At 66.8% G+C, this 55164-nt stretch carries 53 protein-coding genes and 1 tRNA gene (2 of these 54 running past the window's edge); 28 read left to right on the forward strand and 26 right to left on the reverse strand.

Annotated features, from left to right (window positions below; all coding sequences use genetic code 11):
• Positions 1-197: the 5' end (the start) of an efflux RND transporter periplasmic adaptor subunit gene (locus GGR33_RS04845; protein WP_183502503.1), read on the reverse strand. 910 nt of this gene lie to the left of the window's left edge; only the first 197 of its 1107 coding nucleotides appear in the window; its start codon is at positions 195-197; its stop codon lies off the left edge, out of view.
• A gap of 446 nt (positions 198-643) precedes the next feature.
• On the opposite strand from GGR33_RS04845, the gene GGR33_RS04850 reads away from it, so the two are divergent.
• The 6 genes from GGR33_RS04850 to GGR33_RS04875 all read left to right on the forward strand — a co-directional run bounded on the left by GGR33_RS04850 (position 644) and on the right by GGR33_RS04875 (position 7606).
• A complete protein-coding gene (locus GGR33_RS04850) occupies positions 644-1051 on the forward strand; it encodes a hypothetical protein (RefSeq protein ID WP_183502505.1) in 408 nt (135 codons plus the stop codon).
• Positions 1052-1230: 179 nt separating this feature from the next.
• Entirely contained in the window at positions 1231-1617 is a 387-nt protein-coding gene (locus GGR33_RS04855) for a hypothetical protein (RefSeq protein ID WP_183502507.1), read from the forward strand.
• Between the two features lie 66 nt (positions 1618-1683).
• Positions 1684-3363 carry an efflux RND transporter periplasmic adaptor subunit gene (locus tag GGR33_RS04860; protein WP_183502509.1) on the forward strand — a complete coding sequence of 560 codons (1680 nt, stop codon included), beginning with the start codon at positions 1684-1686 and terminating at the stop codon, positions 3361-3363.
• 2 nt (positions 3364-3365) lie between these two features.
• Entirely contained in the window at positions 3366-6536 is a 3171-nt protein-coding gene (locus GGR33_RS04865) for an efflux RND transporter permease subunit (protein ID WP_183502511.1), read from the forward strand.
• Positions 6537-6573: 37 nt separating this feature from the next.
• A complete protein-coding gene (gene copM / locus GGR33_RS04870) occupies positions 6574-6945 on the forward strand; it encodes a CopM family metallochaperone (protein ID WP_183502513.1) in 372 nt (123 codons plus the stop codon).
• Positions 6946-7216: 271 nt separating this feature from the next.
• The gene (locus tag GGR33_RS04875; RefSeq protein WP_183502515.1) at positions 7217-7606 is read left to right on the forward strand and encodes a c-type cytochrome; all 390 of its coding nucleotides are present in this window, start codon (positions 7217-7219) and stop codon (positions 7604-7606) included.
• Positions 7607-7680: 74 nt separating this feature from the next.
• Here the strand turns inward: GGR33_RS04875 and hflX are convergent, their stop codons facing one another.
• From hflX to dusB, 7 genes are all read right to left on the reverse strand, one after another.
• Positions 7681-9075, reverse strand: coding sequence for a GTPase HflX (hflX, locus tag GGR33_RS04880; RefSeq protein ID WP_183502518.1), 1395 nt, complete (start codon positions 9073-9075; stop codon positions 7681-7683).
• A gap of 95 nt (positions 9076-9170) precedes the next feature.
• The gene (gene hfq, locus GGR33_RS04885) at positions 9171-9425 is read right to left on the reverse strand and encodes an RNA chaperone Hfq (RefSeq protein ID WP_003600267.1); all 255 of its coding nucleotides are present in this window, start codon (positions 9423-9425) and stop codon (positions 9171-9173) included.
• A gap of 215 nt (positions 9426-9640) precedes the next feature.
• Entirely contained in the window at positions 9641-11011 is a 1371-nt protein-coding gene (gene ntrX / locus GGR33_RS04890) for a nitrogen assimilation response regulator NtrX (protein WP_183502520.1), read from the reverse strand.
• A complete protein-coding gene (locus tag GGR33_RS04895; RefSeq protein ID WP_183502522.1) occupies positions 11008-13347 on the reverse strand; it encodes a sensor histidine kinase NtrY-like in 2340 nt (779 codons plus the stop codon). Before GGR33_RS04895 ends, ntrX begins: the two co-directional genes overlap by 4 nt.
• A 111-nt stretch (positions 13348-13458) precedes the next feature.
• Positions 13459-14916: a nitrogen regulation protein NR(I) gene (ntrC, locus tag GGR33_RS04900; RefSeq protein WP_183502524.1), complete on the reverse strand. Its 1458-nt coding sequence runs from the start codon at positions 14914-14916 to the stop codon at positions 13459-13461.
• Between the two features lie 23 nt (positions 14917-14939).
• Positions 14940-16073, reverse strand: a complete 1134-nt coding sequence (locus GGR33_RS04905; RefSeq protein ID WP_183502526.1) for a two-component system sensor histidine kinase NtrB — start codon at positions 16071-16073, stop codon at positions 14940-14942.
• A 5-nt stretch (positions 16074-16078) separates the two neighbouring features.
• Complete coding sequence (gene dusB, locus GGR33_RS04910) at positions 16079-17110, reverse strand: tRNA dihydrouridine synthase DusB (protein WP_183502528.1); 1032 nt, start codon at positions 17108-17110, stop codon at positions 16079-16081.
• A 112-nt stretch (positions 17111-17222) separates the two neighbouring features.
• Between dusB and GGR33_RS04915 the strand changes: the two genes are divergently transcribed.
• Positions 17223-18521: a bifunctional 2-C-methyl-D-erythritol 4-phosphate cytidylyltransferase/2-C-methyl-D-erythritol 2,4-cyclodiphosphate synthase gene (locus tag GGR33_RS04915; protein ID WP_183502530.1), complete on the forward strand. Its 1299-nt coding sequence runs from the start codon at positions 17223-17225 to the stop codon at positions 18519-18521.
• On the forward strand, positions 18518-19012 hold the full coding sequence (locus GGR33_RS04920) for a CinA family protein (protein ID WP_183502532.1): 495 nt from the start codon (positions 18518-18520) through the stop codon (positions 19010-19012). The genes GGR33_RS04915 and GGR33_RS04920 overlap by 4 nt, the downstream gene beginning before the upstream one ends.
• Before the next feature lie 59 nt (positions 19013-19071).
• On the opposite strand, the gene GGR33_RS04925 is transcribed toward GGR33_RS04920, so the two are convergent.
• Entirely contained in the window at positions 19072-19713 is a 642-nt protein-coding gene (locus tag GGR33_RS04925) for a L,D-transpeptidase (protein WP_183502534.1), read from the reverse strand.
• A 202-nt stretch (positions 19714-19915) separates the two neighbouring features.
• Positions 19916-20593, reverse strand: a complete 678-nt coding sequence (locus GGR33_RS04930) for a metal ABC transporter permease (protein ID WP_183502536.1) — start codon at positions 20591-20593, stop codon at positions 19916-19918.
• Positions 20594-21012: 419 nt separating this feature from the next.
• Here GGR33_RS04930 and pqqA (GGR33_RS04935) point away from each other — a divergent pair, with 419 nt between their 5' ends.
• Complete coding sequence (gene pqqA, locus GGR33_RS04935; RefSeq protein ID WP_147048147.1) at positions 21013-21102, forward strand: pyrroloquinoline quinone precursor peptide PqqA; 90 nt, start codon at positions 21013-21015, stop codon at positions 21100-21102.
• Between the two features lie 64 nt (positions 21103-21166).
• Positions 21167-21256 carry a pyrroloquinoline quinone precursor peptide PqqA gene (gene pqqA, locus GGR33_RS04940; RefSeq protein ID WP_147048147.1) on the forward strand — a complete coding sequence of 30 codons (90 nt, stop codon included), beginning with the start codon at positions 21167-21169 and terminating at the stop codon, positions 21254-21256.
• A gap of 137 nt (positions 21257-21393) precedes the next feature.
• Here pqqA (GGR33_RS04940) and ldtR read toward each other — a convergent pair whose 3' ends face one another.
• From ldtR to GGR33_RS04960, 4 genes are all read right to left on the reverse strand, one after another.
• Entirely contained in the window at positions 21394-21906 is a 513-nt protein-coding gene (gene ldtR / locus GGR33_RS04945; protein WP_183502538.1) for a transcriptional regulator LdtR, read from the reverse strand.
• Between the two features lie 289 nt (positions 21907-22195).
• A complete protein-coding gene (locus tag GGR33_RS04950; protein ID WP_183502540.1) occupies positions 22196-22432 on the reverse strand; it encodes a hypothetical protein in 237 nt (78 codons plus the stop codon).
• A 224-nt stretch (positions 22433-22656) separates the two neighbouring features.
• Positions 22657-23922, reverse strand: a complete 1266-nt coding sequence (locus GGR33_RS04955) for an arsenic transporter (protein ID WP_183502542.1) — start codon at positions 23920-23922, stop codon at positions 22657-22659.
• A gap of 88 nt (positions 23923-24010) precedes the next feature.
• On the reverse strand, positions 24011-25327 hold the full coding sequence (locus GGR33_RS04960) for an MFS transporter (protein ID WP_183502544.1): 1317 nt from the start codon (positions 25325-25327) through the stop codon (positions 24011-24013).
• A gap of 287 nt (positions 25328-25614) precedes the next feature.
• On the opposite strand from GGR33_RS04960, the gene GGR33_RS04965 reads away from it, so the two are divergent.
• The gene (locus GGR33_RS04965) at positions 25615-26049 is read left to right on the forward strand and encodes a tellurite resistance TerB family protein (protein WP_183502546.1); all 435 of its coding nucleotides are present in this window, start codon (positions 25615-25617) and stop codon (positions 26047-26049) included.
• Here the strand turns inward: GGR33_RS04965 and GGR33_RS04970 are convergent.
• Positions 26038-27429, reverse strand: coding sequence for an MFS transporter (locus GGR33_RS04970; RefSeq protein WP_183502548.1), 1392 nt, complete (start codon positions 27427-27429; stop codon positions 26038-26040). The genes GGR33_RS04965 and GGR33_RS04970 overlap by 12 nt on opposite strands.
• A 131-nt stretch (positions 27430-27560) precedes the next feature.
• Between GGR33_RS04970 and GGR33_RS04975 the strand changes: the two genes are divergently transcribed.
• Positions 27561-28340 (forward strand): ArsR/SmtB family transcription factor, encoded by a 780-nt coding sequence (locus GGR33_RS04975; RefSeq protein WP_306484071.1) that lies wholly within the window; start codon positions 27561-27563, stop codon positions 28338-28340.
• Between the two features lie 31 nt (positions 28341-28371).
• On the opposite strand, the gene GGR33_RS04980 is transcribed toward GGR33_RS04975, so the two are convergent.
• Positions 28372-29994: a peptide chain release factor 3 gene (locus tag GGR33_RS04980; RefSeq protein ID WP_183502550.1), complete on the reverse strand. Its 1623-nt coding sequence runs from the start codon at positions 29992-29994 to the stop codon at positions 28372-28374.
• Positions 29995-30097: 103 nt separating this feature from the next.
• Positions 30098-30850 carry an SDR family oxidoreductase gene (locus GGR33_RS04985; protein WP_183502552.1) on the reverse strand — a complete coding sequence of 251 codons (753 nt, stop codon included), beginning with the start codon at positions 30848-30850 and terminating at the stop codon, positions 30098-30100.
• Positions 30851-30949: 99 nt separating this feature from the next.
• On the opposite strand from GGR33_RS04985, the gene GGR33_RS04990 reads away from it, so the two are divergent.
• From GGR33_RS04990 to GGR33_RS05020, 7 genes are all read left to right on the forward strand, one after another.
• Positions 30950-31024, forward strand: a tRNA-Gln gene (locus GGR33_RS04990).
• 377 nt (positions 31025-31401) lie between these two features.
• On the forward strand, positions 31402-31656 hold the full coding sequence (locus GGR33_RS04995; protein ID WP_183502554.1) for an acyl carrier protein: 255 nt from the start codon (positions 31402-31404) through the stop codon (positions 31654-31656).
• The gene (locus GGR33_RS05000; RefSeq protein ID WP_183502556.1) at positions 31653-32816 is read left to right on the forward strand and encodes an acyl-CoA dehydrogenase family protein; all 1164 of its coding nucleotides are present in this window, start codon (positions 31653-31655) and stop codon (positions 32814-32816) included. The genes GGR33_RS04995 and GGR33_RS05000 overlap by 4 nt, the downstream gene beginning before the upstream one ends.
• Positions 32816-33778 carry an amino acid--[acyl-carrier-protein] ligase gene (locus GGR33_RS05005; RefSeq protein WP_183502558.1) on the forward strand — a complete coding sequence of 321 codons (963 nt, stop codon included), beginning with the start codon at positions 32816-32818 and terminating at the stop codon, positions 33776-33778. The genes GGR33_RS05000 and GGR33_RS05005 overlap by 1 nt, the downstream gene beginning before the upstream one ends.
• A gap of 5 nt (positions 33779-33783) precedes the next feature.
• Positions 33784-34749, forward strand: coding sequence for a DUF1839 family protein (locus tag GGR33_RS05010; protein ID WP_183502560.1), 966 nt, complete (start codon positions 33784-33786; stop codon positions 34747-34749).
• 15 nt (positions 34750-34764) lie between these two features.
• Positions 34765-37242 carry a glycoside hydrolase family 2 protein gene (locus tag GGR33_RS05015; RefSeq protein WP_183502562.1) on the forward strand — a complete coding sequence of 826 codons (2478 nt, stop codon included), beginning with the start codon at positions 34765-34767 and terminating at the stop codon, positions 37240-37242.
• Positions 37232-38965: an alpha/beta hydrolase family protein gene (locus GGR33_RS05020; protein ID WP_183502564.1), complete on the forward strand. Its 1734-nt coding sequence runs from the start codon at positions 37232-37234 to the stop codon at positions 38963-38965. Before GGR33_RS05015 ends, GGR33_RS05020 begins: the two co-directional genes overlap by 11 nt.
• A 257-nt stretch (positions 38966-39222) precedes the next feature.
• On the opposite strand, the gene GGR33_RS05025 is transcribed toward GGR33_RS05020, so the two are convergent.
• Positions 39223-40188, reverse strand: a complete 966-nt coding sequence (locus GGR33_RS05025; protein WP_183502566.1) for a homoserine kinase — start codon at positions 40186-40188, stop codon at positions 39223-39225.
• Positions 40189-40270: 82 nt separating this feature from the next.
• Positions 40271-41293: a 4-hydroxy-3-methylbut-2-enyl diphosphate reductase gene (gene ispH, locus GGR33_RS05030; protein WP_183502568.1), complete on the reverse strand. Its 1023-nt coding sequence runs from the start codon at positions 41291-41293 to the stop codon at positions 40271-40273.
• A gap of 207 nt (positions 41294-41500) precedes the next feature.
• Between ispH and GGR33_RS05035 the strand changes: the two genes are divergently transcribed.
• From GGR33_RS05035 to GGR33_RS05045, 3 genes are all read left to right on the forward strand, one after another.
• Entirely contained in the window at positions 41501-43393 is a 1893-nt protein-coding gene (locus tag GGR33_RS05035) for a monovalent cation:proton antiporter-2 (CPA2) family protein (RefSeq protein WP_183502570.1), read from the forward strand.
• A complete protein-coding gene (locus GGR33_RS05040) occupies positions 43386-44840 on the forward strand; it encodes an MATE family efflux transporter (RefSeq protein WP_183502572.1) in 1455 nt (484 codons plus the stop codon). Before GGR33_RS05035 ends, GGR33_RS05040 begins: the two co-directional genes overlap by 8 nt.
• 137 nt (positions 44841-44977) lie before the next feature.
• Positions 44978-45847 carry a DUF937 domain-containing protein gene (locus GGR33_RS05045; protein WP_183502574.1) on the forward strand — a complete coding sequence of 290 codons (870 nt, stop codon included), beginning with the start codon at positions 44978-44980 and terminating at the stop codon, positions 45845-45847.
• 68 nt (positions 45848-45915) lie between these two features.
• Here the strand turns inward: GGR33_RS05045 and GGR33_RS05050 are convergent, their stop codons facing one another.
• The 3 genes from GGR33_RS05050 to GGR33_RS05060 all read right to left on the reverse strand — a co-directional run bounded on the left by GGR33_RS05050 (position 45916) and on the right by GGR33_RS05060 (position 47525).
• The gene (locus GGR33_RS05050) at positions 45916-46119 is read right to left on the reverse strand and encodes a Flp family type IVb pilin (RefSeq protein WP_284211007.1); all 204 of its coding nucleotides are present in this window, start codon (positions 46117-46119) and stop codon (positions 45916-45918) included.
• Between the two features lie 119 nt (positions 46120-46238).
• Positions 46239-46481, reverse strand: coding sequence for a DUF3072 domain-containing protein (locus GGR33_RS05055; protein ID WP_246412853.1), 243 nt, complete (start codon positions 46479-46481; stop codon positions 46239-46241).
• 156 nt (positions 46482-46637) lie between these two features.
• The gene (locus GGR33_RS05060; RefSeq protein ID WP_183502578.1) at positions 46638-47525 is read right to left on the reverse strand and encodes a branched-chain amino acid aminotransferase; all 888 of its coding nucleotides are present in this window, start codon (positions 47523-47525) and stop codon (positions 46638-46640) included.
• A gap of 220 nt (positions 47526-47745) precedes the next feature.
• On the opposite strand from GGR33_RS05060, the gene GGR33_RS05065 reads away from it, so the two are divergent.
• Genes GGR33_RS05065 through GGR33_RS05075 form a run of 3 tightly spaced genes read left to right on the forward strand, consistent with a single transcriptional unit; the run spans position 47746 to position 50394 of the window.
• The gene (locus tag GGR33_RS05065) at positions 47746-48255 is read left to right on the forward strand and encodes a MarR family winged helix-turn-helix transcriptional regulator (protein WP_183503512.1); all 510 of its coding nucleotides are present in this window, start codon (positions 47746-47748) and stop codon (positions 48253-48255) included.
• Positions 48255-48971, forward strand: coding sequence for a response regulator (locus tag GGR33_RS05070; protein WP_183502580.1), 717 nt, complete (start codon positions 48255-48257; stop codon positions 48969-48971). The genes GGR33_RS05065 and GGR33_RS05070 overlap by 1 nt, the downstream gene beginning before the upstream one ends.
• 13 nt (positions 48972-48984) lie before the next feature.
• Positions 48985-50394: an ATP-binding protein gene (locus GGR33_RS05075; RefSeq protein ID WP_183502582.1), complete on the forward strand. Its 1410-nt coding sequence runs from the start codon at positions 48985-48987 to the stop codon at positions 50392-50394.
• 195 nt (positions 50395-50589) lie between these two features.
• Here the strand turns inward: GGR33_RS05075 and GGR33_RS05080 are convergent, their stop codons facing one another.
• Both GGR33_RS05080 and GGR33_RS05085 read right to left on the reverse strand, forming a co-directional pair.
• Entirely contained in the window at positions 50590-51390 is an 801-nt protein-coding gene (locus GGR33_RS05080) for a fructosamine kinase family protein (protein ID WP_183502584.1), read from the reverse strand.
• The gene (locus GGR33_RS05085; RefSeq protein WP_183502586.1) at positions 51387-51854 is read right to left on the reverse strand and encodes a low molecular weight protein-tyrosine-phosphatase; all 468 of its coding nucleotides are present in this window, start codon (positions 51852-51854) and stop codon (positions 51387-51389) included. The genes GGR33_RS05080 and GGR33_RS05085 overlap by 4 nt, the downstream gene beginning before the upstream one ends.
• Positions 51855-52085: 231 nt before the next feature.
• On the opposite strand from GGR33_RS05085, the gene GGR33_RS05090 reads away from it, so the two are divergent.
• Positions 52086-52919 (forward strand): FkbM family methyltransferase, encoded by an 834-nt coding sequence (locus tag GGR33_RS05090; protein WP_284211008.1) that lies wholly within the window; start codon positions 52086-52088, stop codon positions 52917-52919.
• An 88-nt stretch (positions 52920-53007) separates the two neighbouring features.
• Here GGR33_RS05090 and GGR33_RS05095 read toward each other — a convergent pair whose 3' ends face one another.
• Together GGR33_RS05095 and GGR33_RS26500 are read right to left on the reverse strand one after the other, a co-directional pair.
• Positions 53008-54213, reverse strand: coding sequence for an alpha/beta fold hydrolase (locus GGR33_RS05095; RefSeq protein ID WP_284211009.1), 1206 nt, complete (start codon positions 54211-54213; stop codon positions 53008-53010).
• Positions 54210-54533, reverse strand: coding sequence for a GCG_CRPN prefix-to-repeats domain-containing protein (locus tag GGR33_RS26500; RefSeq protein WP_425488743.1), 324 nt, complete (start codon positions 54531-54533; stop codon positions 54210-54212). The genes GGR33_RS05095 and GGR33_RS26500 overlap by 4 nt, the downstream gene beginning before the upstream one ends.
• Positions 54534-54766: 233 nt before the next feature.
• On the opposite strand from GGR33_RS26500, the gene GGR33_RS05100 reads away from it, so the two are divergent.
• Positions 54767-55012 carry a hypothetical protein gene (locus GGR33_RS05100; protein ID WP_183502588.1) on the forward strand — a complete coding sequence of 82 codons (246 nt, stop codon included), beginning with the start codon at positions 54767-54769 and terminating at the stop codon, positions 55010-55012.
• A 26-nt stretch (positions 55013-55038) separates the two neighbouring features.
• Positions 55039-55164 carry the 5' portion of a hypothetical protein gene (locus tag GGR33_RS05105; protein ID WP_183503519.1) on the forward strand. The gene runs 216 nt beyond the window's last position, so the window shows 126 of its 342 coding nt (coding positions 1-126); the start codon lies at positions 55039-55041; its stop codon lies off the right edge, out of view.

Genomic DNA, 55164 nt, shown 5'->3' on the forward strand with positions numbered 1-55164 from the left:
GCCGTACGGGTCGCGAGGAGCAGAGGACGCTGAGGGTCAGGCTTTGCTGGGCTGGGCTTCGTCTGCGCAAGGAAGCTCGTGAGCTTGGGGATGGCGGCATCCCGCAAATAAGGCCAGACTATGCCGGCAAGCGCGACGGCAATGAGCACGACCGACAGGCCCACCGCACCCGTCGCCCAACGGCGGCGCGAGTTCATGAGCACGTCACCGAAATTCGATGGCCGGTGAACCAATCCACGCGCGCGCCCTGGGTAAGCCGTTCTCACATACAGCGCCTATTACCATTTTATCCCGTTTGAAACTACCAAATTATCCCGGGTTAGGCAGTCCACGGCATGTCGATCTCGGACTCGGCACTGTTCGTCAGCAGGGCAGCAGGTGCCGCCTGGACTGCCGGATCTCGTCCAGAGACAACGACGTCTAGCCGGCAAAATTAAAATGATCACGTTTCAAAACGTCAGTCGGCAGCACCTGCATGACTGGAGCGGTCTCACTCCCATCAAATTCTGCAATACATATACAGACACTGGAGGCCCGCGACGTTTTTCGGGTGAAACGGCCAAATTCCCCACTGCCAATCACCGTAGAAACTACGTAGGCTAGGATCACTATTTCCGAAGTACCTCTTTGAAACGGTGATCAGATGAGGATCGTCGCTGGCATTGTGTTGGCAGTGCTGTCTTCCGGGCTCGCGCAAGCTCAAACGCGGGGCGCAATGTTGTGCTCCGAAGACGTGTCGTTCAAGCCTAAAGAACATCCCGCAAAAGACGGTTCACTGGTCGACCCGACAGCGACGCGCCGCTACTCGCTGGTCTGGAGCTATGAATACTTAAATTTGATTTCGGCTGGTAAGACAGAATTTTTCGAGTGCCTGAAGATAAAACCGCGACTGAATGAGGGCGGCCCTCGAAACTCCATCAAATGCCAAAACGGAATCTATTTCATTACCATTGATCTTACGAAATTTACATTCATTCGAGCAAATCTAGATCCACAAAATTTGGCTAACGTAGAAATTGCTCATGGTTCCTGCAAATTGATAGGCAGTTAGTCGAGTTCCGTCCGCAGCCTACGGCTGCGAGGGTAGCACCCGGCCCGATGGCTCACTGATCCACGAAGATGTGCGAGAGCCGCGTGCTTCGGGGCAGCGTGCTGATCGTCAGCATCGCTCAACTCGATCACAGAGGCGATCTGTTTCGATGGCGAGGATCGTGCTACGCAGCCACGGTCATGACCCTGGTCCGACAAATCGCGCTGCTGCTCGCGATGGTGATCGCCACGATCGCCGTCTCGCTGACGCCGTCCTCGGCGCAGGCGCATGACGGCCGTGCCCATGCCGCCGTGACGGTCGGCAGCCATGCGGCTCACGCCGTTCCATCGCACATCGACAGGGCGCCGACGGTGATCCAGGCGGCGACGGCCGCCGATTGCGATTGTCCGTCCTGCGCGGCCGGCGGCAACCATGGCTCCTGCTGCTTCGCCACAGGCCTGACACCAACCGGAGTTGCTGCGATCCTCCCGTCGATGGCTTCGGCCCGCGCTTTGGGCCGCGATCGCGCGCGCCTCGACGGCATCGTTCCCGAGGCGCTGCCCGAGCCCCCCAGATCCGTCGCCTGAGCCCTGCCACCCGGTCCGCGCATCCTCGCGCGGCCGGTGGCACCCCTCCGGTGAAGGTGTTCCATCATGTTCCGTCGTCTTGCGGCAGCGCTCTTCGCGCTCGCCGTTCTCGGGCTGCATCCCTGTCAGGCCCATGAGGGCCACGATCACGCCGACGGGCCGGCCCCGCCCTCCCATGTCGGCCCTCGCGCCGAGGCCGCCTCGGCCAACTTCGAACTCGTGGCGATCCCTCGAGGCCGTGAACTCGTGCTCTACCTCGACGCCTTCGCCAGCAATGCGCCGGTGATCGGCGCCAACATCGATGTCGAAACGCCCGAAGGCTTCGTCGAGGCGAAGCCTCAGGCGGATGGCAGCTACCGAATCGACGCGCCCTGGCTGGCGGCGGGCGGCCATCGCGACCTGGCCGTCACGGTAAAGTCCGGCGGTGTCGAGGAGACGCTGACGCTCGATCTCGACTTGCCGGCCCCAGCGAGCGCGGGAACGACGACGCCCGCCGAGCCGTACGGGATCCTCGCCGAGATCCGAGAGCATATCGGGCATCAGGGCCTCGTCGGGGCTGTGGCGGCCGGCTTCCTGCTCGGCATCGCCACGATCGCCTTGCTGCGCAGCCACCAGACACTGCCGGCCATGGCCGTGCTCGCCCTGACGTTGACGCTCCTGATCAGCGGCGCGGCGATCGCGCACGAGGGTCATGCGCCGGCAGAGCCGAGTGTGAACGGGGCAGCGTTCGTCGCGCCCGGCGCGACCGCCTTCGAACAGGCGCGCCGCCTGCCCGACGGCAGCGTGTTCGTGCCGAAGCCGACGCAACATCTGCTCACGGTCCGCACCGGCGTGACCGCCGCGGCCGACCACCGCCGCCGCATCGAGCTGCCGGGCCGGGTGATCGCCGACCCCAATGCCAGCGGCATCGTGCAATCCTCGGTGGGCGGACGGTTGTCGCCGCCACCGGGCGGTTTTCCGAATCTCGGGGCGCGGGTGCGCCGAGGCGACGTGCTCGCCATCGTGACGCCGCCGGTCCAGGCGGTGGACGCCTCCGACATGCGCCAGACTCAGGGCGACCTCGACCAGCAGATCGCCATCGTCGGCCGCCGCGTGGCCCGCTACGAAAAACTGGCTCCGAGCGGCGCCGTCGCGCAGACCGCCCTCGATGATGCCCGGGCCGAGCTGAGCGGCCTCAAGGACCGCCGTGCCGCCCTCGACAGCATCCGCCGCCAGCCGGAAGATCTGATCGCCCCCGTCGACGGGATCGTCGCTGAACGCACGGCGATCGCCGGACAGATGGCCAATCCGGGAACGATGGTGTTTCGCATCGTCGATCCCGAGAGGCTCTATGTCGAGGCGCTGAGCTTCGAGGCCCTGGAGCCCGACACGGCTGCGAGCGGCCGTCTTCCCGATGGCCGTGCTCTCACCCTCACCTATCGCGGTGCCGGTCTCGCCGACCGCGCCCAGGCGGTGCCGGTGCAGTTCGCGGTCACCGGCGGCGGCGAAGGCCTGCGCCTCGGCCAGTTCATCACGGTGCTGGCGCCGACGGGCGCCACGACGACCGGCCTCGCGGTGCCTCGCGCCAGCGTGATCCGCTCCGAGGGCGGCGCAGTGGTCTACGAGCACGTCTCCGCCGAGCGTTTCGAGCCGCGCCTGGTGAAGGTCGAACCGCTCGACGCCGAGCGGGTGCTCTTGGCGAGCGGCGTGTCGCCCGGACGGCGGATCGTGACACAGGGCGCCGAGTTGCTGGACCAGGTGCGCTGACAATGTTCGCCTTCCTCGTCCGCTCGGCGCTCGCCAACCGCGTCCTCGTCCTCGCTCTGTGCGCCGCTCTCATCCTAGGAGGTGGCCTCGCGCTGACGCGGCTGCCGGTCGACGTGCTGCCCGATCTCAACCGCCCCACCGTCACGGTCATGACGGAGGCCGACGGCTACGCCCCACGCGAGGTCGAACAGCTCGTCACTTATCCGATCGAGACCCGGATGAACGGCCTGCCCGGCGTCAGCCGGGTGCGCTCGGTCTCCGGCGTCGGCCTCTCCATCGTCACGGTGGAGTTCGACTGGGACACCGATCTCTACCGCGACCGCCAGTTCGTCGCGGAAAAGCTCGCCCTGGTGCGGACCGAGTTGCCCGCCGGAGTCGAGCCGACCATGGGGCCGGTCGCCTCGATCATGGGGGGCATCCTGCTCGTCGCCGTCACGGGCGAGACGGCGACCCCGATGGAGCTGCGCGAGACGGCCGACTTCACCCTGCGGCCGAGGCTGCTCGCCATCCCCGGCGTGGCGCAGGTGATCCCGATCGGCGGCGAGGTCCGTCAGTTCCGGGTCAGCCCGAATCCGGCGGCGATGCGGATGCTTGGCGTGACCAACCAGGGCCTCGCCAACGCGCTCGCCAATTTCGGCACCAATGCCGGCGGCGGCTTCGCCGACAGCAACGCCCGCGAGATCCTGATCCGCAACGTCGGTCGAACCCTCAGCCTCGACGACCTCAAGAACGTCGTGCTGCCGACCGGGCCCGATGGCGCCACTGTCGCGGCCGACCTGCCAGGCACCGGCAATCCGGCCGTCGAAGGCCGCGTCCATCTGCGCCAGGTCGCGGAGGTGGGCTACGCCGCGAAGCCGCGCCGGGGCGATGCCGGATACATGGGCAGGCCCTCGGTGATCCTCTCGATCGAGAAGCAGCCGGGCATCGACACCGTGCGGCTCACGCAGAGCGTCGAGGCCGCGCTGAAGGAGATCGGCCCGAGCCTGCCCGCCGGCATCGACGCCCAGAAGATCCTGTTCCGGCAGGCGGACTTCATCGAGACGTCGCTCGGCAACGTCGAGCGCGTGCTGATCGAGGCCATCGCCGTTGTCTCGCTGGTACTGTTCGCCTTTCTGATGAATGCGCGCACGACGCTGATCTCGCTGACCGCGATCCCGGTCTCGATCCTCGCCACCGCCGTGGTGTTCAAGTTCTTCGGTTTGTCGATCAACACGATGACACTCGGCGGCCTCGCCATTGCCATCGGCGAGCTCGTCGACGATGCGGTGGTCGACGTCGAAAACATCTATCGCCGGCTGCGCGACAACCGGGCGGCGGCCTCGCCGCGCTCGGTCTTCGCGGTCGTGGTCGCCGCCTCCACCGAGGTGCGCTCGGGGATCGTCTACGCCACCGCGATCATCGTGCTGGTCTTCGTGCCGCTCTTCGCCCTGTCGGGGATCGAGGGTCGACTCTTCGCGCCGCTCGGCCAGGCCTACATCGTCGCGATCCTCTCGAGCCTTCTTGTTTCCGTGACGCTGACGCCGGTCCTGGCCTCCTACCTGCTGCCGGGAATGAAGAGCATTGCCGATCACGAGCCGGCGCTGATCCGCTGGCTGAAGCGGGGATATTCCCGAATGCTGCGGGCGGCACTGGCGCATCAGGCTGCCTTGATCTCGCTCGTCCTGGTGGGCGTCCTGGCCGCCGGCTTCGGTGCGACGCGGCTGCCGCGAGCCTTCCTGCCGCCCTTCAACGAGGGCTCCTTCACGATCAACCTCACCTTCCGGCCGGGTATCTCGCTCGCCGAAAGCAGCCGAGTCGGCGCCATCGCCGAGCGCCTGCTGCTCGACCTGCCCGAAGTGGAGGCGGTGGGCCGGAGGACCGGCCGGGCCGAACTCGACGAGCATGCCGAGGGAGTCCACTCGTCCGATCTCGAAGTGCGCCTGAAATCCGGTGGCCGCGAGCGCGAGGCCGTGGTGGCTGATCTGCGAGAGCGCCTCGCGGTGCTGCCGGTCTCGGTGAATGTCGGTCAGCCGATCTCGCACAGGCTCGACCACATGCTCTCGGGTGTGCGCGCCGAGATCGCGCTGAAACTGTTCGGCGATGACCTCGATGCGCTCCGCAGCAGCGCCGAAGGCCTGCGCGAACGGCTGGCCAAGGAGGTGCCGGGCCTGCGCGACCTGCAGGTCGAGCGGCAGGTGCTGATCCCTCAGCTCGACATCCGCGTCGACCATACCCGCGCCGCGCTCTACGGCGTGTCGCCCTCGGGCGTCGTCGAGGCGATCAGCCGGCTCGCCAACGGACGCACCGTCTCGACCATCGCGGATGGGCCGCGCCGCTTCGACGTGACCCTGCGGCTGCCGGAAAACCGACGGACCCCACAGGCACTCGGCGACCTGCTCGTCGAAACACCCTCCGGCTGGGTGCCGGCCCGCGAGATCGCCGACATCCGCGAGACCGACGGGCCGAACCAGATCCTTCGCGAAAATGGTCGGCGGCGGATCGTCGTGCAGGCCAATTCCGATGGCAGCACCGACATGGCCGCCCTGGTCGCCGGCATCCGCCGCGTCATCGACGCGACGAAGCTGCCGCAGGGGGTCAGCGCCACCCTGGAAGGGACGTATCAGGCGCAAGGCGAGGCCGCGCGCACCATCGGGGTGCTCTCGCTGGTCTCCCTGACCCTCGTCTTCGCCCTGCTGCACGGCCGCTACCGCTCGGTGGCGCTCGCGCTGATCATCATGGGCAACGTGCCGCTCGCCATCCTCGGCAGCGTCGCGGCGCTCTGGATTGCGGGTCTGCCGCTCTCCGTCGCCTCGATGATCGGCTTCGTGACGCTGACCGGCATCGTCGCCCGCAACGGCATCCTCAAGGTCAGCCACATGCTGAACCTCGTGGTCGACGAGGGGCTGCCCCTCGGACCCGACCTCGTGATCCGCGCCAGCCTGGAACGCATGACCCCGGTGCTGATGACCGCGCTCTCCGCCGCCATTGCGCTGGTGCCGCTGCTCTTCGACGGCACCGCGCCGGGCAAGGAGATCCTGCATCCCGTCGCCGTCACCATCTTCGGCGGCCTGGTGAGCGCGACGCTGCTCGACGCGGTCCTCACCCCGATCCTCGTCCTGCGTTTCGGCCGCCCGGCCTTCGCGCGGCTGCAGGACGGGCCCAGCGACTCCAGCGCGCTGCGCGAAGCCTTCTGACACCGATTCTCAGCCATATGCCGGGACACCGACCGCCATGCGAAATCTCTTCGTGGCCACCTTCCTCATCCTCGCTTCGGCCGCATCCGCCGAAGGCGAGCATCACCACGGCCATACGATGCCGGCCGCGCAGGACTCCGACACCGCCGCGACTGAGGCCTTCAGAGAGGCCGACACGCGCATGCACCGGGATATGGCGATCGCCTATTCGAACGACGTGGACGTCGACTTCCTGCGTGGAATGATCCCGCACCACGCTGGCGCCATCGCCATGGCCAAGATTGTCCTCGCGCATTCGAAAGACTCTGAGGTCCGGAAACTCGCGGAAGAGATCGTCAGGGCACAGGTGGGCGAGACCGAGCAGATGCAGGCAATGCTGAAGCAGCGGGAAGGCGCTCTCAAACGCTAACGCTCGCGGCACTTTTGCATTGCAAAAGTATGTCGAGACGACCGCAGCGATCACTCTGCGGACAATTCAAAATTTCGCAGAGTGCACTGCGAGATAACTGTCGAACTGTTCGTTAGTGCACACTATAAGATAGGAATTGTATTCAGAAGAATTCTAGTTTTCGTGCATCCTTATGATCTTCTCAGCAGTTCCCTCCGCACGACAAATCGCCGCGCCTCAAGACGACGCAGATCGTCTCGAGGCGTCGGAAGAAACATGGAGGTACGCCGAGATGAGGGTGACGACGATTGGTGCCAGTCTCGCGCTCGGGACGCTGATGTTTGCGGGCGGCGCACTCGCCGATGCCGGTCCGTTCAGCCAGAAGCAGGCCGAGGATGGCAAGACCAAGTTCAACAATCACTGCGCCCAATGTCACAGGCCGAACCTCGCAGGTGGTACAGGCCCTGCCCTCACGGGCGACGAGTTCAAGAAGAAGTGGGCCGGCAAGCCCGTGGCGGAGCTGCGCACATTCATCCATGAGAAGATGCCGCAGACGGCGCCGGGCTCGCTGGGCGACGATCAGATCGATCCGATCGTCGCGTTCGTCCTCTCGAAGAACGGCGTGCAGCCCGGAGACAAGGATCTCACCAAGGACTCGGCGAGCGCGCAGTTTCCGAAATAGCCTCGCGGAAGGCCGCGGACACGCGGCCTTCCAAACGGTTCATCGGGAGCGCACGTCGCGGCGAGTGCCAGAGCCTACGTGGCCGGCGCGCCAATTCGGCGAGCGCTCTCGAATCGATTGAGAAAGCGCGGCTCCTTTTCCGGTGCGATCCGGATGGCGAGATGCATCGTGCCGCCCTCCTCCGACGTCCGATCAAGCACCTCGGCATTCTCGTAAAGCCAGTTCAACGCGGCCCCTTCCTCTGGCCCGAGTTCGACCGCGAAGGTCGAGCGGGCCTTAGCGATCCGTGCTTCGATGCGGGCGGAGAGCGCGTCGAGGCCCTCCCCCGTCAGAGCCGAGACCAGGACCGGGACGGCGTCGCCACTCTGCTTGCCGAGATTGCCGAGCCGCGTGCGCTCGCCCTCGTGCAACAGATCCGCCTTGTTCCAGACCTCGATGATCCGGTCGGCATTCGCCTCGATCCCGAGCTCGCGCAGAACCTCGTCGACGTCGTCGCGCTGCGCTTCCGTATCGCCATGCGAGACGTCGCGGACGTGCAGCAGGATATCCGCCTCGATGACGTCCTCCAGCGTGGCGCGGAAGGCCGCGATCAATGAGGTCGGCAGGTCGGAGATGAAGCCGACCGTGTCCGACAGGATCACCGTCTCGCCGTGCGGCAGCCGGGTCGCGCGGGCCGTCGGGTCGAGGGTGGCGAAGAGCATGTCCTGCGCCTTCACCTCAGCCTTGGTGAGCGCATTGAACAGCGTCGACTTGCCGGCATTCGTGTAGCCGACGAGCGCGACGATCGGATACGGCACCCGCGCGCGGCTCTTGCGGTGCAGACCGCGAGTGCGGGTGACCGAGTCGAGATCGCGCTCGATCTTAGTCATGCGCTCCTGGATCTGGCGCCGGTCGGCTTCGATCTGGGTCTCGCCGGGGCCGCCGAGGAAGCCGAAGCCGCCGCGCTGGCGCTCGAGGTGGGTCCAGGAGCGGACGAGCCGGCTCTTCTGATAGGCGAGATGGGCGTGCTCGACCTGCAGCGTGCCCTCGCGGGTCGAGGCGCGGCGGCCGAAGATCTCCAGGATCAAGCCGGTCCGGTCGATGACCTTGGCGCCCCAGACCTTTTCCAGGTTGCGCTGCTGCACCGGCGAGAGCGCGCAATCGGCGACCACGAGGCCGATCTCCTCGGCCGCAATCAGCCCGGCGATTTCCTCGACCCGGCCCTTGCCGAGATAGGTCGAGGGCCGGATGCGCTGGATCTGCACGCTGATCGCCTGCGCCACATCCAGCTCGATCGCAGCGGCGAGTCCAGCCGCCTCGTCGAGGCGCGCCTCGACCGACCGCGGGGTCTCGTCGCTGCGGGCCGAACGCTCGGCGGCGCGGGTCAAATAGGGTCCCACCACGAGCGTCCGGGTCGCGGCTGCGATATCGCCCTCGGGCGCGGCCTGACGCCGCAGCCGATCCTCGCCGGGGGTCAGCGTTTCAGTCATGAAGTCCTCTTGGCATCACGATGACATATCGTGATGCCCGATGCCGTTTCGAAGGGGGCCTTCCGGGCAACCTCATGGATCGCCTCGCAGAAGCCTCAGGCCTTCTCGGGAGCCGTCTCGTCCGGCTCGAACAACTGGACCGGGTGACCGGGCATGATGGTCGAGATTGCGTGCTTGTAGACGAGCTGCGAATGGCCGTCCCGGCGCAAAAGCACACAGAAGTTGTCGAACCAAGTCACCACGCCCTGGAGTTTTACTCCGTTGACGAGGAAGATCGTGAGCGGGATCTTGTTCTTGCGGACGTGATTGAGGAACGTGTCCTGAAGATTTTGTGCGCGCTCGCCCGCCATTTTTCTTATCCTTGTTGAGCTTATGCCCGTCACTCGGAACGGGTTCTTTTGATTGGTTTCGCGAGTCGAAACGTTCGAGCCCGGTATCCGGATCTGACTCTCCGGACGTTTCCATTACACGGCGAAGCCTCGCCGGACGCAAGAGGTTTGCGTGACCCAAAGTCCTTTCCCGGACCGGTCCACAACGTCGTGGACCTATCCAGGGACACCGGCGGTTACGGGCCGATTCCGAGGGACTTCAGCTTCCGGTGAAGCGCAGAGCGCTCCATCCCGATGAATTCGGCCGTGCGCGAGATGTTTCCGGAGAACCGCGCGATCTGCGCGATGAGATACTCGCGCTCGAAGATTTCGCGGGCCTCGCGCAGGGCGAGGCTCATCAGCTTCTCGCCGCCCGCTCCCGTCGGAGTTGTCGGGACCAGCGCGCCGACCTCGGTCGGCAGCATCTCCGAGGTGACCTCCTGCTCCGGATCGGTCTGGGTCAGGATCATCAGCCGCTCGACGTTGTTGCGCAGCTGACGGACGTTGCCCGGCCAGTCATGCGACTGCAGCACCGCCATCGCGTCCTCGGCAATGCGGCGGCGCGGCAGGCCGGTGGCGGCCGAGATCTGGTCCATGAAGAAGCTGATCAGCTCCGGCACGTCCTCGCGGCGCTCGGCGAGCGACGGCACACGTATCGGCACCACCGAGAGCCGATGGAAAAGGTCTTCCCGGAAACGACCGCCGGCGATCTCTTCCGCCAGATCGCGCGACGAGGATGAGATGATGCGCACGTCCACATGGACACGCGTCGTGCCGCCGACCCGCTGAAAGTTCTGGTCGACGAGGACGCGCAGGATCCGGCTCTGCGTCTCCTTCGGCATGTCGGCGACTTCGTCGATGTAGAGGGAGCCGCCATGGGCCTCCTCCAGGGCGCCGACCCGCCGCGTCCGGCCTTCGCCGGCCTCGACGCCGAACAGTTCGGCCTCCATCGTGTCGGGCGTAATGGTCGCGGCGTTGATCACCACGAACGGGCCGCTGGCCCGCGCCGAAGAGGCGTGCAGTGTGCGCGCGGCGAGCTCCTTGCCGGAGCCCGGCGCGCCCGAGATCATCACGCGGGCGTTGGTCGGCGCGACGCGCTCGACGGTCTGGCGAAGCTGGTTCACGGCGACCGAGCCACCGACGATGCGGCTGGTCTGGCCGCCGCGGGTCTTGAGGTCGCGCACCTCGCGACGCAACCGCGAGGTCTCCAGGGCGCGCTCCGCAACGAGGATCAGCCGGTCGGCCTTGAACGGCTTCTCAATGAAGTCGTAGGCGCCGGATTTGATGGCGGCGACCGCCGTCTCGATATTGCCGTGGCCCGAGATCATGACCACCGGCAGGTCGGGGTGACCGGCCTTGATCAGGTCGAGCACCTGCAGGCCGTCGAGGCGCGAGCCCTGCAGCCAGATGTCGAGGAAGACGAGGTGCGGGCGCCGGCTCTCGATCGAGGCGAGCGCCTCGTCCGAGCCGGAGGCCGTGCGGGTGCGATGGCCCTCGTCGTCGAGGATGCCGGAGACGAGGTCGCGAATGTCGGCCTCGTCGTCGACGATCAGGATATCGGCGCTCATGACTGCATCTCCGCGACGCGGGGAACGCTCGTGCCGGCGCCCTCCCTGCCAGTGTTCGTTTGAGGAGTGGGGGTGGAGGCGGCCGCCGCACCGGTACCGCCGTCACGCGACAGGTCGCGCGGCACCCTCATGCGGACTTGGCCACCCCGTCCTTCGGGATTGTCGTTCAACTCGATCCCGCCACCGTGTTCCTCGAGGACCTTGCTGACGATTGCCAGGCCGAGGCCGGTCCCCCCCTCGCGGGTCGTCATATAGGGCTCGAGCAGGCGCTGGCGTCCCTCTGCCGGAAAGCCTTTTCCGTTGTCGGTGACTTCCATCACCGCGAAATCCTGTTCCACCAGCAGCCGCAGGGAGACTCGGCCCTGGCCGCCATCCGCGAGCAGAATCTCTTCCGGCACCGCCTGGACGGCCTCGACGGCGTTCTTGAGGATGTTGGTGAGGGCTTGGCTCAACAACCGGATATCGAAGGCCGCCTCGATCCGCTCGTCCTCTCCGGCGCCCTTCACGGAGAAGGGGAAGTCGAAATCCGGATGCGCCACGCGCATCATGAAGAGGTTCTGCTTGGCGATCTCGGTGAGGTCCTGCCGCGCGATGGCGGGCTTTGGCATACGCGCGAAGGACGAGAACTCGTCCACCATGCGCTTGATCTCGTCGACTTGGCGCACGATCGTCGCCGTGCACTGGTCGAAGATCTCTTTGTCCTCGACGATCACTTTTCCGTATTTGCGCCGGATGCGCTCCGCCGAAAGCTGGATCGGCGTCAGCGGATTCTTGATCTCGTGGGCGATGCGCCGAGCCACGTCCGCCCAGGCGGAGGTGCGCTGCGCCGTGACGAGATCGGTGATGTCGTCGAGCGTCACGACATAGCCGCGCGAGCCCCCCTGGGCCTGCTCGCTCGTGACACGGACGGCGATGGTGCGCTCGCGGCCGTTGCGCTGGAGCTGGATCTGCTGCTGGAGCGCGCGCTGACGGCCCTCGCGGCCGCCCTCCTCCGGCAGGAGGGACGCGAGTTCGGGCACGGCCTGGGTCAGCGGAACGCCGACGATCTCGCCGGAGGACAGGCCGAGCGTCCGTTCCACGGACGGGTTGGCGATGGTGATGATGCCGCCCGCATCGACGCCGATCACGCCCGGCGAGACGCCCGACAGCACGGCCTCGGTGAAGCGGCGGCGCCGGTCGATGAGTTCGCTCGCAGCGGTCAGCCCGTCATGCTGGCGGCGCAGCTCCTGCGTCATCTTGTTGAAGCTCTCGCCGAGATGGCCGAGATCGCCCTCGTCGCGCCGGGCCGGCACCTGCGCGTAGTAGTTGCCCGAGGCAACCTGGTCGGCCGCGTTGATCAGCCGGCGGATCGGCTCGACGAAGCGGTTGGCGAAGTTCAGGCCGAACCAGACCGCGGAGAGCAATGTGATCAGAGCGATCAGCAGGAACACCGACGCGAAGGCGATCTGGATCGAGCGCTTTAGCGAATCGTAGGTCAGGTACTCCGCCGCGGCTGCCCGCGAGACGCCGGGAAAGTCGATCGCGAGCTGGCTGACCTCGCGCTGGATCAGCAGCACCGCGTTGTCGTAGGCCGGCATCCGCTGCAGGGCCGCGAAGACCTTACCCTCGTTCGGCAGCAGGCAGATCGGCTCGCTCGACTTCGCCGCATCCTCGAAAGCCGCCGCCGAAGGCAGGCGGGTCTGCTTGAGGATGTCGATCTGGGCGCGCGCGACGACCTCGTTCGGGCCGCGCATGATCTTGGCGATCGGCAAGCCGAGCGCCTGAGCGCGCGTCGTCATGAAGCCTTCGAACCAGTCGCGGTTCACGTCGAATTGGGGCCGGGCCCGGGTCAGGTCGTCGCTGAGGATGCGGATCTCGCGGGCCAGCGACTGGCACTGGTTCTCCTGGTAGGCGTCCGCAACCTCGACGGATTTCAGCACCACGTCGCGCACGCGGTCGGTGAAGCCGAGGGAGAGGCCGCGATCGATCGTCACCGAGGCAACGATCGCCAGCAGGATGGTCGGGAGGATCGCGATCAGGCTGAACAGGCCGACGATGCGCGAATGCAGCCGCGCCACCGCCGCATGCGCCTTGCGTGCATGAAGGAAGACCCGCGCCTCCCAGACGATCACCACGACGAGCCCGAGCACGAGCGCGACGTTGACAGCGAGCAGGGTCACTCCAGTGGCCGGCGTTGGCGTGACCTTGATCAAGCCGGCCAGCATCAGGAAGGTGACGCTCGCCGAGATCAGCGCCGTGGCGACGACGGCCGCGCCGATCCAGCCCGGCCCGCGCGGGGTCCGTCCGGGCCTTGCGGCCTCCGCCTCGAGGGCGGACCCTTTCCTGAACCAACGCATCAGCGGCATGGCTGATGCAGGACCATCACAGTGTGGCGAAATTAATACGAATCGGGCAATCGGCCGCCCCAATCATGAGACGGCCGTCCGCGGTTCACCTGTGATGGCAGCCTAGCGCGAGGTGCGAAACACCTGCAGGTCGAGGTCTCGCACCTTCTTGCGCAGGGTGTTGCGGTTGACGCCGAGAAGCTCCGCCGCGCGGATCTGGTTGCCGCGAGTTGCGGCCAGAGCCGCGCCGATCAGCGGGCCTTCGATCTCACGCAGGATGCGGTGATAGAGGCCGGGCGGCGGCAGGGTGTCCTTGTAGCCCGAGAAATAGTCGGAGAGGTGCCGTTCCACTGCGCCCGACAGCGTCTCGTTCTCGGCGGCCTTGCGGCCGTTGGCGCCATTCGCCTGAGGCTGCATCAGCGGCAGGGTATCGAGTTCGGCCTCGATGACCGGGCCGGTGATGGTCTCCTGCGGGTAGAGGGCCGCGAGCCGGCGGACGAGGTTTTCCAGCTCGCGCACGTTGCCCGGCCAGCGATAGCGCTTGAGCCGTTCCATGGCATCGCCGTCGAGGGTTTTGCGGGTCAGGCCCTCGCGCTCCACCAGCACGAAGAAGTGGCGAATGAGGTCGGGCACGTCCTCGGCCCGCTCGCGAAGCGCAGGGAGCCGCAGCGGCACGACGTTCAGCCGGAAGAACAGATCCTCGCGGAAGATGCCCTGCTGGATCGAGACCCGAAGGTCCTTGTTCGTCGCGGCGATGATGCGGACGTTGGTCTTGATCGGCACGCGGCCGCCGACCGTCGTGTATTCGCCCTGCTGCAGCACGCGCAGGAGACGGGTCTGCGCCTCCATCGGCATGTCGCCGATCTCGTCGAGGAAGAGTGTTCCGCCCTCGGCCTGTTCGAAACGGCCGGCCGAGCGGGTCAGCGCGCCGGTGAAGGCGCCCTTCTCATGGCCGAACAGCTCCGATTCGATGAGGTCGCGCGGGATGGCCGCCATGTTGACCGGGACGAACGGGCCAGCCCGGCGGCGGCCGTAATCGTGCAGCGCGCGAGCCACCAACTCCTTGCCGGTACCCGACTCGCCCGTGATCATCACGGTGAGATCGGTCGGCATCAGCCGAGCAAGCGCGCGGTAGATCTCCTGCATCGCAGGCGAACGGCCAACGAGCGGGATATCGTCGTTCTCGGGCGCAGCGCCCGCCGCCGGCGTGCCCCGCGGCCGCGAGAGCGCCCGGCCGACGATCGCGGTCAGTTCCTTCAGGTCGAAGGGTTTCGGCAGGTACTCGTAGGCACCGCGCTCCGAGGCGCGGATCGCCGTCATGAACGTGTTCTGCGCGCTCATCACGATGATCGGCAGTTCGGGCCGCACGCGCTTGATGCGCGGCAGCAGGTCGAACACGTTCTCGTCGGGCATCATCACGTCGGTGATGACGAGATCACCCTCCCCTTGCGCCACCCAGCGCCAGAGCGTCGCGCAATTGCCGGTCGAGCGGACCTCGTAACCCGCGCGGGACAGCGCCTGGTTGAGCACGGTGCGGATCGCTGCGTCGTCGTCCGCGACGATGATGTTGCCGTTCGGCATTTCGCTTTACTCGGGCTCCGAACTCATGACTCCGCCGCCGATGCACGCCCGTCTCGGGCGCTGGACATCGGCAGCAGGATGCGGAAGGCAGTGCGACGGGGAATGGGATCGCATTCGACGATGCCCCCATGGTCGCCGACGATCTTGGCGACCAATGCAAGACCCAGGCCTGAACCCTGTGCCTTGGTCGTCACGAAGGGGTCGAACAGGTCCGGCAGCAGCTCGGCCGAGATTCCGGGACCGTTGTCGCGTACCGCGACTTCGATCGGCAGGCTGACGCGCTCGCGCGATCCCGGCACTTGCAGGCGCAATCCGGTGCGGAAGGCGGTCGACAGGGTGATCTCTCCTTCGACGGTATCCGCGCCGATCGCTTCGGCCGCGTTCTTCACGAGGTTGAGGATCACCTGGACGAGCTGGTCGCGGTTGCCGAGCACAGGCGGCAGCGACGGATCGTAGTTTTCGACGAAGCGAATGTGCCGGCCAAAGCCCGACTGGGCCGAGCGCTTCACCTGGTCGAGCACGCCGTGCACGTTGACCGGCCCGCGCTCGACGGGGCGCTCGTCGCCGAACAACTCCATGCGTTCGACGATGCGCACGATCCGGTCGGATTCGTCGCAGATCAGCTGTGTGAGGACACGGTCCTCCTCGACGCCCGACTGCTCGAGCAATTGGGCGGCTCCGCGGATGCCGGCGAGCGGGTTCTTGATCTCGTGGGCGAGCATGGCGCCGAGCGCCACCATGGAGCGGGCGGCCCCGCGATGGGTGAGCTGCCGGTTCATCTTGTCGGCGATGGTGCGCTCTTGGAGCATCAGCACCACGTTGTCGCCGCCATCGCCGAGATGCGTGGCGAAGACGTCGACGCTGCGCTCCAGGCCGGTGCGCGGCTGGATCAACTCGACCCGATACTCGCTGACGCTGGAGCGGCGGCTCCGCACTTCGGCGACGAGCGCGATGATCGGCGAGGCGAACGGGAAGATGTCGCCGAGCCGGCCGCGCTTCATCAGACGCAACGAGGCGTCGAAGAAGGTCTCCGCCGCGTGGTTGGCGTGGAGGATGCGCTCGTCGGCGCCGACGGTGATGACCGGCAGCGGGAGCGCGTTGATGACGGCCTCCGAGCTGAGGCCGCCAATGGGGAAGACGCTGCTCTCGCCAGCCATCGCCTCTACGCCGCCTCGCCTAAAGGTTCGAGTACGTGGCCGTCCGGATCGAGAAAGGCCTTGCGCAACAGTTCGATTGCGGCTGCGGGATCGGCCGTCGTGAGGAGCCGTGTGCGATCGGCCGTGGCAAGCGCGCCGGGGCCAGCGTGATCGACATAGGAAGCCAAGTGCTTACGGGCATGCCGGGCTCCCATCGCGGGTCCGTAGAGCGCGATCAGGCCCTCGTAGTGCTCGCAGGCGATGTCAGCGCACTCCTCGCGCGACGGCGCGGGTCGCGCCTCGCCGGCGAGAGCGGCAGCGATTTGGCCGACCAGCCAGGGCCGACCCTGTGCCGCCCGGCCGACCATCACCCCGGCCGCGCCCGAAGCCGCGAGACAGGCTCGGGCCTCTTCGGGTCCCGTGACGTCGCCATTGGCGAAGACCGGAATGCGCACCGCCTGGACGACAGCGCGGATCGCGGCCCAATCGGCGTTGCCCTTGTAGAATTGCTGCCGGGTGCGGCCGTGAACCGTGACGGCATTCAAGCCGAGCCGTTCGGCGCGCTGGGCCAGCCCGGCGGCGTTGAAGCTCGCCTCGTCCCAGCCGAGCCGCATCTTGACCGTGACCGGCACCTCGACCGCACCGCGCACCGCGCCGAGCAGCCGCTCCGCATTGTCGAGATCGCGCATCAGGGCCGAACCCGCTGCGCCCCCGGTCACGGTCTTGGCCGGGCATCCCATGTTCACGTCGATCACGTCGGCACCGGTCTCGACGGCGATGCGGGCCGCCCGCGCCATCGGCTCCGGCGCGCAGCCCGCGAGTTGAACGACGTGCGGAGACACGCCCGCTCCCTCCGAGCGAAGCTGCGATTCGGCGTCGCCGCGCGCAAGCTCGGCCGCGGCCACCATCTCCGAGACGACAGCGCTGGCGCCGCAGCGACGTGCGATGCGCCGCATATGCAGATCGGTGACGCCCGACAGCGGCGCCAGGAGCACCGGCGGCACCTCTGTCGCGGCAACGCCACCCCTTAGAACGCTCAAATAATGATCAACCAACATTCTGCACAATAAATAGACAAACGACGCTCGACGCAAGCGGTTCTTCGGTTTGCCTTCGCCTTGGGCACCGCTTATGAGCCAGCCCACTTCGCTACCCGTCGCAGAGGCCTCCATGTCCGACCCCGCCGCGAGGCCCCTGACCGCCGCGGTGGTCGTTGCAGCCGGCAAGGGCCTGCGCATCGGCGGCGATCTGCCGAAACAGTATCGCCGGGTCGGCGGGCAGGCCGTTCTGACCCGCACCCTGGCGGCGCTCGCCGGTCATCCCGGCATCGATCGCATCCAGCCGGTGATCGCGCCCGACGCTGCGGCCTTCTACCGCGAATGCCTCGCCGACCTCACGCCCGATCTCGGCAAAAAGCTTTCCGAACCCGTGCCCGGCGGCGCCACGCGCCAGCAATCCGTGCGCGCCGGACTCGAGGCGCTCGCCGCCGGCGGAGCGACGCCAGATCTTGTCCTGGTCCACGACGCCGCCCGCCCCTACGTGGCGACGGACCTGATCGACCGCGCCATCCAGGCCGGCCGCGAGCACGGCGCTGCGGTACCCGGCGTGGCCGTCACCGACACGATCAAACTGGTCGAGCCGATCGCCCCCGGCATCGGCCGCGTGCACGAGACCCCGACCCGAGAGGCGCTCCGCGCGGTGCAGACTCCGCAGTCCTTCGGCTACCCAGCCCTGATCGCGGCGCATCGCCGTGCCGCCGAAGAAGGCCGCGACGGCTTCACCGACGACGGCGCGCTGGCTGAATGGGCCGGGCTGTCGGTGGTGGTGTTCGAAGGCGATGCAGCCAACCGCAAGATCACGCAGCCGAGCGACCTGATCGACGCCGATCGCTCTTTCTCGCGGGACGCCACCGCTGTATCGGTCTCCACCATGACCACGCTCGTCTCGCGCCTCGCCACCGGCTTCGACGTCCACAAGTTCGGACCGGGCGACCATGTCTGGCTCGGCGGCGTGAAGATCCCGGCCGATCGCGGCGTAATCGCGCATTCTGACGGTGACGTCGTGCTGCACGCGCTCACCGACGCTCTTCTCGGCACCATCGCCGACGGCGACATCGGCACGCATTTCCCGCCCTCCGACGAGCAGTGGCGCGGTGCGGCCTCCGACCAGTTCCTGGCGCATGCCGTCGAGTTGGTCAGGGCCAAGGGCGGCAAGATCGACCATCTCGACATCACCGTGCTCGCCGAGGCGCCGCGCATCGGCAAGCACCGCGACGCGATCCGCGCCCGGATCGCCGAGATCGCCGGCATCCCGATTTCCTGCGTCTCGATCAAGGCGACGACCACCGAGACGCTCGGCTTCGTCGGCCGCGCCGAGGGCCTTGCCGCACAGGCCGCCGCCAGCGTCCGCCTCCCGGAGATCTGCGCCGAACTCGACGCCGAGGCGGAGCAGGCCGACCGCCAGTCGTGATCGACGACGACGCGCTGCTCGCCCGCGCCGAGGCGCTGCTGCAGGCCTATCAGACGGCGGGACTACGCGTCGCGACGGCCGAGTCCTGCACCGGCGGATTGGTGGCCGCCCTGCTCACGGCCATTGCCGGCTCCTCGAAGGTCGTCGAGCGCGGGTTCGTGACCTACTCAAACGAGGCCAAGACGGAACTCCTCGGCGTACCCCAGGAGACGCTGCGCGCCCACGGCGCCGTCAGCGAGCCGACGGCTCTCGCCATGGCGGAGGGAGCGCTCGCGGCCTCTCGCGCGGACGTCGCAGTCTCGATCACCGGTATCGCCGGGCCGGATGGCGGTACGGCCGACAAGCCCGTCGGGCTCGTGCATTTCGGCCTCGCCAGGAAGAACGGCGAGGCGCGGCACCTAGAACGCCGCTACGGGCCGGGTAGCCGCGGAGAGATCCGACGCCGCGCGGTCGAAGATGCGCTCGGGCTGCTCGAAGGCGCTTTGGCCTGACCGGTCGTCGTCGCGAACGTGCGGTTTGCGCGAAGGCGGCTGGCGTCTGATCGACGCCGTCAGTAATCGCCGAAAACGTCCCGCCGGTCATACTCGCCGCCGCCGAACGGATCGTAGGAGTGCTGCCGCGGCTGAGGCGCAGAGCGGTATCCCGCTGAGCGGCCGGACTGCATGCCAGCCGTCATGACGTCTCCGTCATCGTCGTAGCTGCGGCGCTGCCGGACGGCGCGGTAGCCCGGATCGCGGCCGCCACCCGCGACCGCCGCGGGAACGTCGCCCTCCAGGGTGATCCGCGTATTCGCCATGCCGTGCGCCTTGATCAGGCTGTAGAGCGTCGCAGCATTGCCCGGCGAAAGGCGCACGCAGCCATGCGAGGCGGCACGACCGAGGCTGCGGACCTGGTTGGTGCCGTGGATGGCGTGGCCGATCTGCGTGAAGAACACCGCATGCGGCATCGGCGCGTTGTCGAACTCGCGCGAGAAGTGATTCGGCTCCATTCGGAACGGCTTGTAGCTTCCGCTCGGCGTATCGTAGCCGGAGACGCCCGTGGACACCGGCCACGTGTAGCGCGGCTGGCCGTCCACCGTGACCGACATCCGCTGGCTCGACTTGTCGACGTCGATGCGGACCTCGGCCGAGGCTGAGGCCGTGAACGCCGCCAGCAGGATGCATGACAGCAGAGGGAGGAATGGCGCGCGCATGAAAGGGCCTCGCAACCGGAACGGTTAAGCCTGACAGACTACGCCGCGGACGCCGCGAGGTTCCGCAACGCCGTGCGGCGTCCACAGGAGCGAGATCGCAGGCGCAAGCCCCTGGACTGGCGAGCCTTTCGAAGAGAACGGCGCCGAGACGGATCTCGGCACCACCCGCGTCTCAGTATTCGAGCTTCGGCCCGGCGGCCGATCACATCGGAGGGGTCAGGCCGTCCTTCCCCACGCCGACGAGCTTGCCCTCGAGCTTGCTACCGTCCTTGGCTGCGACCACGAAGATCTTGCTGCCCGGCTTGACGATCGAATTGTCCGCCGGCTCGAACGCGACGATCGGCGCCTTGGCAGGCACGGCGATCGTCTTCGAGCCGTCCTTGTCGTAGGTCACGGTGAGCGTCTTCTCGCCGCCCTCGCCGGCACTCGACTTGACCGTACCATTGGTCATCGAGCTCTTGGTCTTCGGCGCAGCCGAGTTGCTCGACTTGACCGTGCCGTTGGTCATCGAGCTCTTGGTCTTCGTGCCCCCAGCCGTCGTGTCGACGATCTCGTCCCAGGGATAATGCCCCTCGGCGGTGCCGCGCATCGACTCGGGGAAGAGCACCACCTCGAGGGCGGTCGGCGGGTTGTCGCCCTTCGTAGCCGTGCCGATAAAGACGCCGTCCTTGATCTCGTCCAGGCTCGACTTGACCACCCAGGCGAACTTCGCGCCCGAGATCGCGATCGTCTCGGATTTGCCGTCAGCCGTCTTGACGACGACCGAGCTGCCGTCGGAGCTCTCGATCGTGCCGCGGACCCGCTGCAGATCGGCCGCCGAAGCGGCGCTGCTTGCGAGGGCCAACATCCCCGCTATGGCCGTGAGCTTAAGCCGTTTCATGGCGTCGTCTCCCTGTCGTTCTCTCGTTGCCGCCGGATTATGGGGCGGTGAAGGAAGCCGACAAGCTTGCGCGCAATCGAATAACGTTCAAGCTTTCTTATTTTGCGCTCACGGTGCACCGAGGGCGGTCGTCCCGAACCCATGGGTTGGAGCAACCGACTCTTGGCCGGAACGTTTTACTAGAGTTCGCACGAAGCGGTCTCGCGGATCTCCGAGGTGGCGATGCCGCACGATGGGCAGCCGGCACGATATCACCGACGCTAAGGCACTTTAGCCCACGAAAGAATTTGGGCAGGCGCGTTTCCTGGGTTTCTGTGGGCTTCTTAAATGTTCTATGAGAAATATAAGTGCGGCGCCCGCTTGAATTGCGCCCAATGGATCGGCTATTTAAGGGTCATCGAAACACGAAGGAGACGGTCATGAAGTGGTCTGCCCCGGTCGTTCAGGAAGTCTGCGTTGGCATGGAAGTCACCAGCTACGAGTCCGCCGAGATCGACACCTTCAACTAAGATCGGCGCGTGCCAATCTTAGTCGAGAACCTTCTCGTAAGCTCTTTAATTCAGGAGAAACGTCATGAAGTGGTCTGCTCCCGTCGTCCAGGAAGTCTGCGTCGGCATGGAAGTCACCAGCTACGAGTCCGCTGAGATCGACACCTTCAACTAAGGTCGTCGTTCGAGACTCAACGAGTTTCGAGGCGTCACCCGAAAGGGTGGCGCCTTTTCCATATGCGCCAGTCAAACATCGAAACGGCCGGATGATCGCTCATCTGGCCGTTTCGCTGTCCTGGGTCTGCCAAGAATTCAGAGCTTGTAGCGGATCTGGTCCGTCCAGAAGCGCTCGAGCCGGCCGAGCGCCATGTTGAGGCGGCCGAAATCGTCCGTCGAGATGCCGCCGATCGGCTGGATCGTGCGAGCATGCTTCTCGTAGAGGCCGCGAATGATCTCGTGGACCTCGTGGCCCTTGTTGGTGAGGCTGATCCGCACCGAGCGGCGGTCAAGCTTCGAGCGGGCATGGTGCAGGAAACCGGCCTCGACGAGCTTCTTGACGTTGTAGGAGACGTTCGAGCCGAGATAGTAGCCCTTGGAGCGCAACTCGCTCGCCGTGAGCTCCTTGTCGCCGATGTTGTAGAGCAGCAGCGCCTGGACGCTGTTGACGTCCTCGCGGCCGCGGCGCTCGAACTCGTCCTTGATGACGTCGAGCAGCCGGCGGTGCAGCCGTTCCACCAGGTGAAGCGCCTCCAGATAGGAGCCGGTCGCCGGGGCGGCTTCCGGGGCTGTGTCGGACTCGACGATCCTCGCGGCCTGGGACTTCATCTGACGCCTCACTGCTCTGTTCTGCCGTGTGCCGTTCTTCCGTTGGCACCGCTTATGCAGCCAATCTGGCGGAGACGAATGAAAGCCGATTTAAGCGACAAGATGAATTTGCGATTTACCCGCCGAGGTAAATGCGCAGTAAAATCCGCGCTATTTACGAATGCGAAGGGCTGTCCGCCAAGCTTCCGCTAAGAATAACGGGCAGGCATGCAGCTTCGACTTGCGCCGTCGGGGCGAAAGCTGCGGCTTATCTATCTGCCGCCGTTCCAGGCAACGAAAACCTGTCGGGTCAGGCCTTCACGGTGCGCTTGCGCTTCGGCTTGGCCGGCGCTGGGGGGGGAGCGAGAGCGGCCTCTTCGGCTTCCTTAGCGAGACGCAGAGCGCGCAGCCGGACCGTGCGTTCGTCGACCGCCTTGATCTGCGCCACATGATCCGCCATCGCCTGGGCTCCGTCGCGTGCGAGGCGCTGGGCGCGTTCGGCACGGTCCTCGGTGGGGATCTTCGCGGTCGGGTCCTCGGTGGTCATCGGTGGACTTTCGTACTCGGTCGGCGCGCCCTGCCGTCGGCAAGCTGGAGGCGCATCGAGGCCCGCTATCCATGAGGATGGGGCCGCGTCGGGAAGATGTGGCGTCGCATCGATCGAGAGGACGCCGAAGGCCAACCGGGCGTAGCACATCGCACCACGCAAGGGCCAATCACGCAGCGCAGATCTGCGGTCGAAAAGCCGGGATTTTCAGAGGTTCGGCGATCTCAGACCAGCAGCAGGCCGGCCAGCGCCAGCATGAGCGCCGGCGGCATCACCAGGAGGCCAAGCTTGAGGAAGCGGAGCGCGCCGACATCCTCTCCCTCGCGGCGGATCGCGACGAGCCAGAGGATCGTTGCCAGCGAGCCGGTAACGGAGAGATTCGGCCCGAGGTCGACGCCGATCAGGATCGCGCCGGCGATCTTATCCGAGACGTCGGCGCTCTGAACGGCGGCGCCCGCCAAAAGCCCGGCCGGCAGGTTGTTGACGAGGTTGCACAGCACCGCGACCAACACGCCTCCGCCCCAGGCCGTAGCCTCGGGCGCAGTCTGAGCAGAGGCCTTCAGCCCGTCGGCGATCACCCGAAGGACCCCGGTGACGTCGAGCGCTTCAACCAGCACGAACAACCCAGCCACCAAAGGCAGCACACTCCACGACACGTCCCTGACCACGGCGACGAGCCCACCGCGCCGGATCGCGAGGACGAGGAACGTTGCGGCGAGGCCCGAGACGAAGGTCGGCAAGCCGAGTTCGAGCCCTGAGGCGGATGCCGCGAGCAGCACGAACGCCGTGGCGACGATGCCGAGACCGGCGACCTTGCCGGTCGTCGACAAGGTGACGGGCTCGACATCGGTGGCGACCTCGGTCCGCTTCAGAGCCCCGTTCTGACTGATGCGCAGGACCGCGTAGGTGGCCAGGATCGCCAGCGCCGAGGGCAGCGCGAACCGGGCGAGCCACTCCAGCAGCGGCGGCATATGCGCGGCATAGACGACGAGGTTGGCCGGGTTCGAGATCGGCAGCACGAAGCTCGCCGCGTTGGCGATGAAGGCGCAGACGAACAGGTAGGGCAGCGGTTCGGCCCGTGCGGCCTTGGCCGCAGCATAGACCGCCGGGGTCAGCACTACCGCACAGGCATCGTTGGACAGGAATGCCGTCACCAGCGCACCGACGACGTAGACGAGGAGGAACAGCCGCGTCGCCGAGCCCCGGGCATGGCGCACCGCAATGCCGGCGAGCCAGTCGAACAGCCCCTCCTTCCGCGCGATCTCGGAGAGCAGCATCATGCCGACGAGGAACAGGTAGACGTCGGCTCCCTTGAGGACGCCGTCGAGCGCCGCGTGCCAGGGCAGCAGCCCCAATGCGACGAGCAGAACCGCGCCCGCCACCGCCCAGATCGCCTCGGGCCAGGAAAAGGGACGCAGGATCACGCCGAGCGTGGCGAGCCCGGCGATCGTCCAGATCGCAAGGGCGGGGGTCGGCATCAGCGCGCCCATCGATCGACGGTCTCATTCAAGAAGCAGTGGCGGGAGCAGCCGAGCGCGACGGCCCGCTGCGCCGAATCCGCTCGCCGACCTATCGGAATCAGGCCGGAACCGGAACGGCTCGGGCCGACGAAGGTGGTGGCCGACCGCCAGACGGCGCGTGTCCGCGGGTTTCCGGCATCAGCGTGAGATAGACCACGAACCCGGCGGCCGAGATCGCGGCGAGCACCAGGAAGGCCGTCGAGAAGCCGGCGCCGACGATGATCACGCCGGCGAGCGTCGCACTGAACGAGGCGCCCAAGCCCTGCGCCGTCGCGACAGCGCCCTGGGCCACGTTGAAGCGGCCGGTACCGCGGGTCAGGTCGGCGACCACCAGGGGAAACAGCGCGCCGTAGATGCCCGCGCCGATTCCGTCGAGACATTGCACGGCCACCAACCAGAACGGGTTGTCCGAGAAGACATAGAGAACGCCACGGATCGCCAGGAAGCCGAAAGCGGCCAGGAAGATCGGCTTACGACCGATCGCGTCGGCCCTGGCCCCAACGAAGACGGCGACCGGCACCATCACGAGCTGCGCGACGACGATGCAGATCGCGATGAGCGAGGTCGCGTGGTCCTTGCCGGAGATCTTCGTGAGAAGCTGACCGACGGAGGGCAGCATCGCCGCATTGGCAAGATGGAAGGTCGCGCAGAGCCCGGCGAACAGCATCAGATGCCGGTTCTGCAGCAGGGCAGAAAGGCCCGAGGGCTGGTCGTCACCCTCTGCTTCGGCCTTGGTGTGGTCCATGCCGCGGGCGAGATCGTCGTCGATGTCCTCCCCCGGAATCATCAACGTGGCGGCGATCGAGGCGGCGGCGAGCACGGCCATCAGCCAGAACACGACGATCGGGCCGAAGAAATAGGCGCTGCCGCCGGCAATCATTGCCGAGACCGCGTTGCCCGCATGGTTGAAGCCTTCGTTCCGGCCGACGCGCTTCGAGAACATCTTGGGGCCGACCACGCCCAGCGTGATCGCCGCGATGGCCGGCGGAAAGATCGCCCCGGCAATGCCGGCGAGCGATTGCGTCGCGGCGACGAGGTAGAAGTTGGACACGAAGGGCAGTGCCAGGCAGCTCAAGGTCACGGCGACGGCGGCGGCGATGACCACGCCGCGCTTGCCGTTGGTCCGGTCGATCAGCGCGCCGGCCGGCGTCTGCGCGATCAGCCCGGCCACGCCGGCGATGGTCATGACGAGGCCGATCGTCGCCTCGTTCCAGCCCTGGTCCGGCCCGCGCACCGCGAGCAGATAGATCGCCAGATACGGCCCGAGCCCATCGCGCACGTCCGCGAGGAAGAAGTTCATCGCATCGAGACCGCGCAGGGATCGCGCCGACGGCTCACGCGCCGGACTAGCCTGCGCATCACTCTCACGCGACATCGTGGATCTCCGGCCGACGGGGAGGCATCGCTGCAACCGATGCGGGTGTGACGAGGCCAAGCCGGGAATGCGTGGCATTGCACTCGGTTCCGATGCCTGGACCGCACCGGGACAATTCTCCGGGAGGATCGCAGATCGGCCGCCATCGCTGGCCCGGGATTGCGCCAACCCGCGTCGAGAGCCCGCGATCTCCTGCGAGCGTGTCTTGACGTGGAGGCGCGCTGCGGAGAACCATCGCGCACAAGCTAGGGCTTGGACGGCCGAGGGGCCGTCGCGAGGAGACCGTGATGGGGTTCTTTCAGGATGCGCTCGTCCGCATCAACCGCGCCGTCATGTCCTATGCGGGCGATTCGGTCTTCATGCAGGCGGCGGTCGCCGCGGCGGCCAACATCATCGTCGCGGATGGCGAGACCGACGAGGAGGAGATCGAGGCCGCGCTCGTCAGCATGCGCGCCAACCCGATCCTCGCCAAATCCTACGACACGCTCGCCCTGGAAAAGGAACTCTACGAGGCTCTGGCCAGGGCCGAGCTCCGCGCGGGCCGGCTCGAAAACATGACACTCGTCGCCGCCGTCGCCGACCGGCCGCTGGAACACCGCCAGCACGTCTTCCTCATCGCCGCCGACGTGGCCGACAAGGGCGGCGTGACCGATACCGAGCACAAGGTGCTCGAAGCGCTGGCCGAGGCGCTCGACGTCGACAAGGTGGCGCTACTCGGCTGAACGCTCCGCCCGTCCGGCGAAGCCCATCGCCACGGCCGCGGCGGCAAGCATCGCCGCCGAGACCAGCAGGGCCCCGCGCAGGCCCGCCTGCGCATTCGCCGCCAGCATCGTCCCGAACAGCGCGACGCCGAGGGCGCCCCCGGCTTGCCGGACCGTGTTGAGCACGCCTGAAGCGACGCCACCGCGCTCGGCGGGGACACTGGAGAGCAGCGTGCTGGTCATGGTCGGCACGGTGATGCCGATACCGAGCGCCAGCCCGACGAGGCCCCCCTGAAACGCGAGATCGGACTGCGTGCCGATAAGGAAGGCCAGCGCCCCGTAGGAGGCGATCCCGATCGAAAGCCCGGCCATCATCAGCGGCAGGGCTCCCACTCGCCCGGCGATCCGTCCGGCCACGACGTTCGCCAGCCCGAGCACGACCGTGAAGGGCAGGAACGCGCGCCCGGCCTCGGCCGGAGAATATCCGCGCTCGTGCTGCAGGTAGAGGCTTAGCACGAAGAGAATTCCGTAGAGCGTCAGGTTCACGCAGAGCCCGACGAAGGTCGCGGCGCCGAAGGCCGGATCCCGAAAGAACCCGAGCGGCAACATCGGGTCGCGGCTGCGCCTTTCGGCCAGGATGAACGCAGCGCCCGCCAGGAGCGCGGTCGCGAGGGCGGCGAGCGGGATCGGCGAGATCCAACCTCGCGGCCCGGCCTCGATCGCCGCGCTGACGATCGCCACCAGAGCGACGATCCCGAGGATCTGCCCAGCCGCATCGAAACGCCCCGCTCGACGTCCGGCCTCACGCACGAAGCGTAGCGTCAGCGTGATCCCCAGGATGCCGATCGGCACGTTGACGAGAAACACGCTGCGCCAGCCGAGCCAGCCGACGAGCAGGCCTCCGACGACCGGACCGGTGGCGAGACCGACGCTTCCGGCCGCCGTCCACAATCCCACCGCACGGGACCGGGCTGCGGCGTCGCCGGCGCAGGCATGGTTGAGCAGCGCCAGCGACGACGGCACCATCAACGCCGCTCCCGCTCCCTGGGCCACGCGCGCCAAGACGAGCATCCCGAGATCCGTGGCCAAACCACACGCGGCGGACGACGCGATGAACAATGCGAAGCCGCCCAGAAACACCTTTCTCGCGCCGATGCGGTCGCCGAGCGTGCCGGCGAAGAGCAGCAGGGCGGCGAAGGCCAGCGTGTAGGCATCGACGATCCATTGCAGTCCATCGACGCTGGCGCCCAGGCCGCTGCCCATCGCTGCGAGCGCGACGTTGACGATCGAGACGTCGAGTTGAACGAGCAGAAAGGCGAAGCCGGTGGCCGCGATGACGACGCCGAGCTTGGACGACGCGCGTTCCGTCTCGGCTGCCTCGTTCGTGCGATGATCCGTCATCTCCGATCCTGGGCTTCCATCGAGCGTATTCGGCGGCACCTTGGCCACCTCCGCCGGGCACACCACACGATGCCAGCCGAACGCGGCCCGGTCATCGCGGAACGGTTCGGCCACGACCGAAGCATTGTCTCGTGACCCGTCCGGCCGGCTTCCCTATTCTCGCGGCCATGACTGGATCGACCTTCGCCTCTGGTAGCGCGGTCGCCGAGGTCGCCGCCGCCATCGGCGACACCGCCCGCGCCACCATCCTCGCCGTGCTCGTGGACGGGCGCGCGCATACCGCAGGAGAACTCGCCTGGGAGGCCGGAATCACGCCGCAGACGACGAGCGGCCATCTCGCCAAGCTCGATGCCCTCAAGTTGATCGCATCAGAGAAGCAGGGCCGGCACCGCTATTTCAGGCTGGCCTCGCCCGAGGTGGCACATGCCATCGAGGCGCTGATGGTGCTGGTGTCTGTCGGCCCGGTCCGACATCGCCCGACAGGCCCGCGCGACGAAGCGATGCGCGAGGCCCGCACCTGCTACGACCATCTCGCCGGCCGTATCGGCGTGGCCCTCAGCGATGCGATGGTGGGTCGTGGGCACCTGGTGCTCGAGGATGGCGTGGGCGCAGTGACCGAGCCCGGCGAGAGCTTTCTGCGCGACTTCGGCATCGACCTAACAACGGGCCGGCGCAGCACACGCCCGCTCTGCAGAACCTGCGTCGACTGGAGCGAGCGGCGCACGCATCTCGCGGGGCGGCTCGGCGCCGCCCTCTGCACGCGCTGCGAGGAGCTGGGCTGGATCACGCGCGCGAAGGATAGCCGAGCGGTGACGATCACGCCAAGAGGCTACGCCGGACTGGATAAGACATTCGGGATCTCGACGCCGTCATTGCGAGCGGAGGGCGAAGCAATCCAGCCTTCGTCGTAGAGCGTGACGCTCGCAGAGACGCTGCGTGCGGTCAGGCCGCCTTCTTCTGGTAGTCCTTCACGTCGGTGAAGCGCACCTTCTCCCAGCGCTCTTCCTCGTAGCGTAGCGAGAAGGCGGTGGTCGCCATGAAAACCGGCGCGCCGTCGAGATCCTTGGCCATGGACGAGCCATGGGAATCGACGAACTTGTCGATCTCGGCCTCGGAATCCGACTGGATCCAGCGACAGACCGAGAAACGGCTCATCTCGTAGTCGATCGGCAGCCCGTATTCCGCCTGCAGACGCTCCTTCAACACGTCGAGCTGCAACGCGCCGACGACACCGACGATGGCCTGGCTGCCATCCTGCGGGATGAAGACCTGGACGACGCCCTCCTCACCCATCTGCTGGAGGGCCTCTTTCAGCTTCTTCGCCTTCATAGCGTCGGTGAGCTTGATCCGGCGCATGATTTCGGGGGCGAAGCTCGGCACGCCACGAAACACGATCTCCTCACCCTCGGTGAGCGTGTCGCCGATGCGCAAGGTCCCATGGTTCGGGATGCCGACGACGTCGCCGGCAAAGGCCTCGTCGGCGATGGCACGGTCCTGGGCGAAGAAGAATTGCGGCGCCGTGAGCGGGATCGGCTTGCCGGTGCGCACCAGCTTCGCCTTCATGCCGCGACGGAGCTGACCCGAACAGACGCGCATGAAGGCGATGCGGTCGCGATGGTTCGGGTCCATGTTCGCCTGGATCTTGAACACGAAGCCCGTCATCTTCGGCTCGGTCGGCTCGATCCGGCGCTTGTCGGCATCCTGCCCACGCGGCGGCGGCGCGACGCGGGCGAGCCCGTCGATCAGGTCGCGCACACCAAAATTGCGCAGCGCCGAGCCGAAGAAGACCGGCGTGAGATGGCCCTCGCGAAACGCTGCGAGATCGAAACGCTTGAGGCCGCCCTCGGCGAGTTCCGCCTCCTCGCGCCAGGTCGCGGCCTCCCCTTCCTCCTTCAGGAGTTCGTCGAAGAGCGGGTCGTCGATCCCGGAGACCGCCACCGTGCCGGCATCGTCCGCCGCGTCGAGCCGGCGCACGCGGTTGTTGCCGAGATCGTAGGTGCCGGCGAAGGAGCGCCCGCGCCCGATCGGCCAGGTCACCGGAGCCACGTCGAGCGCCAGCGTCTTCTCGATCTCGTCAAGCAACTCGAACGGGTCGCGGGCCTCGCGGTCGAGCTTGTTCACGAAGGTAACGATCGGGATGTCGCGCAGCCGGCAGACCTCGAACAGCTTGCGGGTCCGCGCCTCGATGCCCTTGGCCGCATCGATCACCATCACCGCCGAGTCGACGGCCGTCAGCGTGCGATAGGTATCCTCCGAGAAGTCCTCGTGGCCCGGCGTGTCGAGCAGGTTGAAGACGCAGTCGCCGTATTCGAAGGTCATCACCGAGGTGACGACCGAGATGCCGCGCTCCTTCTCGATGCCCATCCAGTCGGATCGGGTGGAGACGCGGTTGCGCTTGGCCTTGACCTCGCCGGCGAGCTGGATCGCGCCGCCGAACAGCAGCAGCTTCTCGGTCAGCGTGGTCTTGCCGGCATCCGGGTGCGAGATGATCGCGAAGGTGCGCCGCCGCGCGACCGGATCGGCCTCCTTCGCGGCTGCGTGCTTGGGATCGGTCTGCATCAGCATGGCATGCACCGGCCGCCGGTGAGGCGACCGCTCGTACGAGGTCCTACGGGTAGAGTGCGCTCTCTACGCGTTCCGGTTCGCGTGCGCAAAGACCGAGGCCGGTTCAGCCGCGACCGACATACGGCATGGTCGTCGCCATGACGGTCATGAACAGCACGTTGGCGTCGAGCGGTAGCCCGGCCATGTAGACGACAGCATCACCGGCATGACGCGCGTCCATGATGGCTTCGGGCCTCATCGAGCCGTCGGCCTGCCGCACGCCGTCCTTGAACGTGATCGTCATGTCCGTTTCGGCATTCCCGACGTCGATCTGGCCGCAGGCGATGCCGAAGGGGCGTCCGTCGAGGGCCGTTGAACGGGTGAGCCCCGTGATGGCGTGCTTGGTCGCTGTGTAAGGCGCCGAGTTCGGCCGTGGAGCGGAGGCCGAAATCGAGCCGTTGTTGATGATGCGCCCGCCCCGCGGCGACTGCGCCCTCATCTGACGGAAGGCCGCGCGCGTGCAATAGAATGCGCCGGTCAGGTTGGTGGTGACGGAGGCGAGCCAGTCGGCATCGCTGATCTCGTCGATCGGCGCGGCCGGAGCGAAGATGCCGGCATTGTTGAAGAGCAAGTCGAGCCGGCCGTAGCGCGCGACGACTTCGGCGACGACGCCGTCGACTGCCGTCGCATCGCCGACATCGGCCGGAATGCTGAAGGCCTCGCCGCCAGCCGCGCGGATCTCATCCTCCACCGCCTCCAACCGCTCGCGCCGCCGCCCGGTCAGCGCCAGCCGCCATCCGGCCGCCGCCAGTGCCAGCGCCACGGCTCGGCCGATGCCCGAGCCGGCTCCCGTGACGATCCCGATGCCGCCGCTCATGCCCTGCCCTCCCGAAACACGCCGGATGGCGGTTTCGCGCCGCTCGTGGCCAGTTGCAAGCATCACGGACGCCGTCTAGACACGCCCGGCCTAGCGCGATGGGGCGTCGCCAAGTGGTAAGGCACCGGTTTTTGGTACCGGCATTCGGAGGTTCGAATCCTCCCGCCCCAGCCAGCATTGCCAAGTTCCCGTAGATCAACAGATTTGCGCTGGCCGACGACCCCTTTCGGCGACGCGGCGACCAATCCCAAATGACTAGTTTGGCCGCGAAACAGACCGCCGTGCTGGCCGCCTCCGCGTTACCTCCAGACCCATGAGCCGTTCAGTTCGGAGCCATTCGGTCAGCCACCGGGCGGCTGAACCGCCGGGCCATAGGGCAACGGAGGCGGAGCTTGGCGCTATTCGGCCGATAGCGCCGGATGGAGACCATAAGTATTCAATCGCCGTTAAGCTTTGTTGCCTTGCGTATTTTAACTATCGGCGTGGATGTTCGTTGACCGGATCGGATTAAACGTCGAGTGATTGCCAACTGCAATCCGAGGCTCTCCATCATGGTGTTCGTTAACGATATTCGCGAGTTGCTGAAGGGCATCGGATCGTTAGCCGATTGTGCCGATCGAGTTTCCGAGGAAGACGATCTTTTCGAGAAGGGCCTCGATTCGTTCGGATCGGTCCAGCTCATGCTGGCGCTGGAAGAGAAGTACAATATCGAGTTTCCCGATCACCTGCTGAACCGGCGCTCGTTCTCGACGATCCGCATCATCCGCGAGACCGTTTCGGCGCTCACCGTCTCGGCGGCCGCATGAGCACACTGGCGCTTCGCACCAGGCGGGTTGCCGAGATCGCGGCGCTGCATGCCGACGAGGTCGACCGTGAGGGACGCTTCCCTGCCGAGGCCGTCGCTGCACTGAAGGCCGAGCGGTTGCTCGGCATCCAAATCCCGATGCAGTTCGGCGGCGAGAGCGCCGGCATGAGCGACATCGCCGAGGTCTGCTTCGCCCTCGGACAGGTCTGCACGGCGGCGGCGATGGTCTTCGCCATGCACCAGATCAAGGTGGCGAGCCTCGTCACGCACGGGCTCGACAGCGACTGGCATTGCAGCCTGATGGCCCGCATCGCCGAGGAGCAGCTCCTCGTCGCCTCCTCGACCACCGAGGCCGGCATCGGCGGCGACCTGCGCAACAGCCTCTGCGCGGTCGAGGCCGACGGCGAGGTGTTTTCGCTGACCAAGGAAGCGAGCGTGATCTCGTATGGCGCCCATGCCGACCTGATCCTCGCCACCGCTCGCCGCAACCCGCAGGCGCCGACCTCCGACCAGGTGCTCGTCGCCCTGATGCAGGACCAGATCACGCTGACCATGACCAGCCGCTGGGACACGCTCGGCATGCGCGGCACCTGCAGCGACGGCTTCCTGCTCGTCGCCCGCGACGTGCCGCTGGTCCAGGTGCTGCAAAAGCCCTTCGCCGAGATCGCGGCGCAGTCGATGCTCGCGTCCTCGCACCTGCTCTGGAGCAGCGTGTGGTTCGGCATCGCGAGCTTCGCCGTCGACCGCGCCCGCGCCTACGTCCAGGGCGAGGCCCGCAAGAAGCCCGGTTCGGTGCCCCCCGGCGCACTCCGGCTCGCCGAGGCCGCCAACGAGCTCCAGGCCATGAAGGGCACGGTGATCGCCGGCCTCAAGCGCTTCGAAATGGCCCAGGGCAATGTCGACGATCTCAGCTCGATCGGCTTTGCCGTGATGCTCAACAACGTGAAGACGACCGTTTCCGCGATGGCAGTCGACATCGTGCAGCGGGCGCTCGGGATCGTCGGACTCGCCGGCTACAAGAACGGCACGCCGTTCAGCCTCGGCCGCGCCCTGCGCGACGTGATGTCCGCACCGCTGATGATCTCCAACGATCGCATCCTCGCCAACACCGCCAACCTCCTGCTCGTGCAGAAGGGCGGCAGCCAACTCATGAGCGCGTGATGGACGGTTTTGCCGCAACGAGCCTTTCACCCGGCGTCCTTCCGGACGACGAGGCAGGCGAGCCACGCTCCTTCCTCGACCGCCTGTTCGATGGTGGCCTCCTGATCCGCACCGGGGTCGATGGCCTCTATGGGCGCAGCGGCGCCTTCGAGAGCGTCGTCGAGGCGGTCGATCGTCTAGCGACCGGGCTCGGGGCTGAGGACGGGGCCGAGGCCCTGCGCTTCCCGCCCGCCATGGCCCGCACCGCCTTCGAGCGCAGCGGCTATCTCAAGGGATTCCCGAATCTCGCCGGCACCGTGCACTGCTTCTGCGGCAACGAGGCCGACCACGCCAACCTCCTCGCCTGCCTCGAAGCCGGCGACGATTGGACCGGCAAGCAGGCTGCCAGCGAGGTCGTGCTGACGCCGGCCGCCTGCTACCCGCTCTATCCGGTGGCCGCCGCGCGCGGACGACTGCCGGCGGACGGCCTGCTGTTCGATCTGCAATCCTACTGCTTCCGGCACGAGCCGTCGCTGGAGCCGACCCGGATGCAGCTGTTCCGAATGCGCGAATACGTGCGCATGGGCAGCCCCGAGCAGGTGCTCGCCTTCCGCGAGATGTGGCTCGAGCGCGGCACCGCGATGATGGCCGGCCTCGGCCTACCGCTCGCGGTCGATCCCGCCAACGACCCGTTCTTCGGACGCGCCGGGCGGATGCTCGCCAACAACCAGCGCAACCAAGGCCTGAAGTTCGAGCTGAACGTGCCGGTCAACAGCGTCGAGAAGCCGACGGCCTGCCTCAGCTTCAACTACCACCAGGACCATTTCGGCCTGACCTGGGGCCTCGAACAGGCCGATGGCTCGGTCGCGCATACGGCCTGCGTCGGCTTCGGCCTGGAGCGGATCACGCTGGCACTGCTACGCCATCACGGCCTCGACCTCGCCAAGTGGCCGGCCGCCGTGCGTGAAAAGCTCTGGGGCTGAGCGGGATGCACGTCGCCCTCGCACGCGCGGATGTGCCGGACGCAGCGGCCTTCGCGCCGCATGGTCTGCACGCAGCCGATCGGATCTGGCCGGAGACGAACTGCTACGTCGATCTCTGGATCGAGCTGCTGCACGCCCGCGGCCTCGTGCCGGAGGCGATGCTGGGCTTCACCCTGCGCCAGGATTTCGAGGGCGACCAGTTCACCTTCTTCAAGCCCTTCGCCGCCGATCTCGACCGGCTCTACGGGCTGGAGATCCAGGAGCTCGCGATCTTCGAGAGCCTGGAGGCGCATGCGCTGGTCCAGGCGGCACGCGGCAATCCCATGCTCGTCGAAGTCGACGCCATCCACCTGCCCGACACGGCCGGCACGACCTACGGCCGCGAGCACGGCAAGACCACCATCGGCATCCTCGGTCTCGATCTGGCCGCGAAGGCCCTCGACTACCTGCACAATGCCGGCCGCTTCCGTCTGAGCGGGGCCGATTACGAGGGCATTTTCGGCCCCTCGGCGCTGTTTCCCTATGCCGAGTTCGTGAAGGCGACGGGCACGCCGCTCGCCCGTGACACACTGCCCGAGGCGGCGCTCGATCTGCTGCGCAGGCATCGGGCGCGGGCTCCCCGCACCAACCCGGTGCGTGCCTTCCGCGAGGCGCTCGCCGCGCGGGCGCCGGCTTTAGTGCAGAACCCGCTTGGCGTGTTCCACAGCTACGCCTTCAACACCACGCGCCAGCTTGGCGCGAATTTCGAGCTGCTCGGCAGCCATCTCGCGTGGCTCGCCGGCGAGGGCATGGGCGATTTCGCCGAGTCAGAGACGGCGGCGACCGAGCTCGCGTCGGAGGCCAAGGCCTTCCAATTCCAGCTCGCCCGCGCCTTCGGCCGTCGTAACCCGACCGGCCTGTGCGAGCGCCTCGACCGGCCTGCCGACACCTACGAGCGCGTCTTCGCCGCCCTCGACCGCGCTCTCGCCTGAGCGGAGCGGACGGCCGTGACGCGCATCATCGCAATCGACGGTGTGTCGCCGCAGCCGGTCACCGGCACCTGGCATCTGACCCTGACGCCGCCGGGCGCTTGCGCGGGGCCGGGCGATCTCGACACCTGCGCGGACTGGATTCCGCCCCCCGTGCCTGGCACGGCGGCGGCGGCCCTGCGCGATGCCGCACGCTGGTCCGAGGCCGAGCCGACGCCGATCCACGATCGCGACGTCTGGTACCGCACGAGCTTCACCGGCCACGGCCGCGAATGCCTGCGCTTCGATGGGCTGGCGACGCTGGCCGAGGTTTGGCTCAACGGAGTGCCCGTGCTCTCCAGCCGCTCGATGTTCCTGGCCCACGAGGTCGACGTCGATCTCTGCGGTGAGAACGACCTCGCGATCTGCTTCCGCTCGCTCGCAACGGAGCTGGCGCGCCCGAACAAGCGCGGTCGCTGGCGTCCGCGCCTCGCCACGCCCGGTTCGCTCCGACATGTGCGCACCAGCCTACTCGGCTTCATGCCGGGCTGGTGTCCGAACATCGACGCGGTCGGGCCGTACCGGCCGATCACGCGCATCCCGCTCCGCGAGGAGGAGGTGCGCGTCGTCTCCGCCGATCTGCGGACGCGGCTCGGCGGCGATACCGGCCGTCTGAGCGTCAGCCTCGAAGTCGAAGGCGTCGGGGCCGATCGCGCTGTCCTGCGCTGCGATGGTCGCGATGCCGACCTCTCGCAGACCGCTCGGGGCCGCTTCGAAGGCGAACTGGCGCTACCGGGCGTCGAAAAATGGTGGCCGCATACCCACGGCGCGCCCCGGCTCCACGCCGTCGAAGTCGAGATCGGCAGCCATCGGCTCGATCTCGGCCGGGTCGGCTTCCGCTCCATTACACTGACGCGGCCCTTCGAGGAGGGTCTCGGCCTCGCGATCAACGGCGTACCGGTCTTCTGCCGCGGCGCAAGCTGGATGCCGGCGGATCTCGTCGGGCTCTCGGGCGAGGCGGGCACCTATCGACCACTTCTCGACCTGGCGCGCGAGGCCGGCATGAACATGCTGCGCGTCTCCGGCATCACGCTCTACGAGTCGCCGGCCTTCCACGGTCTCTGCGACGAACTCGGCATCCTGGTCTGGCAAGACCTGATGCTGGCCAATTTCGACTACCCCACCGACGACCCGGCGTTTCGCGCCGATCTGGTGCGCGAGATCGAGCAGTTGCTCGACCGCACGCAATCCTCGCCCTCGCTCTGCGTGATCGGCGGTGGCAGCGAGGTCTGGCAGCAGGCGGCTATGCTCGGCTACCCGCGAGAGGTCTGGGCCGGCCGCTTCGTCGCCGAGGAATTGCCCGGCATCATCAAGCGGCAGCGGCCCGATCTCGTCGTCGTGCCGAACTCGCCGTCTGGCGGCGACCTGCCCTTCTCTACGAGTGCCGGCGTCACCCACTATTACGGGGTGGGCGCCTACAAGCGTCCCTTCGAGGATGCGCGCCGCGCCGAGGTCGGCTTCGCCACCGAATGCCTGGCTTTCGCCAACGTGCCGGAGGCGGCCACGCTGGCCCAGCTCGGCCTCACCGACCCGACGAGCGAGCGCTGGTCTGCGGGCATCCCGCGCGACCGCGGGGCGGATTGGGACTTCGAGGGAGTCCGCGACCACTATCTCGCGCAGCTCTACGGTGTCGACGCGGATCAGCTGCGTCGCGAGGATCCCGAGCGCTACCTGATGCTCGCCCGCGCCACGAGCGGCGAATGCATGGAGACCACCTTCTCGGAGTGGCGCCGCGCGCGCTCGCCGACCGCCGGCGGCCTCGTGTGGTTCCTGCGCGATCTCGGTCCGGGCGCGGGCTGGGGCGTCGTCGATGTCTTGGGGCAGCCGAAGCCGGCTTGGTACGCCCTCAAGCGTGCCTTCCGCTCACTGCAACTCGGCCTCTCCGACGAGGGGCTGAACGGCCTGCACCTGCACGTCCAAAACGAGACGGCCGCGCCCGTGAGCGCGCAACTGCGCATCACCTTCACGGACGCGGCGAGCCGCGTCGTCGCGAGTGCCGAGCGCGCCGTCGAACTCGATCCGCGCGCATCGCAGAGCTGGTCCTCGACCGAACTGCTCGGGCGCTTCTTCGATGCCACCGACGCCTACCGTTTCGGGCCGCCTGCCCATGTCCTCGGCCATGCGAGCCTGCTCGATGCGGCGGACGGCACCGTGATCGCCGAAGCCTTCCATTTCCCGCAGGGCCGCGACCCGGAACCACGCAAGATCGGCCTTGCGGCAGAGCTGGTCGCGGATGGCGCCGGTTGGGCGCTGCGTCTCTCCTCCGAGTCTTTCGCGCTCAGCGTCCAGATCGAGGCCGAGGGCGTGCGTGCCTCGGACAACTGGTTCCATCTCGCCCCCGGCGCGACGCGGCTGGTCCCGCTCGTTGACCGCGAGCAAGTCGTCGGACCGCCCCGCGTCACGCTCCGGGCGATCAATGGCATCGAGGTCGTGAGGATCGGGCGCGATGGCAGTTGAGACCTCCCACAATTTCCATCAGGCGATGGCGCTTCCCCTGCAGATGGAGCCGGTCGCCTTCGATGGGCTGTTCGGCTGGTTCAGTCCGGGGATCAGCCGGCGCGGCGTGATCCTGTGCGGCACGCACGGCTTCGAGCAGCTCTCGGCGCACCGCTCCTGGCGCACGCTCGGCGAGCGGATCGCCGCCACGGGCTGCGCGACGCTCCGCTTCGATTATCCTGGCGAGGGCGATTCCGGAGATCTCGGATCGGGCCGCGTCGAGAGCTGGCTCCGCGCGATCCGCCGGGCGATCCGCTACCTGCGCGAAGAAGCGGGCTCCGAGGAGATCGTTCTCGTCGGCCTGAGGCTCGGCGGCACTTTGGCGGCGCTCGCCGCCGAGGGGGAGGCCGTCGATCGGGTTGCGCTGCTCGCGCCTTTCGCGAGTGGCCGCGCCTACCTGCGCGAGCTGAAGTTGCAGTCGCGCACCATCGGCGTGCTGCCCGATGGCGCGCCGCTCACGCAGGAGGAGGGCGTGCTCAACGTCGGCGGGTTCCGCATCTGTCCCGATCTCGCGACCGACCTCTCCGCGCTCGACCTCAAGGCGCCAGCTCGACCGCCAGCTCCGAGCGTGCTGCTGCTCGGAGCGGAGGCGTCCGGCCTCGCCAAGCGCTACGCGGCACTCGGCAGCGACGTGACCGCCCTTCCCTTCCCCGGCCTCGCCCAGCTCTTGGCCAATCCGCTCTTTGCCGTGGCCCCGGAAGACTCCTTCGCGAGGGTGGTGGATTTCGTCGCGCAGGGCGCTCTGCCCTCCCCGGCGCCGCTGCGCGCTCCATCGCCGTCGGCCCGGATCGAGGGTCCGGCCTGGAGCGAAGAACCGCAGCGTTTAGGAGCAGATCTGTTCGGTATCCTGTGCCGTCCCTATCGCGCGGTTCAGCGGCATCCCACGGTGCTCTTCGTCAATGCCGGGACAAACCCACACTCGGGCTGGGGCCGCCAGACGACCGCGAATGCACGGCGTCTGGCAAGCGAAGGCATCGCCTCCCTACGCTTGGACCTGCGCGGCATCGGTGACAGCCCCGACCGCCCCAGCGGCGCCTCTCCGCTCTATTCGCTGGACCCCCTCGACGACGTTCGCGCCGCCCTCGACCATCTCGACGCAATCGGCCTCGGGCCGGTGGTGATCGTTGGTGCCTGCAGCGGCGCCCATCTCGGATTTCAGGCCGTTTGCCGGGAGCCACGACTCGCGGGTGCGCTCCTGATCAATCCGTATTGCTTCGATTGGAATCCGGACGACGACGTCGAGACCGTGATCCGCAACGTCTTTCGAAGCAACGCGACCTACCTGAACATGCTTCGGCAAGGCACGTCGTGGCGCCGGCTCCTGCGCGGTGAGATCCGGGGGTGGGCGATCGGTGTGGCCCTCGCCCGCACCGCCCGTGCCCGGCTCGGTGCAAGGCTGGCACGGCTCGTTCGCCCTGCTCCCGCGGGCGGTACGGTCGCCCAGCGCATCGCGATGATCAGGCAGCGCGGCGCACGCATCCGCCTCGTCTACAGCGCCGGCGACCGCGGCCTTCAGAGCCTCCACGAGCATCTCGGTCGTACGCCCGAGCGGATCGCCCAGCGGCTCGGCGAGCCTGTGGTCGTCATCGACGGGGTCGATCACGATCTCAGCACCGCCGCGGCCCAGGAGGAGCTCTATCGGACGATGAGAATATTCCTGCTCGAAGGCGCCGAGTCATCGTAGTTGGCTGTCACGAGTGCATCTCGCTGCTTTCGGCCGAGAATCGGCCGACCGCTTCGAGGCCCGCGAGGCGGGAATGCAGACTCTCGGCTCCGGCCGGTATCGGCCCGATTTCGCCGTACACGCCCGACCACGCGCCTCCTGAAATCGGACGCGCCATCCGACAATTCGCCGTCGCACACGGTCAGTCGGCTGCGGCATGCCTCGCGGACTTAACGCTCGATCGATGTGTTTTGATTGCCGGAACGAAGGGGTACCTTCTATTCCGACCAGCCGTAGTCGGTCGCGTGGCTCGATTTGCGGTGGAAAGCGAGCCGGCGGTCGTATTCCAGCGGGTCCTTCGGCTGCACGAGGGCCCCAGGCGGCACGTTTAGCCAGTCGACGAGACGGGTCAGCATGAAGCGCATTGCTGCGCCGCGCGCGAGGATCGGCAGAGCCTCGACCTCACGCGGCTCCAGAGGGCGATGCTCCTGGTAGCCGGCGATCATCGCGGCACCCATGTCGCGGTGATAGCGGCCATCCGGCTCGAAGCACCAGGCGTTGAGGCAGATCGCGAGGTCATAGGCCAGCGCATCGGTGCAGGCGAAGTAGAAGTCGATGATCCCCGACAGCGCGTCGCCGATGAAGAACACGTTGTCGGTGAAGAGATCCGCATGGATCACGCCACTCGGCAGATCGTGCGGCCAGGAGGCTTCAAGCAGCGACAGGTCCGCCCGCGTGCGCTCGGCAAGCCCCGGAGCGACAGTATCGGCCTGCGCCCCAGCCTGCTCGAAAAGCGGCCGCCACGCATCGACGGACAGGCTGTTCGCGCGGCTCATGCCGAAATCGCGCCCGGCATGGTGAAAGCCGGCGAGAGCCCGGCCGAGTTCGCGGCAATGGTCGACCGTCGGGCGTTTCACGGAGACGCCGTCGAGGAAGCTGATGATTGCCGCCGGGCGGCCGCAGAGGGAGCCGAGCGCGGTGTCGCGGCGGTTCTTCACCGGTTGCGGGCATGAGAGCCCGGCGCGGAACAGGTGCCCCATCAGGTTGAGGAAGAACGGCAGGTCCTCCTCCCGCACCCGCTTTTCGTAGAGCGTGAGGATGTAGGAGCCGGCCGTGGTGTGCAGGAAGAAGTTCGAGTTCTCGACCCCCTCGGCGATGCCCTTGTAGGACAGCAGCGAGCCGAGATCGTACTCGGCCAGGAAAGCCGTCAGCGCCTCGTCGGAAACCTCGGTGTAGACGGCCAAGGCAGATCGCCCCTCGCTGCTCAATCCAAAACAAAGGGCGCCGAGTCTGGCGCCCCTGTCGTCGCTTTGTGTGTACCGATGATTACTCCGCGGCCTCGCTGCGCAGTTCGCGCGGCAGCGGGAACGACATGTCCTCGACCGTCACCGAGACCTGATCGACGCTGACGTCGTAGCGCGCAGCGAAGGCGTCGATGATCTCCTCGACCAGCACCTCCGGCGCCGAAGCGCCCGCGGTTAGCCCGAGGCGACGGATGTTGCCGAACGCCTCCCAGTCGATCTCCTCGGCCCGCAACACGAGGCGGGTGATCGGGCAGCCTGCCCGCTCGGCGACCTCGCGCAGGCGCTGCGAATTCGAGGAATTCGAGGAGCCCACCACGATCAGCGCGTCGACCTGCGGAGCCACTTCCTTCACCGCTTCTTGGCGGTTGGTGGTGGCGTAGCAGATGTCGTCCTTGTGCGGCCCGGTGATCATCGGGAACTTCGTCTTGAGCGCCGCGACGATGTGCTTGGTGTCGTCGACCGACAGCGTCGTCTGCGTGACCCAGGCGAGGTTGCCGGGATCAGCCACTTCGAGCGCTTCGATCTGCTCGAGATCCTCGACAAGCGTGATCGAGCCCTTAGGCAACTGGCCCATGGTGCCGACGACCTCCGGGTGACCGGAATGGCCGACCAGAAGCACGTGGCGGCCGCGCTTGTGATGGATCTCAGCCTCGCGGTGAACCTTGGTCACCAGCGGGCAGGTCGCGTCGATCGTGGTCAGGCCACGGCTGACGGCATTGGCCGGGACGGTCTTGGCCACGCCATGGGCTGAGAACACGACGGGAGCGCCCTCGTCCGGCACCTCATCGAGCTCGCGCACGAACACGGCGCCCTTCCGCTTGAGCGTCTCGACCACGTACTTGTTGTGGACGATCTCGTGGCGGACGTAGACCGGAGGTCCGTAGATCGCGAGCGCGCGCTCGACCACGTCGATCGCGCGCACCACGCCGGCACAGAAGCCGCGTGGCGCGCAGAGCAGGATCTCCAACGGCGGCTTCTCGCCACTGATGGCGGGATGCGGGATCCGGTCGGGATCCGCGGTCAGGTTGATGGTATCGGCGCTCATGATCCCGAGGATGTGGAGAGGCGGGGAGTGTGCTGTCAACCGGCAGAGCGGCTGAACGCTGAAATAGCACAGGCTTCGTATCACAATCCGCAGCGGACGTGACCCCCGCGTGACGAACGGCACGGCGCGGCCCTCGCATGCCGCCCGACAGCAAGCTAAGGGAGCACCATCCCGCCCTTCGTGGCACGTCACAGTTCCGGGAGCCCCATGGCGAGCGCCACGACGCACGCGAGCTTCCTGCCGCCTGTCCTGACCTTCCTGTCGGCTGCCGTCGTCGGCGTGCCGATCTTCCGGCTACTCGGGCAGAGCGCCGTGCTCGGCTATCTCGTGGCCGGCGTCGCCATCGGGCCTTTCGGCCTGTCGCTGATCGCCGAGCCCGAGACGGCGACGAGTGTCGCCGAGATCGGCGTCGTGCTGCTGCTCTTCATCGTCGGGCTGGAGCTCGAACTCTCGCGCCTCGTCTCGATGCGACGCGACATCTTCGGGCTGGGCGCTGCGCAGCTCGCGCTGTGCTCCTTGGTGCTGGCCGGGGCAGGCCTGGTTTTCGGGCTTTCGGTCGCCGCGGCGGCCGTGATCGGCGTCGCGCTCGCTCTCTCGGCCACTGCGGTGGCGCTGCAACTGCTGGAGGAGCGGGGCGACCTCAGCAGCGCCTATGGCAGCCGCTCCTTCGCCGTGCTGCTCTTTCAGGATATTTCGGTCGTCGCCATCCTGGCCGTGCTGCCGCTGCTCGCCTCGGCGGGCGGCGCGCCCGAGGGGGGCTGGATCGAGGGGGCCTTGCGCTCCACGGCCGTCGCGGGCCTCGGCATCGTCGTGGTGGTCCTCGTCGGGCGCTACGGCCTGAATCCGTTCTTCCGCCTGCTCGCCGCCGCCGGTGGCCGCGAGGTGATGACTGCCGCCGCGCTGCTCGTCGTGCTCGGCACGGCGATGCTGATGGAAGAGGTCGGCCTCTCCATGGCGATGGGCGCGTTCCTCGCCGGCGTGATGCTCGCCGAATCGAACTTCCGCCACCAGCTCGAAGCCGACATCGAGCCGTTCCGCGGCATGCTGCTCGGCCTGTTCTTCATGAGCGTCGGCATGTCCATCGACGGCGGCTTGCTCAAGGCGCATTGGCCTGAGCTCGTCGGTGCGACGGTGGCGGCCATCTTGCTCAAAGTCGCGCTGGTCGCCGGGCTGTTCCGGCTGTTCGGCTCGTCCTGGCTCGACGCCGTGCGCGGCGGAGCCGTCCTGGCGCCAGCCGGCGAATTCGCCTTCGTGATCCTGCCGGCCGCGGGCGAACTGCGTCTGCTCGACACCTCCGCGACACGCTTCTCGGTGGCGCTGGCGGCGCTGACCATGATCGTGGGTCCGCTCGCCGCGAAAGGCCTCGATACGCTCCTCGCGCGGCGGCCCGAGACCGCCGCGGCGCCCGCGGACACGATCGAGCCGGCCGAGGCCCGCGTCCTCGTCATCGGCTTCGGACGGTTCGGGCATTTGGCGACCCAAGTTCTGCTGGCGGAGGGCATCAGCGTCACCGTCATCGACAAGGACGTCGAGCAGATCCGCAATGCCGCGCGCTTCGGCTTCCGGGTCTATTATGGAGACGGCACGCGGCTCGATGTGCTGCGCGCCGCCGGTATCGGCCGGGCCGAACTGGTCTGCATCTGCATCGACGACGCGGCGGCCTCGCTCAAGATCGTCGACATCGTGCACGAGGAGTTCTCGAGCGTACGGACCTACCTGCGGGCCTACGACCGCAACCACGCCATCGAGCTCATGAATCGCGACGTGGACTTTCAGATCCGCGAGACCCTCGAATCCGCCCTGCGGTTCGGCCGGGCCGCCCTGGAAGGCCTGGGTCTCTCCGAGGAGGCCGCGGCCGCGCGTATCGAGGATGTGCGCAAGCGCGATGTCGCCCGCCTCGTCTTGCAGCAAGCTGGCGCGCTCCCAGAGGGAGGCGGTTGGATGCGCGGCCCGGCGACGGAGTTGCGCCCCGAGCCGCTGACCGAGCCGCAGCGGCCGTCTCGCGCGCTCAGCGCCGAGACGCGCGGTCTCATCGAGTCGGAGCGGCGCGAGGCCGCGATGCGCGAGTTGGAGCCGGAAGACGCGGCGACCGATGGATAGCGAGCGTTCAGCAAGCGATGGCATCGAACTGATCAGCCCCGCTGCCCCGCCGCCCGGCGCGGCCCGCTTCCTCTCTGGCTCGATCTTGCGGCACGTGGTCGTGATGAGCGCGACGGGTGCGGTCGGCCTGATGGCGATCTTCCTCGTCGACCTGCTCTCGCTGATCTACGTGTCCAAGCTCGGCGATCCGCAGCTCACTGCCGCCGTCGGATTCGCCTCGATCGTCCAGTTCTTCGCGATCTCGATCAATATCGGCCTGATGATTGCTGCCGGCGCCCTGGTCTCGCGGGCGATCGGCTCCGGCGATGAGGCCTATGCCCGACGGATCGCGAGTTCGACCCTGATTCACTCGCTCGTCGTCTCGGGCGCACTCGTGCTGACGTTGCTGCCGCTCCTCGACCCGCTGCTCCGGGCGATCGGGGCGGATGCGCATACCCTGCCGATCGCCAAGCGCTTCCTCTGGATCGCGCTGCCCTCGAACCTGCTGATGGCGCCCGGCATGCTGTTCACAGGGCTGCTGCGCTCCGTCGGGGCGGCGCGTGAGGCGATGTGGGTGACGCTCGGGGGCGCCATCGTCACGGCTTGCGTGGACCCGATCCTGATCTTCACGGCCGGCCTCGGTGTCGACGGCGCGGCGATGACCGTCTGCCTCGCGCGGGCAACCTTCGCCATCATCGGCTGGATCGGCGTGCGCAAGTACCGCATGCTGCAGCCGCCAAGGGCGACGGAGGTCCTCGACGACGGCCCGGTGGTCGCGCGCATCGCGTTCCCGGCGATCCTGACCAACCTCGCGCCGGCCATCGCGAGCGCCTTCGTCGCCCATGCTCTCTCGGGCTTCGGTACGACGGCCATCGCCGCCAACGTCGTGATTGACAGGCTCTCACCGGTGGCCTTCTGCGGGCTCTTCGCCATGTCCGGCGCGATCGGCCCGATCCTCGGTCAGAACTGGGGCGCCTCCCGCTTCGACCGGATGCGCGGCGTGCTGCGCGAGGGCGCCCTCGTGGGTGCGGGCTACGTCATCGTGGTCTGGCTGGCGCTGATGGCCTGCGCCTGGCCGCTTGCGCATCTGTTCGAGCTGAGCGGCGTCGCCGCCGACCTCCTCGTCTTCTTCTGTTTCGTGAGCGGTCCGATCTGGTTCTGCAACGGGCTGCTCTTCCTCGGGAACGCCTCCTTCAACAATCTCGGCTTCCCGCTGACCTCGACGGCGCTGAATTGGGGCCGTGCGACACTGGGCACTATGCCCCCTGCCCTCCTCGGCGGCATGCTCTTCGGACCGCGCGGTGTCATTGCCGGGATCGGTGTCGGCTCCTTCACGTTCGGGCTCATAGGCATCACGCTGGCGGCGCGGACGATCGGCACTCTGGAGCAGCGCGCCCGAAAAATCTCGGATGCACCGACCGAGCGGACGGCGATCGAGAGCGACGCGCGGGAGAAAATGCCCGTCTGAGGGGTGCCGCGGGACGGCATTCCCGTGCTTTGTTGACCAAAGCGGGTCTTCGCGCTGGCGAATTTTTCGCCAATGCGACAGATTCAGAGATGAAACCTCCGGATCTGCCGCGGAGCGTCCGAGCCAGAGTACCGCTCATGTTCAACCTGTTCGACATTCTGCAGAGCCAAGCCGGTCCCGGCATGCAGACGATCGGACAGCAATTCGGACTGACGCCCGAGCAGAGCCGAAGCGCCATGAACGCGCTGATGCCGGCCATCGCGGCAGGTCTTCAGCGCAGCGTGGTGAGCGATCCGATGGGCTTCGGGCGCATGCTTGGCATGACGAGCCCTGACGCCTATCGCGCGCCATCGTCGAAGCCGCAAGCGTCGGCTCAGCCCGACTTCCTGGGCCAGCTCTTCGGCTCGCCGATGCTCAGCCAAGCCGTTCTCCAGCAGGCTTCGTCGGTCAGCGGCATTGGCCAGCAGGCCCTGCGCCAAATGCTGCCGGTGATGGCCGGAATGGTGGTCGCCGGCATCGTCCACGTCTTGGTCAACCAGCCGCCTCCGGCCCAGAGTCAGCCTGCTGCGCCACCGCCCGATCCAGGCTATCCGGTGGCGGCTTTCTGGACCGACTGGATCAACCAGTTCGCCGGCGGAGCCGCTCTCCCGCCCCAGGCCGAGACGAAGCCGTCGTCGCCCACCCGTGAGGAGCCGGCGCCTCTGAAGGCCACCGTCCTCCCGTCGGAGCCTGCCAATGAAAAGGCAGCGAAGGCCGACGGCATGGAGGAAGCGCCCTTCGAGGCCTTCCAGCAGATGTTTCAGACCGGCGTCCAGGTTCAGGAACAGAACGCGAAGGCCATGCAGGACATCTTCGACGCGTTCTGGAGCAAACCCACCGAGACACCGCCGGCGGAATCGCCGGCATCCGGTCCCGAGAAGTCTGAGGCCGGTACTGGCCCGACGGCCAGCGCGCCTAAGGTCGATGATGCTGGCGGCAAGCAATCCGTTCGTCGCAAGAACAAATAGGCACGCCAGGAAGCACGAACACACACTGGGCAGTATTCGGCCGCAACGGTAGCCGCTTCACCGCCACTTTACTGCGCGCTTACGCCTGTCAGAATCGTATTCCAGAGCTTCGTCATCGCCGTCCGGATCGCCGGGGTGACGGCAACTGCAATCAAGCCCCCGACCAATGCATATTCGATGGCGGTCGCGCCGCTGCAATCCTGCGCGAACCGCACCAGGATCGAACGGTGCGGCGACTCTTTCGCTGCCTCGATGGGAAGGGGGCTACTCACGTCGGTCGAACCTCGGCCAGACTGCAACTCGTCTCGATAGCCGTTGAACAATTGCGAACGTCTTAACTCGATCCTGCTATCTCAAGTTTCCACAGCGGACGCGAGATGCTTGAGCCGCCCTATTCAGTTCCCACGGCTTTCCGAAGGGCATCGATCCGCTTTGATGCCTCGGCCTTGTCGAGTTCGGCATCGAAGGCCTTCGCGTCCTTGGCCTGTTCCGAAAGCGTCTTGAGGTAGGAGGCCTGCGCGCCCGTCATTGGCTCGCCACCCGTCGTCCACTCGTCCGGGTCCTTGATCCGGTTCGAAGACTCATCCGGGACGATCTTCGGGTTGTCGTGTGCGTCCGTTGCTGCCTTTGCCATAGCACTACCGCTCTCGTTCATGGATTGTTCTAGCCAACACCTGACGCCGGGAGCGGTTCCGGCCCGCCATCCGAGCACCTGAACGCAAACGAAGCCGGAGACCTGGCTCGGGTCTCCGCCTTCGCGTGGGTCCGACTGCCCCTCCAGCGAAGGCGTTTAAGCAGCCTTGGACCGCGGCTGCACTTCGGCGGTGTAGTCGTCCATCAGAGTTTTGGTCATCGCCGCCGGCACGAACGAATAGGGGCCGATCTCCGAGACGGGCGTGACCTCGGCGGCCGAGCCGGTGATGAAGCACTCCGAGAAGCCCTCCATCTCGTCCGGTCGGATGCGACGCTCGATCAGCTCGTAACCGCGGCGCTTGGCCAGCTCGATCACGGTCTGGCGAGTGATGCCGTTCAGGAAGCGGTCGGCGGTGGGCGTATGGATCACGCCATCCTGGATGAAGAAGATGTTCGCGCCAGTGCACTCAGCGACGTTGTCCTCCCAGTCGAGCATCAGCGCGTCGGCATAGCCCTTGTTTTCGGCGCGGTGCTTCGAGATTGTGCAGATCATGTAGAGCCCGGCCGCTTTCGAGGCGGAGGGAATCGTGCGCGGGTCGGGCCGGCGGTAGTCGGCGAGATCGAGGCGGATACCCTTCATCTTGGTGGCCGGATCGAAGTAGCTCGGCCATTCCCAGGCGGCGATGGCGAGGTGGATCGTGTTACCCTGCGCGGACACGCCCATCATCTCCGAGCCGCGCCAGGCGATCGGACGCAGATACGCGTCTTGCAATCCGCTGGTCTTGAGGACGAGCTCCTTGGCGGCCTCGATCTCCTCGACAGAGTACGGCACCTCGAAGTCGAGATACTGCGCCGAGCGCTTGAGGCGCTCCGCATGCTCACGGCTCTTGAAGATGACGCCGCCATAGGCGCGCTCGCCCTCGAAGACCGATGAGCCGTAATGCAGCCCGTGGCTCAGCACATGGATCTTCGCATCCCGCCACGGCACCATGGCGCCGTCGACCCAGATGGTGCCCTCACGCTGGTCGAACGGGATGACGGACATGTCGGATTCCTCTTGCGCGGCTCGGGTCGGCCGCGGGGTCGTCGGGCGGGCCGAACGGGACGATCCTCGGGGCGGCGCCTGAAGGGTTGACGCCTAACGACGAGGCTGAGATATGTCAATAACACTGACTTATCCGTGCCGATCGTCCGTCGAGGTCGCGACCGTCTTGCCCTACCGAGCGACGACAGACCCCGCCGAACTCGCCGAGACCGCTCCGATCATGGAGCCGCGTTTCCCCGATCGCAATGACGGCGACGACCTCATCGAACTCCTGTTCTTCGCCTACCGGGACTTCGTCGCCGACCCCGATCGCATCCTGGCGGAGTACGGCTTCGGACGGGCGCATCACCGCGTGCTACATTTCGTCGACCGCTATCCGGGTCTCACGATCGCCGAACTCCTGGATATCCTGCGCATCACCAAGCAGAGCCTCAACCGGGTGCTGAAAGACTTGATCGAGCAGGGCTACATAGCGCAGCGCACCGGCACGAATGACCGGCGCCAGAGGCTGCTCTTCTGCACGGAAGCGGGCATCCGCTTCGCCGAGGAGCTGAGCCGCGTTCAGATGCGCCGCGTCGCCCGCGCCCTGGTCGATCAGCCGGGACGAGGCGCGACCGACGACCCCGGCGAGGCCCTGGCCTCGGCGCAAGGCTTCCTACTCGCGATGATCGAGCCCGAGGAGCGGGCCACGGTCCGCCGCCTGATGGCCCGCCGCACGAAGGCCGCCTGATGACGAGTGCCTCGCCGAAGCCGCGTGCCGAGCTGCCGGATCACGCGCCTCACGTGCTCGTCGTCGACGACGATCGCCGGGTGCGCGAGTTGCTGACGCGCTTCCTCACCGAGCAGGGCTTTCGCGTCACCGCCGCCGGGGACGTGCCGGAGGCGCGCTCTCGCTCGAAGGCTTTCGTCTTCGACGCGCTGGTGCTCGACGTAATGATGCCCGGCGAGAACGGCTTCGACTATGCGCGGCAGGTCCGCGAGGCCTCCAACGTGCCGATCCTGATGCTGACGGCCCGCTCCAATTCCAACGACCGTGTCATGGGTCTGGAAATCGGCGCCGACGACTACCTGCCCAAGCCCTTCGAGCCCCGAGAGCTGATCCTGCGGCTCAACAACATCCTCAGGCGCGGCCAGCCCACCGGCCCGGCGCGCAGCCCGGGCGGCGAGGTCAATTTCGGCCCCTTCACCTACAAGATCGACCGGGGCGAGCTGCGGCGCGGCGACGAATCCGTGAAGATCAGCGAGCGCGAGCGCGAGATCCTGACCATGCTGGCGGAGGCCCGCGGCGGCAACGTCGAGCGCGATGCCCTGGCCGGCGGCTGGGCGGGCGAGCGCACCATCGACGTGCAGATCAACCGCCTGCGCCGCAAGACCGAGGTCGACCCGGCCAACCCCACCTATCTCCAGACGGTGCGCGGCGTCGGCTACCGCCTCGCGGTCGATTGACCCGGGCCGATCGATGTCCGAGGCGCGCACGATCGAGGGCATCGTCATCGGGGTGAAGCCCGGTGAGCCGGAGTCTCCCCCGAAGCGCCGGCGCGGACCGTGGCGCCGCCTCTCGCGCCTGATCGGCGACGTGCTGCCGAAGGGGCTCTACGCCCGCTCGCTGATCATCATCATCGCGCCGATGGTGCTGCTCCAATCGGTGATCGCCTACACCTTCATGGAGCGGCACTGGCAACTCGTGACGCGCCGGCTTTCGTCCGCCGTCACCGCCGACGTCGCCGCGCTGATCGATATTTACGAGACCTACCCGAAGGATAAGGATGCCGAGACGCTGGCGCGGATCGCGAACAACCGGCTCAATCTCGATCTCGACATCCTGAAGGGCGCCAAGCTCCCTCCGCAGGGACCACGACCGTTCTTCTCGATCCTCGATGAAGCCCTGTCAGAGGAGATCAAGAAGCAGATCAAGCGGCCGTTCTGGATCGACACCGTCGGCCGCTCGAATCTCATCGAGATCCGCGTCGCGATCCCCGACGGCGTCCTGCGGGTGACGGCGCGGCGCAGCCAAGCCTACGCCTCCAACTCGCACATCTTCCTGGTCTGGATGATCGGCTCCTCGCTGGTCCTGCTCGGCGTCGCGATCTTGTTCCTGCGCAACCAGATCAAGCCGATCGTACGGCTGTCCCTCGTCGCCGAGAGCTTCGGCAAGGGCCGCGAGATCGAGTTCAAGCCACGCGGCGCCCGCGAGGTCCGGCAGGCGGGCCATGCCTTCATCGAGATGAAGCGGCGCATCGAGCGCGCCATGGAGCAGCGCACGGCGATGCTCAATGGCGTGAGCCACGACCTGCGCACGATCCTCACCCGGTTCAAGCTGTCGCTCGCCCTGGTCGAGCAGAGCCCGGACGTCGAGGACCTGCGCCGCGACGTCGACGAGATGAGCCGGATGTTGGAGGGCTACCTCGCCTTCGCCCGCGGCGACTCGGCCGAGACCGCCGCGGCCACCGACATGCGCGCGCTCCTCGAAGACCTGCGCACCGACATCGAGCGCCTCGGCGCCCACGTGAACGACGTCACGCTCGAGGGCCGCCCGATCGTCACCGTGAGGCCCGACGCCTTCCGGCGCTGCCTGTTCAACCTCGCCGCCAACGCTGCGCGCTACGGCGACACGGTCGCCATCGGCGGGCGCGTCGATGGCCGGTCCTTCCTCGTCTCGATCGACGACGATGGGCCGGGCGTGCCGACGCAGAGCCGGGAGGAGGTGTTCAAGCCCTTCGTGCGCCTCGACGATGCCCGGCAGGATGCCGGCGGATCGGGGCTCGGCCTCGCCATCGCCAGGGACATCGCCCGGACCCATGGCGGCGACGTCTCGCTGCACGATTCCCCGCTCGGCGGCCTGCGGGCGACGGTGAGGATCCCGGCCTGACGCCGGACGGAATAGAGAACGTTCGGGACATTCGTCCCGCCTGTCCCAGGTCGTCCCACGTCGAAAGCGGCCCCACCCGACGCGAATCGGCCGCCGCGCGAGGCCATTGACATCATATCGCTACTATGCTAATTTTCCTATACATACCAGAGGTACATACTCTTAATGGAGCGGGACGCATCCCCGCTTGAGGCCTCAAGCCCCGGCCGCCGCGAGCTTCGCCTCGACCATGCCGCGATAGCCGGCCCCGAACAGGCGCAGATGCACCAGGGCCGGCCAGAGCTGGTAGATCGGCACCCGCTCGGCGAAGCCGGGCTCGGCAGGACCGTAGGCCTCGCGAAAGGCCGACCCCGGGCCGCCGAACAGCGTCAGCATGGCGAGATCGACTTCCGCGTGGCCGTGGTAGCAGGCCGGATCGATCAGGCCGGAGACGACGGCGCCGTCGGTGAGCACGTTGCCGCCCCAGAGGTCGCCATGCAGCAGCGCCGGGCGCGGCCGTGCCGGCAGGTGATCGGCGAGCCGCGCTGCAAGGGCTTCGATCCGGCGCGCCAGGGGCGCGTCGAGATGCGGGCAATGACAGAGCAGCCGCCGCTCGGCCCAGAAGGCGGGCCAGTCCTCGCTCCAGCCATTCTCGATGACCACCCCGCCGAAGGCGTAGTTGCACGCCCAGCCGTAGCTTTCGCCGGCGACCGCGTGGAGCCGGGCGACCGCATGGCCGAGATCGCCGTCGGCATCCCCACCGCCTGCCGGCAACCGGGCCATGACGATGGTGGCGGAATCGGCCCCGAACACCTCCGGTGCGGGCGCCCCGGTGTCACGGATCGCACGCAGCATCGCGGCCTCGACGAGCGGAGCCGGCCCATCCTTCGCGATGGCCTCGCGCCCGTCATCCAAGAAGATCCGGATCACACGCGAGAGGTTGCCGCCGCCCACGGGCTCGGCCCGCGCGAGTCTGCCGCCGAGCAGCGCCGCCGCGCGCTCGGCGAGCCCGCTCATCGCTTCAGCTTCTCCACGAGCGCCCGGGCGCCCGCGGTGGCGTCCGCCCAGGTCGCGTCGAAGCCGGACTCGTCGCCGTAATAGGGATCGGCGACCGCCTCGCCGCCTCGGCCCGGCACGTGGTCGAGCAAAAGCGACAGCTCCGCGCTGTCGGCCGGGCGCAGACGCTTCAGCGCGGCGAGGTTGTCGCGGTCGAGAGCGACGATGTGGGTGAACCGCGCAAAGTCCTCCGGCTGCACCTGGCGGCCCCGATAGCCGGAGATGTCGATGCCGTGGCGCAGGGCCACCGCCTGCGCCCGAGGGTCCGGCGGCGCTCCGATGTGCCAGCCGCTCGTGCCGGCCGAGTCGACCGCGACGTCGAGCCCGCCGAGCTCGGCCGCACGCCGGAACGCAGCCTCCGCCAGCGGCGAGCGACAGATGTTGCCGAGGCAGACGAACAGCACGGCCGGTTTGCGGGTGGGCATCGGGTTCTCTACGGGAAGTTCCGGTGTCCAAAACCTTAGGCTTCGTACGCCCTGCGCAACAGCAGCAATGGGTGGATTTTCGCCGGTTCGCATTTTGCTTGGAAAAGACATCAAAGCGGAAGTCGTCTGCGCGCGCAGATTATTCTGATTTCCGATTTTTGACATGGCATGATTATTGATTAAGACAATCTTCGAGCTAAAACTCCCTGTTGTTTTACACGGAGAATCCGCGTGATTGTCGCAAAGAGCTTAGCCTTATTGGGTGTCGCAAGTGTATTAAGTAGAGTCTTAGAGAATCAATCCGCTCAGAAACTAATATTTAATGCGCTACGCCTCAACAGACAGGAAGTAAAAAATATCATTATTGACGAAGACGTAAGATTTATTAGCTATTGCTTAGCTCGGAGAGAGCGCTCCAGATCGCAAATTCTTCAAGATTTATGGGTTTGTTTTGAACTCGGAGAGAAGAATGGAGGATTCTTCGTAGAGTTTGGCGCGACCAACGGCGTCAAAAACAGCAACACATGGCTGCTAGAAAAGCAATTCGGCTGGAAGGGAATTCTGGCTGAGCCAAACCCCCTATGGCACTCGGAATTGGCAATCAATAGAAATGCTTTCATTGAAAAAGATTGTGTTTCTTCAACGTCGGGAGACTCGATTGAATTTATATTGACTAATGACACTGATCCTGAGCTCAGCGGGATAGCTAAATTCTCAGATGCTGACCATTTCGCCGAGATCCGAAGCCAAGGTCAGCGTGTAGAAATAAATACAATATCGTTAGACGACCTTCTCGATAAATACAAAGCCCCATCTGTCGTTGAATATTTATCGATTGATACAGAGGGCAGTGAGCTAGAAATATTATCTTCTTATAGTTTTCGGCATAGATTTGGAGTAATATCGGTTGAGAATAATCCCAAAAATGAGAAACTTGTTGACGATATCTTATTGTCGAAAGGGTATATAAGGGTTTTCAGGCAATTTTCACAATGGGACAGCTGGTATGTTTCTTCTGAGTTGAGAGATAAAAAGCAAATAGAGATAATATCTCCAGAAGCATAAGCTTTTATTTGACCGAGTTTCTATCAAAATTTATAAACAAACGATCAGATACTCCAATTTACCCGCTTCGCCGACCGTCGCAAAGCTCTCAATCCGCTCCGCAATTGCTCGGAGCGGCTTGGCCCGCGAAGCGGTCCGCTATCCAGTCGATCGCAGCCGGAGCGGCGTCCTTGGCGATGGAGAGGTGTCCGACGCCCGGGACGAGGTCGAACTCGACCCGGCTGCCGGCGCGGCAGAGCTTGGTGCGGTAGTCGAGGGTCACGCGGGGGAGGACGAGGGTGTCGTCGCTGCCCTGCGCCAGGAAGATCGGGATCCGCGGCGGCAGCGTTCCGGGAGTATTGCGGGCGAGGAGCGAGCGCCAGGGCTCCCGTTGCGCCAGGTTGTCGACGGTGAGGAAGCTGCGGTCGAGGGCCTTGGACGGGCCGCGATGCTCCAGCACGTCGAAGATCGTTTCGATGCAGTCGTTGGCGAGCTGGTTGATGACCGGCACCGCATCCGGCGTCACCACCTTCGTCATCGGCGCGCCGTAGACCTGGGACCACGACCAGAGCGTCATCGCCGTGAGATTCTTGCCGCCCGACGTGTCGAGATCCGCCATCATCAGGGTGGCGAGTTCCGTGGCCGGAGCTGCGGCCGCGACGCCGACGAGCGAGAGGTCCGGCGCATAGGGGCGGGCGAGAAGGCCGGTAAAGAGCGCGGCATGGCCGCCCTGTGAATGCCCCCAAACCGCGAAGGCGTTCGAGGCGCCACCCGATCCCACGAGCTGGCGCGCAGCCCGCACCGAGTCGAGCACGGCGCGGCCTTCGCTGATCCCGACGAGATAGGGGTGAACACCCGGCGTGCCGAGGCCCGGATAGTCGGTGGCGGCGACGATGTAGCCACGCTCCAGCAGGTCGCTCAGCCCCTGGATCGAGCGGTAGAGCACACGCGCGAGCGAGGGCGCGCATTTGTCGACGACGCCGGTCGTCGGGTGGGCCCAGGCGACGACCGGCCGGCCGCCCGCCGGCGCGGGGCCTGCGGGCACGATGATCGCGCCCGATACGGCAATGGGCTCACCCTGCAGGCCGATCGACCGGTAGAGCACCCGATAGGCCGCCGCGCCCGAGGGTGCGTTCCCGAGGGGCTGGGAATCGAGCAGCGTCCCCGGCGAGGATCGGCCGCCCTTCGCCTCCACCGGGACGGGGGCGCCGGCGAGGGCCGCCAGCACCAGAATCGAGCCGAGGATGCGCGAGACACGCGACCGTAGGGCGAGGACGGATCGGCCGTCTCGCCTGCGCGGAAAGTCGCGGCTCACGGCTTCCAGCCGCCGCCCGGCAGACGACCGTGATAGGGGGTGTTGCGGCAGTGGCCCCAGGGGCCGCGCCAATAGCCGGGCGGACAGCCATTGCCGCCGCCCCTGACCTGATACCAGCCACCCGGGAGCGGGCCGACATAGGGCGTGCTCCGGCAATGGCCCCACGGACCGCGCCAGCGGCCCGGTCCGCAACCGCCCGCCGCCTGCTCAACAGGAGTTGCAACACCGAGATCGGCAGCAACCGGGAGTGCCTTGGCAGAAATGGGAAGCAGGACAGTCAAACAGATGACGCTCGTCCAAGCTATGGGCGCGAATCTCATGATGGAATCTCCTGCCAAATTCAGGAAAGCACGTCATCATTCGGAATGGCAACTGATATTGAATCTCGGCATTGTCCAGGGTTGCTAAATTATTGCGATGAGAGATGATCTTAACTTGTGATAGTGGCGCAAACGTCCAGAAAGCTATTGATAATCACCGGCCAATCTTCGTTGCGGCCGATAACGAGGGCCTCCCACGGAGGGCGCCAGGCCCTGACAGGAAGGACTTCGCCATGAGGACAACGTTGTTTGCCTTTGCCGTCATCGTCGGCGCGAGCGGGCAGGCCGGGGCCAATGAGCCGCCGATCCAGGGCCCGGCGGATGCCGCCTGTCGCGAGCAGGCCCGGGCACAGGTGTTCACCGCGCCCAATCCGGACCGCCTCAGCCTCTGGGACCTCGGCTCCCAGATCTGGCACACCTGCATGGCGGCCTATCACGGCACGGGTCCCAATCCAGGCCGTCAGGAGCAGCGGTTCTGATGGATGACGCCAATGGTCCGGCGGGCATGACGACCTGTCGCGGTCATCGCTGGAGAGGGGCCGGAAGCGCAGCCGGGCTGTCGCAGCACATCCTGCCGAGCGCCGCGACGATGATCGGCGTCTGCACCACCTTCATCGGCCTCGTGAAGATC

Origin of the sequence: Methylobacterium brachythecii (assembly GCF_014196345.1) — a bacterium.
Taxonomy (GTDB): Bacteria; Pseudomonadota; Alphaproteobacteria; order Rhizobiales; family Beijerinckiaceae; genus Methylobacterium; species Methylobacterium brachythecii.

Excerpts from the sequence above, each read along its gene's own strand:
- GGR33_RS05080 (WP_183502584.1), bottom strand. The coding sequence starts at position 51,390 with ATGAGCGGGCTCGCCGAGCGCGCGGCGGCGCTGCTCGGCGGCAGACTC.
- copM (WP_183502513.1), top strand. The coding sequence starts at position 6,574 with ATGCGAAATCTCTTCGTGGCCACCTTCCTCATCCTCGCTTCGGCCGCA.
- GGR33_RS05040 (WP_183502572.1), top strand. The coding sequence starts at position 43,386 with ATGGATAGCGAGCGTTCAGCAAGCGATGGCATCGAACTGATCAGCCCC.
- GGR33_RS04905 (WP_183502526.1), bottom strand. The coding sequence starts at position 16,073 with ATGGCTGGCGAGAGCAGCGTCTTCCCCATTGGCGGCCTCAGCTCGGAG.
- GGR33_RS04950 (WP_183502540.1), bottom strand. The coding sequence starts at position 22,432 with ATGACCACCGAGGACCCGACCGCGAAGATCCCCACCGAGGACCGTGCC.
- GGR33_RS05045 (WP_183502574.1), top strand. The coding sequence starts at position 44,978 with ATGTTCAACCTGTTCGACATTCTGCAGAGCCAAGCCGGTCCCGGCATG.
- GGR33_RS05060 (WP_183502578.1), bottom strand. The coding sequence starts at position 47,525 with ATGTCCGTCATCCCGTTCGACCAGCGTGAGGGCACCATCTGGGTCGAC.
- GGR33_RS05000 (WP_183502556.1), top strand. The coding sequence starts at position 31,653 with ATGAGCACACTGGCGCTTCGCACCAGGCGGGTTGCCGAGATCGCGGCG.
- GGR33_RS04875 (WP_183502515.1), top strand. The coding sequence starts at position 7,217 with ATGAGGGTGACGACGATTGGTGCCAGTCTCGCGCTCGGGACGCTGATG.
- GGR33_RS05085 (WP_183502586.1), bottom strand. The coding sequence starts at position 51,854 with ATGCCCACCCGCAAACCGGCCGTGCTGTTCGTCTGCCTCGGCAACATC.
- pqqA (WP_147048147.1), top strand. The coding sequence starts at position 21,167 with ATGAAGTGGTCTGCTCCCGTCGTCCAGGAAGTCTGCGTCGGCATGGAA.
- GGR33_RS04860 (WP_183502509.1), top strand. The coding sequence starts at position 1,684 with ATGTTCCGTCGTCTTGCGGCAGCGCTCTTCGCGCTCGCCGTTCTCGGG.
- GGR33_RS05005 (WP_183502558.1), top strand. The coding sequence starts at position 32,816 with ATGGACGGTTTTGCCGCAACGAGCCTTTCACCCGGCGTCCTTCCGGAC.
- GGR33_RS05010 (WP_183502560.1), top strand. The coding sequence starts at position 33,784 with ATGCACGTCGCCCTCGCACGCGCGGATGTGCCGGACGCAGCGGCCTTC.
- ispH (WP_183502568.1), bottom strand. The coding sequence starts at position 41,293 with ATGAGCGCCGATACCATCAACCTGACCGCGGATCCCGACCGGATCCCG.
- GGR33_RS26500 (WP_425488743.1), bottom strand. The coding sequence starts at position 54,533 with ATGAGATTCGCGCCCATAGCTTGGACGAGCGTCATCTGTTTGACTGTC.
- GGR33_RS05070 (WP_183502580.1), top strand. The coding sequence starts at position 48,255 with ATGACGAGTGCCTCGCCGAAGCCGCGTGCCGAGCTGCCGGATCACGCG.
- GGR33_RS04850 (WP_183502505.1), top strand. The coding sequence starts at position 644 with ATGAGGATCGTCGCTGGCATTGTGTTGGCAGTGCTGTCTTCCGGGCTC.
- GGR33_RS04960 (WP_183502544.1), bottom strand. The coding sequence starts at position 25,327 with ATGTCGCGTGAGAGTGATGCGCAGGCTAGTCCGGCGCGTGAGCCGTCG.
- GGR33_RS04980 (WP_183502550.1), bottom strand. The coding sequence starts at position 29,994 with ATGCTGATGCAGACCGATCCCAAGCACGCAGCCGCGAAGGAGGCCGAT.
- GGR33_RS05020 (WP_183502564.1), top strand. The coding sequence starts at position 37,232 with ATGGCAGTTGAGACCTCCCACAATTTCCATCAGGCGATGGCGCTTCCC.
- GGR33_RS04895 (WP_183502522.1), bottom strand. The coding sequence starts at position 13,347 with ATGCGTTGGTTCAGGAAAGGGTCCGCCCTCGAGGCGGAGGCCGCAAGG.
- dusB (WP_183502528.1), bottom strand. The coding sequence starts at position 17,110 with ATGTTGGTTGATCATTATTTGAGCGTTCTAAGGGGTGGCGTTGCCGCG.
- GGR33_RS04965 (WP_183502546.1), top strand. The coding sequence starts at position 25,615 with ATGGGGTTCTTTCAGGATGCGCTCGTCCGCATCAACCGCGCCGTCATG.
- ntrX (WP_183502520.1), bottom strand. The coding sequence starts at position 11,011 with ATGAGCGCCGATATCCTGATCGTCGACGACGAGGCCGACATTCGCGAC.
- GGR33_RS04955 (WP_183502542.1), bottom strand. The coding sequence starts at position 23,922 with ATGGGCGCGCTGATGCCGACCCCCGCCCTTGCGATCTGGACGATCGCC.
- GGR33_RS04915 (WP_183502530.1), top strand. The coding sequence starts at position 17,223 with ATGTCCGACCCCGCCGCGAGGCCCCTGACCGCCGCGGTGGTCGTTGCA.
- pqqA (WP_147048147.1), top strand. The coding sequence starts at position 21,013 with ATGAAGTGGTCTGCCCCGGTCGTTCAGGAAGTCTGCGTTGGCATGGAA.
- GGR33_RS04930 (WP_183502536.1), bottom strand. The coding sequence starts at position 20,593 with ATGAAACGGCTTAAGCTCACGGCCATAGCGGGGATGTTGGCCCTCGCA.
- GGR33_RS04855 (WP_183502507.1), top strand. The coding sequence starts at position 1,231 with ATGACCCTGGTCCGACAAATCGCGCTGCTGCTCGCGATGGTGATCGCC.
- hfq (WP_003600267.1), bottom strand. The coding sequence starts at position 9,425 with ATGGCGGGCGAGCGCGCACAAAATCTTCAGGACACGTTCCTCAATCAC.
- ntrC (WP_183502524.1), bottom strand. The coding sequence starts at position 14,916 with ATGCCGAACGGCAACATCATCGTCGCGGACGACGACGCAGCGATCCGC.
- GGR33_RS04985 (WP_183502552.1), bottom strand. The coding sequence starts at position 30,850 with ATGAGCGGCGGCATCGGGATCGTCACGGGAGCCGGCTCGGGCATCGGC.
- GGR33_RS05065 (WP_183503512.1), top strand. The coding sequence starts at position 47,746 with ATGGAGCCGCGTTTCCCCGATCGCAATGACGGCGACGACCTCATCGAA.
- GGR33_RS05035 (WP_183502570.1), top strand. The coding sequence starts at position 41,501 with ATGGCGAGCGCCACGACGCACGCGAGCTTCCTGCCGCCTGTCCTGACC.
- GGR33_RS05100 (WP_183502588.1), top strand. The coding sequence starts at position 54,767 with ATGAGGACAACGTTGTTTGCCTTTGCCGTCATCGTCGGCGCGAGCGGG.
- GGR33_RS05055 (WP_246412853.1), bottom strand. The coding sequence starts at position 46,481 with ATGGCAAAGGCAGCAACGGACGCACACGACAACCCGAAGATCGTCCCG.
- GGR33_RS04925 (WP_183502534.1), bottom strand. The coding sequence starts at position 19,713 with ATGCGCGCGCCATTCCTCCCTCTGCTGTCATGCATCCTGCTGGCGGCG.
- GGR33_RS04865 (WP_183502511.1), top strand. The coding sequence starts at position 3,366 with ATGTTCGCCTTCCTCGTCCGCTCGGCGCTCGCCAACCGCGTCCTCGTC.
- ldtR (WP_183502538.1), bottom strand. The coding sequence starts at position 21,906 with ATGAAGTCCCAGGCCGCGAGGATCGTCGAGTCCGACACAGCCCCGGAA.
- GGR33_RS04995 (WP_183502554.1), top strand. The coding sequence starts at position 31,402 with ATGGTGTTCGTTAACGATATTCGCGAGTTGCTGAAGGGCATCGGATCG.
- GGR33_RS04970 (WP_183502548.1), bottom strand. The coding sequence starts at position 27,429 with ATGACGGATCATCGCACGAACGAGGCAGCCGAGACGGAACGCGCGTCG.
- hflX (WP_183502518.1), bottom strand. The coding sequence starts at position 9,075 with ATGACTGAAACGCTGACCCCCGGCGAGGATCGGCTGCGGCGTCAGGCC.
- GGR33_RS05075 (WP_183502582.1), top strand. The coding sequence starts at position 48,985 with ATGTCCGAGGCGCGCACGATCGAGGGCATCGTCATCGGGGTGAAGCCC.